The 42,773-nt window shown below is 65.3% G+C and carries 58 protein-coding genes and 1 other RNA gene (1 of these 59 cut by a window edge); 10 read left to right on the plus strand and 49 right to left on the minus strand.

The genetic code is table 11. The annotated features are described in order from the left end of the window. Together G3I74_RS11585 and panD are read left to right on the plus strand one after the other, a co-directional pair. A protein-coding gene (locus G3I74_RS11585; RefSeq protein WP_203594711.1) for a type III pantothenate kinase crosses the window boundary here: on the plus strand, positions 1-527 show its 3' portion. The gene continues 280 nt to the left of window position 1, outside the view; 527 of the gene's 807 nt are visible here — the last part of the coding sequence; the start codon falls outside the window, past its left edge; its stop codon occupies positions 525-527. After that, positions 524-874 carry an aspartate 1-decarboxylase gene (gene panD / locus G3I74_RS11590; protein WP_164211774.1) on the plus strand — a complete coding sequence of 117 codons (351 nt, stop codon included), beginning with the start codon at positions 524-526 and terminating at the stop codon, positions 872-874. Before G3I74_RS11585 ends, panD begins: the two co-directional genes overlap by 4 nt. On the opposite strand, the gene G3I74_RS11595 is transcribed toward panD, so the two are convergent. From G3I74_RS11595 to G3I74_RS11615, 5 genes are all read right to left on the minus strand, one after another. Further along, positions 875-1,579 (minus strand): polysaccharide deacetylase family protein, encoded by a 705-nt coding sequence (locus G3I74_RS11595; RefSeq protein WP_164211775.1) that lies wholly within the window; start codon positions 1,577-1,579, stop codon positions 875-877. Beyond that, on the minus strand, positions 1,579-2,679 hold the full coding sequence (locus tag G3I74_RS11600) for a glycosyltransferase (RefSeq protein WP_164211776.1): 1,101 nt from the start codon (positions 2,677-2,679) through the stop codon (positions 1,579-1,581). The genes G3I74_RS11595 and G3I74_RS11600 overlap by 1 nt, the downstream gene beginning before the upstream one ends. Further along, the gene (locus G3I74_RS11605; RefSeq protein WP_164211777.1) at positions 2,672-3,829 is read right to left on the minus strand and encodes a sulfotransferase; all 1,158 of its coding nucleotides are present in this window, start codon (positions 3,827-3,829) and stop codon (positions 2,672-2,674) included. Before G3I74_RS11605 ends, G3I74_RS11600 begins: the two co-directional genes overlap by 8 nt. A gap of 151 nt (positions 3,830-3,980) precedes the next feature. Further along, positions 3,981-4,347: RNase P RNA component class A (rnpB, locus tag G3I74_RS11610), an RNA gene on the minus strand. 21 nt (positions 4,348-4,368) lie between these two features. After that, positions 4,369-5,547, minus strand: a complete 1,179-nt coding sequence (locus G3I74_RS11615) for a class I SAM-dependent methyltransferase (RefSeq protein ID WP_164211778.1) — start codon at positions 5,545-5,547, stop codon at positions 4,369-4,371. Between the two features lie 98 nt (positions 5,548-5,645). On the opposite strand from G3I74_RS11615, the gene G3I74_RS11620 reads away from it, so the two are divergent. Then, the gene (locus G3I74_RS11620; protein ID WP_164211779.1) at positions 5,646-6,524 is read left to right on the plus strand and encodes a class I SAM-dependent methyltransferase; all 879 of its coding nucleotides are present in this window, start codon (positions 5,646-5,648) and stop codon (positions 6,522-6,524) included. A 43-nt stretch (positions 6,525-6,567) separates the two neighbouring features. Here the strand turns inward: G3I74_RS11620 and G3I74_RS11625 are convergent, their stop codons facing one another. Continuing rightward, entirely contained in the window at positions 6,568-7,251 is a 684-nt protein-coding gene (locus G3I74_RS11625) for a zinc metallopeptidase (protein WP_164211780.1), read from the minus strand. Between the two features lie 10 nt (positions 7,252-7,261). Continuing rightward, positions 7,262-8,137, minus strand: a complete 876-nt coding sequence (rsmI, locus tag G3I74_RS11630) for a 16S rRNA (cytidine(1402)-2'-O)-methyltransferase (RefSeq protein WP_164211781.1) — start codon at positions 8,135-8,137, stop codon at positions 7,262-7,264. Between the two features lie 54 nt (positions 8,138-8,191). Between rsmI and G3I74_RS11635 the strand changes: the two genes are divergently transcribed. Genes G3I74_RS11635 through G3I74_RS11645 form a run of 3 tightly spaced genes read left to right on the plus strand, consistent with a single transcriptional unit; the run spans position 8,192 to position 11,052 of the window. After that, entirely contained in the window at positions 8,192-10,036 is a 1,845-nt protein-coding gene (locus tag G3I74_RS11635; protein WP_164211782.1) for a penicillin-binding protein activator, read from the plus strand. Next, positions 10,033-10,416, plus strand: a complete 384-nt coding sequence (locus tag G3I74_RS11640; RefSeq protein ID WP_164211783.1) for a YraN family protein — start codon at positions 10,033-10,035, stop codon at positions 10,414-10,416. The genes G3I74_RS11635 and G3I74_RS11640 overlap by 4 nt, the downstream gene beginning before the upstream one ends. A gap of 42 nt (positions 10,417-10,458) precedes the next feature. After that, positions 10,459-11,052 (plus strand): BON domain-containing protein, encoded by a 594-nt coding sequence (locus G3I74_RS11645; protein WP_164211784.1) that lies wholly within the window; start codon positions 10,459-10,461, stop codon positions 11,050-11,052. Positions 11,053-11,154: 102 nt separating this feature from the next. On the opposite strand, the gene G3I74_RS11650 is transcribed toward G3I74_RS11645, so the two are convergent. The 10 genes from G3I74_RS11650 to G3I74_RS11695 all read right to left on the minus strand — a co-directional run bounded on the left by G3I74_RS11650 (position 11,155) and on the right by G3I74_RS11695 (position 19,442). Then, complete coding sequence (locus G3I74_RS11650) at positions 11,155-11,643, minus strand: phosphatidylglycerophosphatase A family protein (protein WP_239056882.1); 489 nt, start codon at positions 11,641-11,643, stop codon at positions 11,155-11,157. Then, on the minus strand, positions 11,633-12,586 hold the full coding sequence (gene thiL, locus G3I74_RS11655; RefSeq protein ID WP_164211786.1) for a thiamine-phosphate kinase: 954 nt from the start codon (positions 12,584-12,586) through the stop codon (positions 11,633-11,635). The genes G3I74_RS11650 and thiL overlap by 11 nt, the downstream gene beginning before the upstream one ends. After that, the gene (gene nusB / locus G3I74_RS11660) at positions 12,576-13,046 is read right to left on the minus strand and encodes a transcription antitermination factor NusB (protein WP_164211787.1); all 471 of its coding nucleotides are present in this window, start codon (positions 13,044-13,046) and stop codon (positions 12,576-12,578) included. Before nusB ends, thiL begins: the two co-directional genes overlap by 11 nt. Beyond that, a complete protein-coding gene (ribH, locus tag G3I74_RS11665; protein WP_338063103.1) occupies positions 13,039-13,506 on the minus strand; it encodes a 6,7-dimethyl-8-ribityllumazine synthase in 468 nt (155 codons plus the stop codon). The genes nusB and ribH overlap by 8 nt, the downstream gene beginning before the upstream one ends. Further along, positions 13,503-14,621, minus strand: a complete 1,119-nt coding sequence (gene ribB / locus G3I74_RS11670; RefSeq protein WP_164211788.1) for a 3,4-dihydroxy-2-butanone-4-phosphate synthase — start codon at positions 14,619-14,621, stop codon at positions 13,503-13,505. Before ribB ends, ribH begins: the two co-directional genes overlap by 4 nt. Then, positions 14,618-15,220, minus strand: coding sequence for a riboflavin synthase (locus G3I74_RS11675; protein ID WP_164211789.1), 603 nt, complete (start codon positions 15,218-15,220; stop codon positions 14,618-14,620). The genes ribB and G3I74_RS11675 overlap by 4 nt, the downstream gene beginning before the upstream one ends. Position 15,221: 1 nt before the next feature. Further along, positions 15,222-16,322 carry a bifunctional diaminohydroxyphosphoribosylaminopyrimidine deaminase/5-amino-6-(5-phosphoribosylamino)uracil reductase RibD gene (ribD, locus tag G3I74_RS11680; protein WP_338063104.1) on the minus strand — a complete coding sequence of 367 codons (1,101 nt, stop codon included), beginning with the start codon at positions 16,320-16,322 and terminating at the stop codon, positions 15,222-15,224. Between the two features lie 7 nt (positions 16,323-16,329). Next, on the minus strand, positions 16,330-16,845 hold the full coding sequence (gene nrdR, locus G3I74_RS11685) for a transcriptional regulator NrdR (RefSeq protein ID WP_164211790.1): 516 nt from the start codon (positions 16,843-16,845) through the stop codon (positions 16,330-16,332). 17 nt (positions 16,846-16,862) lie between these two features. Further along, entirely contained in the window at positions 16,863-18,119 is a 1,257-nt protein-coding gene (gene glyA, locus G3I74_RS11690) for a serine hydroxymethyltransferase (RefSeq protein ID WP_164211791.1), read from the minus strand. 147 nt (positions 18,120-18,266) lie between these two features. Continuing rightward, on the minus strand, positions 18,267-19,442 hold the full coding sequence (locus G3I74_RS11695) for an alkane 1-monooxygenase (protein ID WP_164211792.1): 1,176 nt from the start codon (positions 19,440-19,442) through the stop codon (positions 18,267-18,269). Between the two features lie 74 nt (positions 19,443-19,516). Between G3I74_RS11695 and G3I74_RS11700 the strand changes: the two genes are divergently transcribed. The 4 genes from G3I74_RS11700 to trhA all read left to right on the plus strand — a co-directional run bounded on the left by G3I74_RS11700 (position 19,517) and on the right by trhA (position 23,407). After that, positions 19,517-20,551: an AraC family transcriptional regulator gene (locus tag G3I74_RS11700; protein ID WP_164211793.1), complete on the plus strand. Its 1,035-nt coding sequence runs from the start codon at positions 19,517-19,519 to the stop codon at positions 20,549-20,551. A gap of 123 nt (positions 20,552-20,674) precedes the next feature. Beyond that, positions 20,675-21,157 carry a transcription termination/antitermination NusG family protein gene (locus G3I74_RS11705; RefSeq protein ID WP_338063105.1) on the plus strand — a complete coding sequence of 161 codons (483 nt, stop codon included), beginning with the start codon at positions 20,675-20,677 and terminating at the stop codon, positions 21,155-21,157. Between the two features lie 25 nt (positions 21,158-21,182). After that, on the plus strand, positions 21,183-22,544 hold the full coding sequence (locus tag G3I74_RS11710) for a phosphohexomutase domain-containing protein (protein ID WP_164211795.1): 1,362 nt from the start codon (positions 21,183-21,185) through the stop codon (positions 22,542-22,544). 209 nt (positions 22,545-22,753) lie between these two features. Next, the gene (trhA, locus tag G3I74_RS11715; RefSeq protein WP_164211796.1) at positions 22,754-23,407 is read left to right on the plus strand and encodes a PAQR family membrane homeostasis protein TrhA; all 654 of its coding nucleotides are present in this window, start codon (positions 22,754-22,756) and stop codon (positions 23,405-23,407) included. A 41-nt stretch (positions 23,408-23,448) separates the two neighbouring features. Here the strand turns inward: trhA and G3I74_RS11720 are convergent, their stop codons facing one another. The 32 genes from G3I74_RS11720 to tuf form a co-directional block, all read right to left on the minus strand. Next, positions 23,449-25,272 (minus strand): ABC transporter transmembrane domain-containing protein, encoded by a 1,824-nt coding sequence (locus tag G3I74_RS11720; protein WP_164211797.1) that lies wholly within the window; start codon positions 25,270-25,272, stop codon positions 23,449-23,451. Between the two features lie 11 nt (positions 25,273-25,283). Then, a complete protein-coding gene (gene rarD, locus G3I74_RS11725) occupies positions 25,284-26,192 on the minus strand; it encodes an EamA family transporter RarD (protein ID WP_164211798.1) in 909 nt (302 codons plus the stop codon). After that, complete coding sequence (locus tag G3I74_RS11730) at positions 26,189-27,757, minus strand: AsmA family protein (RefSeq protein WP_203594712.1); 1,569 nt, start codon at positions 27,755-27,757, stop codon at positions 26,189-26,191. Before G3I74_RS11730 ends, rarD begins: the two co-directional genes overlap by 4 nt. Positions 27,758-27,877: 120 nt before the next feature. Further along, positions 27,878-28,264 (minus strand): 50S ribosomal protein L17, encoded by a 387-nt coding sequence (rplQ, locus tag G3I74_RS11735; protein WP_164211800.1) that lies wholly within the window; start codon positions 28,262-28,264, stop codon positions 27,878-27,880. Between the two features lie 11 nt (positions 28,265-28,275). Beyond that, a complete protein-coding gene (locus G3I74_RS11740) occupies positions 28,276-29,280 on the minus strand; it encodes a DNA-directed RNA polymerase subunit alpha (RefSeq protein WP_203594713.1) in 1,005 nt (334 codons plus the stop codon). 63 nt (positions 29,281-29,343) lie between these two features. Beyond that, on the minus strand, positions 29,344-29,970 hold the full coding sequence (gene rpsD, locus G3I74_RS11745; protein ID WP_164211801.1) for a 30S ribosomal protein S4: 627 nt from the start codon (positions 29,968-29,970) through the stop codon (positions 29,344-29,346). Between the two features lie 33 nt (positions 29,971-30,003). Further along, positions 30,004-30,396 (minus strand): 30S ribosomal protein S11, encoded by a 393-nt coding sequence (gene rpsK / locus G3I74_RS11750; RefSeq protein ID WP_164211802.1) that lies wholly within the window; start codon positions 30,394-30,396, stop codon positions 30,004-30,006. Positions 30,397-30,408: 12 nt separating this feature from the next. After that, positions 30,409-30,762 carry a 30S ribosomal protein S13 gene (rpsM, locus tag G3I74_RS11755; RefSeq protein WP_164211803.1) on the minus strand — a complete coding sequence of 118 codons (354 nt, stop codon included), beginning with the start codon at positions 30,760-30,762 and terminating at the stop codon, positions 30,409-30,411. 104 nt (positions 30,763-30,866) lie between these two features. After that, positions 30,867-30,980 carry a 50S ribosomal protein L36 gene (gene rpmJ, locus G3I74_RS11760; RefSeq protein ID WP_164211804.1) on the minus strand — a complete coding sequence of 38 codons (114 nt, stop codon included), beginning with the start codon at positions 30,978-30,980 and terminating at the stop codon, positions 30,867-30,869. A 29-nt stretch (positions 30,981-31,009) separates the two neighbouring features. Next, the gene (gene secY / locus G3I74_RS11765) at positions 31,010-32,371 is read right to left on the minus strand and encodes a preprotein translocase subunit SecY (protein WP_164211805.1); all 1,362 of its coding nucleotides are present in this window, start codon (positions 32,369-32,371) and stop codon (positions 31,010-31,012) included. Beyond that, positions 32,371-32,802 (minus strand): 50S ribosomal protein L15, encoded by a 432-nt coding sequence (gene rplO / locus G3I74_RS11770; protein ID WP_164211806.1) that lies wholly within the window; start codon positions 32,800-32,802, stop codon positions 32,371-32,373. The genes secY and rplO overlap by 1 nt, the downstream gene beginning before the upstream one ends. Before the next feature lie 34 nt (positions 32,803-32,836). Beyond that, the gene (rpmD, locus tag G3I74_RS11775; protein ID WP_164211807.1) at positions 32,837-33,031 is read right to left on the minus strand and encodes a 50S ribosomal protein L30; all 195 of its coding nucleotides are present in this window, start codon (positions 33,029-33,031) and stop codon (positions 32,837-32,839) included. Then, the gene (rpsE, locus tag G3I74_RS11780; protein ID WP_164211808.1) at positions 33,024-33,530 is read right to left on the minus strand and encodes a 30S ribosomal protein S5; all 507 of its coding nucleotides are present in this window, start codon (positions 33,528-33,530) and stop codon (positions 33,024-33,026) included. Before rpsE ends, rpmD begins: the two co-directional genes overlap by 8 nt. A gap of 20 nt (positions 33,531-33,550) precedes the next feature. Continuing rightward, positions 33,551-33,910: a 50S ribosomal protein L18 gene (gene rplR, locus G3I74_RS11785; protein ID WP_164211832.1), complete on the minus strand. Its 360-nt coding sequence runs from the start codon at positions 33,908-33,910 to the stop codon at positions 33,551-33,553. 13 nt (positions 33,911-33,923) lie between these two features. Next, positions 33,924-34,451, minus strand: coding sequence for a 50S ribosomal protein L6 (gene rplF / locus G3I74_RS11790; RefSeq protein ID WP_164211809.1), 528 nt, complete (start codon positions 34,449-34,451; stop codon positions 33,924-33,926). 27 nt (positions 34,452-34,478) lie between these two features. Beyond that, positions 34,479-34,874, minus strand: coding sequence for a 30S ribosomal protein S8 (rpsH, locus tag G3I74_RS11795; RefSeq protein WP_164211810.1), 396 nt, complete (start codon positions 34,872-34,874; stop codon positions 34,479-34,481). Positions 34,875-34,888: 14 nt separating this feature from the next. Continuing rightward, entirely contained in the window at positions 34,889-35,194 is a 306-nt protein-coding gene (gene rpsN / locus G3I74_RS11800; RefSeq protein ID WP_164211811.1) for a 30S ribosomal protein S14, read from the minus strand. 13 nt (positions 35,195-35,207) lie between these two features. Next, positions 35,208-35,750, minus strand: coding sequence for a 50S ribosomal protein L5 (gene rplE / locus G3I74_RS11805; protein WP_164211812.1), 543 nt, complete (start codon positions 35,748-35,750; stop codon positions 35,208-35,210). 15 nt (positions 35,751-35,765) lie between these two features. Next, a complete protein-coding gene (rplX, locus tag G3I74_RS11810) occupies positions 35,766-36,083 on the minus strand; it encodes a 50S ribosomal protein L24 (RefSeq protein ID WP_164211813.1) in 318 nt (105 codons plus the stop codon). Positions 36,084-36,093: 10 nt separating this feature from the next. Further along, positions 36,094-36,462 (minus strand): 50S ribosomal protein L14, encoded by a 369-nt coding sequence (gene rplN, locus G3I74_RS11815; RefSeq protein WP_164211814.1) that lies wholly within the window; start codon positions 36,460-36,462, stop codon positions 36,094-36,096. Positions 36,463-36,477: 15 nt separating this feature from the next. Beyond that, a complete protein-coding gene (rpsQ, locus tag G3I74_RS11820) occupies positions 36,478-36,738 on the minus strand; it encodes a 30S ribosomal protein S17 (protein WP_164211815.1) in 261 nt (86 codons plus the stop codon). Then, the gene (rpmC, locus tag G3I74_RS11825; protein WP_164211816.1) at positions 36,735-36,932 is read right to left on the minus strand and encodes a 50S ribosomal protein L29; all 198 of its coding nucleotides are present in this window, start codon (positions 36,930-36,932) and stop codon (positions 36,735-36,737) included. The genes rpsQ and rpmC overlap by 4 nt, the downstream gene beginning before the upstream one ends. Continuing rightward, the gene (gene rplP, locus G3I74_RS11830; protein ID WP_164211817.1) at positions 36,929-37,342 is read right to left on the minus strand and encodes a 50S ribosomal protein L16; all 414 of its coding nucleotides are present in this window, start codon (positions 37,340-37,342) and stop codon (positions 36,929-36,931) included. The genes rpmC and rplP overlap by 4 nt, the downstream gene beginning before the upstream one ends. A gap of 2 nt (positions 37,343-37,344) precedes the next feature. After that, positions 37,345-38,031, minus strand: a complete 687-nt coding sequence (rpsC, locus tag G3I74_RS11835; protein ID WP_164211818.1) for a 30S ribosomal protein S3 — start codon at positions 38,029-38,031, stop codon at positions 37,345-37,347. Positions 38,032-38,040: 9 nt separating this feature from the next. Next, positions 38,041-38,373, minus strand: coding sequence for a 50S ribosomal protein L22 (gene rplV, locus G3I74_RS11840; RefSeq protein WP_164211819.1), 333 nt, complete (start codon positions 38,371-38,373; stop codon positions 38,041-38,043). 14 nt (positions 38,374-38,387) lie between these two features. Continuing rightward, positions 38,388-38,660 carry a 30S ribosomal protein S19 gene (rpsS, locus tag G3I74_RS11845; RefSeq protein ID WP_164211820.1) on the minus strand — a complete coding sequence of 91 codons (273 nt, stop codon included), beginning with the start codon at positions 38,658-38,660 and terminating at the stop codon, positions 38,388-38,390. Positions 38,661-38,675: 15 nt separating this feature from the next. Then, positions 38,676-39,503, minus strand: a complete 828-nt coding sequence (gene rplB / locus G3I74_RS11850) for a 50S ribosomal protein L2 (RefSeq protein WP_164211821.1) — start codon at positions 39,501-39,503, stop codon at positions 38,676-38,678. A gap of 32 nt (positions 39,504-39,535) precedes the next feature. Further along, on the minus strand, positions 39,536-39,832 hold the full coding sequence (gene rplW / locus G3I74_RS11855) for a 50S ribosomal protein L23 (protein WP_164211822.1): 297 nt from the start codon (positions 39,830-39,832) through the stop codon (positions 39,536-39,538). Then, positions 39,829-40,431 carry a 50S ribosomal protein L4 gene (rplD, locus tag G3I74_RS11860; RefSeq protein ID WP_164211823.1) on the minus strand — a complete coding sequence of 201 codons (603 nt, stop codon included), beginning with the start codon at positions 40,429-40,431 and terminating at the stop codon, positions 39,829-39,831. The genes rplW and rplD overlap by 4 nt, the downstream gene beginning before the upstream one ends. A gap of 20 nt (positions 40,432-40,451) precedes the next feature. Next, positions 40,452-41,090, minus strand: a complete 639-nt coding sequence (gene rplC, locus G3I74_RS11865; RefSeq protein ID WP_164211824.1) for a 50S ribosomal protein L3 — start codon at positions 41,088-41,090, stop codon at positions 40,452-40,454. Positions 41,091-41,110: 20 nt separating this feature from the next. Beyond that, entirely contained in the window at positions 41,111-41,422 is a 312-nt protein-coding gene (rpsJ, locus tag G3I74_RS11870; protein ID WP_116650688.1) for a 30S ribosomal protein S10, read from the minus strand. A gap of 159 nt (positions 41,423-41,581) precedes the next feature. Beyond that, on the minus strand, positions 41,582-42,772 hold the full coding sequence (tuf, locus tag G3I74_RS11875; protein WP_164209379.1) for an elongation factor Tu: 1,191 nt from the start codon (positions 42,770-42,772) through the stop codon (positions 41,582-41,584). Position 42,773: the final 1 nt, after the last annotated feature.

A 42,773-nucleotide genomic window follows, 5' to 3' on the forward strand; every position in this document is an offset into this window, starting at 1 on the left:
GACTGACCATCCACTACCACCAGCCCGCCGAGCTGGGTGCCGACCGGCTGGCGGCGGCGGTCGGCGCCTGCGGCCGGTGGCCGGGGCGCGACTGCATCGTCATCGACTGCGGCACCGCCATCACCTTCTGCGCCATTGACCGCGAGCGCAACTATCGCGGCGGCGCGATCGCGCCCGGCCCCGAGCTGGGCGCCAGGGCCCTGCACCGGGAGACCGCCGCGCTGCCGCTGGTGGAAATTGGCCAGGCGCCGGACGCGCTCGGGCGCTCGACAGCCGAGGGCATCCGCTCGGGCCTGTACCATGGCGCGGTCGGCACCATCCGCGAGATCACCGCGGGCCTGAAAGCCGAGGCGTTTGCCGGCTCTGAAGTGCTGGTGGTCGGCACCGGTGGTGGGGCTGAACGATTGGCCGCCGGCGCGGTCTTTGACCTCGTCGACCCGGACCTGGTCCTGCACGGACTGATCCTGGCCCACGAACAAAACCAGAGTCCGGGAACGCCCGGATCCGCAAGGAAGCGTTTGAAATGATTCTGACCCTGCTTAAATCGAAACTGCATCGGGCCACGGTCACCGATGCCAACCTGGAATACGAGGGCTCGATCTCGATCGATCCGACGCTGATTGCCGCCGCCGAGTTGCTGCCGTTCGAGCGCGTGGAAGTCTACAACTGCAACAACGGCGCGCGCTTTGCCACCTACGTCATCGAAGGCCAGGCCGGCGAAGTCTGCCTCAACGGCGCCGCCGCCCGCTGCGCTTTACCCGGCGACCGGGTGATCATCGCCAGTTACTGCCAGCTGGAATCCGAGCAGGCCACGCGGCATCAACCGCGCCTGGTCCTGCTCGGGCCCGACAACGCCATCACCGATCCCGGCTGATCAGCCGCGCTGGTCGGCCAGATCGCGGTAGGCCAGCGCCTGCCCACCCTGCCCTATCCACTGGCGCAGCGAATCGGCCAGGCGCAGATCGAAATCGAAAGGATGGATGCCCAGCCGCAGCGGCCGGTCGCTGGATCGTGCCCAGCCGCGGTTGAGGCGGTTGAAGCCGGCCACGAAGGCCGCGCGCAGCGCGGTGTCGGTCTCGAACCCGGCCATCGGCAGGCGATGGAAGCGTTGAGCCCGCGCATCGTAGACCCCGCTCAGGGTTTCGTGGAAATCGAACGGCAGGCGGTCGAGCAGGCCGTGCGGCACCGGCCCCATGGCCCAGGCCGGCGGCACGTAGAGCTGCGGCGCCGGCAGCCCATGATCTGCAAACCAGGCCCGGTTGCGCAGCATCAGCCGCACAATGCCGAAGCGCGACAGCGCCAGGTGCTCGGCCGCGCGGCGCGAGATCAGGCAGCTGTGCAGCCAGTGCTTGGGTCCGCGGATGCGGCCGACCTGGTGACACCAGCCGTGACCGGCCAGCTCTGCCCCCTCGGCGACCATCGCCTTGAGCGCCTCGATCGCGCGCGCGTCCCAGCCGGTGCCCGGCACGACCAGCAGGGTGACCGGCACCAGGCCGGCGCTGTGCAGGCGCTCGAAAATGCCGCGCGTGCGGTCCAGCGTGGCCGGCATCACGTCATGGATGGAAACCAGCAGCCGCATCAGCGCCGTCCTTGCGCCGCGCCGGCCAGCAGCGTCTGCCACTGGGCCAGACTGCGCCGGTTGAGTCGGCGGGCGGCGCTGCAGCCGTGCTCGGCGCGCGCCCGGCGCTGCTGTGGCGTTTCCTTGACCAGATCCGACAGCACGACATGCAGCGGCGTTTCCCGCTCGAAGACCACCAGGTGCTCGGCCAGCTCGGGCCACTCGGCGATACCGCAGGTGCGGGTCACGCACACCAGCCGCTGGCGGGCCATGGCCTCCAGCGCCACGCTGCCGAAGGACTCCAGCTCCGAGGGCAACACCAGGCAGTCGCTGGCGTCCATCTGCGCCAGCAGCGCGCCGCGGCTGAGCCAGCCGGTGTAGTCCAGGTTGTCCAACTCATGCGCGGCGCGCTCGACCTCCGGGCGCAGCGGGCCCTCGCCGGCGATGGTGAAGCGCAGCTTGGGCATCCGCCGGGCCGCCTCCAGCACCTGGCCCAGGCGCTTCTCCGGGGCCAGCCGGCCGGCAAACAGCACCCGCCGCAATTCCGCCCCGGCTGGGGCGACCGGTGTTTCCAGCACGCCGGGCGGCAGCAGCGTGCCGATGCACGCCGTGCGATGCGCGCCCAGGCTCTGGGCCAGCTCGATCATCGCGTCGGAATTGCACAGCACCTGCTCAGCGCGCCGGAACATCCAGCGGTCGATCATACGAAAGTAGCGGCGGCTGAGCACGCGCAGCAGCGGATGGCCGTAGACATCGGTGACCGCGGCGTAGTCGGTGTGAAAGCCGATCAGCAGGCGGGTCCCGGTCTTGCGCGCCCAGCGCGCCCCCAGCAGACCGAAGGGGCCGGGCGTGGCGCAGACGACCACTTCGGGTCCATGGGCGCGCAGGCAGCGCCCAAAATCCCGCGGCGAAGGCAGCACCAGCGCCTGGGTGCCGTCTCCCGGCAGCGGCAGACGCAGCCAGCGCTTGACCGGGCCGCCCGGGGCCACGGCCAGGCAGTCGAATTCGGCCGCCGGCAGCTGTGCGGCCAAGTCGCAGTAGTAGGCGCCGACGCCGTTGCGCTCGGGCGTTGCGTCGGAGACAAACGCCACCCGCACCGGCCGCTCGGTAACCTCAGTCATCGCGATGCGCCGCGGCCGCTGCCGGGTACACGCCAGCGAAACGCCGCTGGATGGCCGCACTGGTCAGCCCGAAATCGGCCGGGCGATAGCGATGGCCCGAGCGAAACGCGCGCGAGCGCCGATCGGCCTCGGCCAAAGCCCGCTCGAAGTCGGCTCCGACGGGAAGACCGAGCTGGCGATACGCGGCGCGAACGGTTTCGGCCAGACGCTGGTGCAGGTCCTGATTGGCCACCGGCACCACGCGTTGCGGATGGGACTGGCCAAAGTCGGCCAGGTGGCGGTAGTAGAAAGCCAGCAGGTCGATCAACCGATTTCTGACCGCCAGCGGCACGCCGTCGAACCCGGCCGCGCGCAGCGCCGGCTCGATGCTGCTGAGCTGCGAGGGCACGGTGGCCTGCGGATCGCGATGGCAGGCGAAAAAACAGGCGTCGGGAAAGACCGTCAGCAGGCTCTCCGGCGAGCCCGAGAAAGACGCGTTCTTGGACAAAAAGCGCTTCTCGGGCCCGTGCACATAGAGGTGCTTTTGCACGCAGGCGGCATAAAACCGCATCAAGCGCGCGCTCTCTTCGGGCGCCACCGCGCGGTCCAGCCGCGCCGTGCGCCACAGCCAGTCGGCGTGGGGAAAGACGGTGATGAGGATAAAGCACTGCATCGCCGGCAACAGCACCAGAAAATCCTCTTCCGGCGCGTCCAGCGCCAGCGGGTGGACCTCGGCCATGCCGCCGCCCAGCCTGCGGCCCACGAAACCACCGAGCCGCGCCATCGGACTGCCGATCCTGCGATCTGCCCGGGCCAGCGCCAGAAGCAGCCGCCGACCGCTGATCGACAGCCCGAACAGGCACTCCCACAGGCGCAACGTCGTCGTGGCCGGATCCTGCGACAGGACGTGGTGCAGGTGGGTCGTGCCCGAACGCGGCGGGCCGAGCACGAACACCGGCTTGCGCACCTCAACCTCGCGCCAGTCGCCAAACAGGATCTCATCAAGCGCGAAACCGACCCAGTGCAGCAGCTGCAGGATCATGAAAACCGGCCAGCACAGCGCGATCAGCAAAGCGCCGAGCAGCGAGCGCCCCTCGCGCAACGGCGAGACCAGGACGCTCAGCCACAGGCGGCTGGACAGAAACAGGCTGGACAGAAACAGACGAAACATACCGGGACCGGCGCGGCGAACGCCGGGAAGTATCTCACAGCCTTCCCGGCCCGCGTAATGGAGCGATCGACTTCATCACCGGCAGCGTGCTGGCGTCAGGGCGGCGCCTGGACGACCGGGTCGCACTGCTCCGGCCCGGCGAAAAAACAAAGAGAAGAGCCGGCCTGTAAGCCGGGTTCTGTCGAGGACAGTCATTCATCTGGGACGCCCGTCACCGGACGCCTCGTGCGGCCTACCCGGGTGCAGCGCGGGCCACGCCATCGCACCCCTATTTGGCCTTGCTCCAGGTGGGGTTTGCCGTGCCGTGCCTGTTGCCAGCCACGCGGTGCGCTCTTACCGCACCTTTTCACCCTTGCCTGATCCCCGTTAAGGGCCATCGGCGGTCTGTTTTCTGCGGCACTTTCCGTAGTTGCACCGTCGCCAGCCCAACCCCCAGGCGTTACCTGGCACCCTGCCCTGTGGAGCCCGGACTTTCCTCCATGCCGCAAAAGCGACACAGCGACTGTCCGGCCGACTCTTCAAGGACTGATGATAGTCGATCAGGGCCGGTCTCGATACAGCTGACCGGCAAAGACCAGGCCGCGCTCGCCGCGCCGGCTGAGCGCGCTGACGACCAGGTAGGGATCAGGCTCGGATTCCGGCCACGGCACTCGGGAGCTGAAACCGCAGCGCGCCAGCCGTTCATCGCCCAGCACCCTGGCCACCTCCGGCGTCGGCTCATCCGGATCCAGGCTGACCGTCTGACCGGCAAACTCGATCTCCAGGGCGTCCAGATCGCCGTCGTCGATCGACGCCGCCCAGCCTTCAAGGACCAGCGCGTCGTTTTCCCGGCGGTGAACATCCAGCCAGCCGCGCGCGCCGCGGCGGAAGTCCTCCAGCCCGATCAGATCGGGTCCGTCCGGGCCGGTGCAGATGTAGACATCCTGCTCATGGGCCAGCAGCTTGCGAAAACGTCGGTAGCGCAGGCCTGAGCCAAACGCCGATCGGGTCGCGGCGCGGACGTAATCCTCGGACACGAAGCTGGTGCCGTAGATCTGGCCGTCCAGGCCCTCGTTCTCGCTTTGGCCGAAATAAAGCAGACCGTTTTCCGGCAGCCGGGCGTCGGCCGGCAGCAGGGCCTGGTCGTGGACGCTGAAGCACAGGATGCCGCCGGGCGTCAGCAGCCCGGCGAGCCGATCCAGCCAGCGCTGAAACAGCCCGTCGGGCAGGTGCGAGAACAGCGAGGCCACCCAGATGACGTCGAAGCGCTGCTCGGGCCGGAAATCTTCCGGCGCGGCGCTGGAATACAGCCCGTGAACGCCGTATCGATCAACCACGTGATCCACCGCCCCGCGCTGAACCTCGGCCGCCCAGATTTGCTCAGGATCCAGGCTGTGAACCAGAAAACGCAGCAGGCGGCCGTAGCCGCAGGCGAAATCCAGCACCCGCAGATCGTCTCGATCACCAAAAACCCGCTCGATGATCTGACGCACGGTCTGGTACTGCTGCAGGGCAACGGCGAAATACTGGCTCACCGCCAGCCCCGCGTCCTGATGATGGCGCAGGGAAAACTCCAGCATCTGGCAGTCGGGGTGAATCCGGGTGGCGAGCTGCGCGGGCGCGACCGTCGCCGGCAGGTAGGGACAGTGCCGATTCAGCACCGCCGGCAGGCGCGGGTGAGCGAGCTGGCGCTCGGCCGCCGCGCGCAGGGCCAGATCAGGGGGCTCGGGCAAGGTCATCGGGACTCCTCCGGGACAAGCTTGCGAATGCTACCATTCCGAAGCCCGCCAACCGCGGCTGCATCACCCCCGCCGAACTTGCTGTCAGAAAGAGCATCATGGGAACTGCCGAATCGATCCAACCGCTGCTGCGCCGGGCCGCGACGCTGGAAAGCGAACAGCCCGACCAGGCCGGGGCGCTGTACGCGCAGGCGCTGGTCCAGGACCCGGCCTGCCTGACAGCGCACAACGCGCTCGAGCGCCTGGGTCATCGGCAACGCTTCAGCCACTGGATGCGGATCAACTGCCGTATCCATCCCGACGACGATATCTTCGCCTTCATCGCCCGCTCGCCGGAATCGACCAACCCGATCCGCGACTACCTGGCCGACGGCTGGCGCACGCTCAGCGAGCTGATGCTGCTGCTCGAAGCCCTTGACCAGCCGCTGCTCAAGACCGAAAGCCTGCTGGAGTTTGCCTGCGGCTTCGGTCGCTTCACCCGCCACCTGGCGCCGGTTCTGCCCGGACGGGTGACCTGCGCCGACGTACTGCCCGGCTCGGTGGACTTCGTGCGCGAGCAGTTCGGGGTCGCGGCGTTCGAGTCGGCCATGGCGCCGGAACGGCTGCGCGTTCCCGGGCGCTACGACCTGGTGTTCGTGCTGTCGCTGTTTACCCACCTGCCGGTCTCGGCCTGGCGCACCTGGCTGCAGACCCTGGCCGGCGCGGTCAAGCCCGGCGGCCTGCTGCTGCTGAGCTTCCACAACGAGCAGGCCGCGGCCGAGTTCGGCGTGAGCTTCGACGACAGCGGCATTTTCTTTCAGCCCAGCAGCGAATCACCGACCCTGGACGCGCAGCGCTACGGGACCACCCTGACCACGCGAAAAGTCATCGAGGATGAAATCGCCGCGGCCCTGGATACGCCTATCGCCCTGTACCGGGAGCGCGCGTTCTGGGTGGGCCAGGACGCGGTCGCCATCCGCATCGGCGATAGCAGCTGAGCACCTTGGCGCTCCTGGGGCCGCGCGGCCAATCAGCTAAGGCTCAGGGCCTGAGCACGCGCAGCCAGTACCAGAAGTTGAGCAGCCCCATCAGTGAGGCGGCGACGTAGGTCAGGGCCGCGGCGGTGAGGATGCGGCGGGCGTGGCCGCGGTCCTCCTTGCGCAGATACTCGCCTTTGACCAGCAGCGGCAGGGCACGCCGGAAGCTGGCGTCGAGTTCGGTCGGCAGGGTCATCAGGTGGACAACAATGCCGGAGGCCAGGCTGGCCAGCCCCATCACCAGCAGCGCCACGCCGGCGCTGGGCAGGCGCAGCGCCAGCAATACCACCGGCATCAGCGCGATCATGATCACGCCGAAGCGCTGCAGGCGCTGCAGCGACTTCACCAGCTGCGTGCGCCACAGCAGCGGCCGATAGCCGTCGGCATGTTGAACGGCGTGGCCGACTTCGTGCGCGGCAACCGTGATCGCGGTCAGCGAGCCGAAGTCGTAGTGCTCGGGGCTCAGGCGGACCGCGCGCGCTTCGGGATCGTAGTGATCCTGCCCCGGCTCGCCCCTCTCGACCCGCACCGCTTCCAGCCCCAGGCGGCCGAGCAGCTCACGGGCCAGGTCGGCACCGCTGCCCGGGTAACGATCGCGCGGGGTGCGGTAGCGCGCCAGCACGCGCTTGACCCACCACTGCGGCAAGAATATTACGGCGGCAACCAGGGCCAGTACGATCACGATCATTAGGGAGAGTTTATCCGTCGGCGGGTGAGCGTTCGTCACCACGGATGCGCTCGATCAGCGCAAAAGCCTGCTTGCGGCTCAGCCCCGTCAGGCGTGCCAGGATGCCGGCGGCCCGCGACGGCGCCAGCTCGCCGGCCAGCTCGCGCGCCAGCGCCAGCGGGTCGACCGCGGCCAGGGCGTCATCGCGGCAGCCCGACAGCAGCAATATGGCCTCTCCCCGAAGCTGGTCGGGGTCGTCACGGCAGAAGGCAGCCAGATCGGCCAGGGGCGCGCGATGCACGGTCTCGTGCAGCTTGGTCATTTCGCGGCCCAGCGCCGCGATTCGATCGGCGCCGAGGACAGCAATGCAGTCCTCGAGCACGGCGACCAGGTCGCGGGCCGGCACGTAAACGATCAGCGTCACGGGAAGCGTCGCCAGGGACTGAAGACGGCTGCGGCGGGCCGCGGTTTTTGCCGGCAGAAAGCCCTCGAACCAGAACCGGTCCGAGGCCAGCCCCGCCACAGACAGCCCGGCGATGGCCGCGCATGGCCCGGGCACCGGGCTGACCCGAAAGCCGGCTTCGTGCGTGGCACGGACCAGTCGGAAGCCGGGGTCGGAAATCAGCGGCGTGCCGGCGTCGCTGAGCAGGGCGACGTCGTGCCCCTCGCCCAGCGTGGCCAGCAGGCGACCGATCTGGCGCCGCTCAGTGTGTTCGTTGAGGGCCACCATCTGCGGCGGCTGCGCGCGATGCCCGAGCAGGCGGGCGCTGACCCGGGTGTCTTCGGCCGCGATCACCGGGACAGAAGCCAGCAGATCAGCGGCTCGCGCCGACAGATCCTGCAGGTTGCCGATCGGTGTGGCGACGACCCAGAGGGTACCGGAACCGACGGGTGCTTCAAGACTCATGTCGGCATTGTAGGGGCTTGGCTTGAGGCACGATGGTTTATCATCGCGGGCATGATGCCGCGCCTCCTCCTTGTCCTGATCTGCCTGCTTGCCGTCGTTGCCTGTGCACCCCAGCCCATGGTGCGTCCGGCCGAGGTGGATCGAGAAATCACCCGGCAGGTAAGCGACCTGATCCAAAGCGGCGAATACGCCCGCGCTCTGGACGAGCTGCAGGCCCGCCTGTCCGGACTCGACCCGGCTGAAAAGGCACGACTGAAGCTTGGCGCCGCCGAACAGTTCCTGGCCGCCCGGCGACCGATGGAAGCGCGCCGGCTGCTCGCCGATCTGAAGCCCGACGCCCTGGACGGAAACGATGGCCTGCGCCTGACCCTGGCCCGGGCCGAGCTGGCGCTGCTGGACCGCGACACGGCGACTGCCCGCTGGCTGCTCGAGCAGATCGAAGCGGAGCTTCCGGCCAGCCTGCAGGCGCGCTACCAGAGCCTGCGCCAGCGGCTGGGACAGCAGCCTTCCGAAGAGACCGCAAACGATGCCATCGAGGCGCTGACCGCCGTGCTTGCGGAGGAGTCCATCGACCCCGAGCTGGCCTTCGCCCTGCTGATTGATCTGCCGCTGCCCCGGCTTGAGGAACTGATGAGGGATCCGCGCCAGCCGCGTGCGCTGCGGCCCTGGCTGGACCTGGCCGCGACCGCGCGGTCGGCGCTGCTGGATCCGGAGCGACTGCCTGCAGCGCTGGCCGAATGGGAAGCGCGCCATCCCCAATCGGGCTACCCGGCCGCGGAAGCGGAGGAATGGCTCGCCGCCTGGCGCCAGCTTCAACTGCCCCCGGCCCGGGTCGCCCTGATCCTGCCCAGCGCCGAAAGCAGTCTGGCGCGACCCGGACGGGCAGTGCGCGACGGGGTCCTTTCGCGCTGGAGCCGAATGCCGCCGGATTTGCGGCCCGAACTGATGTTTTTTTACATCGACGACGATCCCGATGCCGCCATCGACGCCTGGTACGCCGCGCGCGAAGCGGGCGCCGACCAGGTCGTCGGCCCTCTGCAGCGCCCGCAGGTCGACCGGCTCGTCGAACTCGGCGACGCCAGCGTGCCGGTGTTGTTCCTCAACCACCCCGAAGACGCGCGCGAACTGGCCCGTTTCCCCGGCCTGGCGAACAGCTACGCGCTCACGCCCGAGGAAGAAGCCGAACTGGTGGCCGTGCGCGCTTTGGTCGAGGGCCATACCCGCGCCCTGGTCTTGGGCCAGAGAAACGACTGGGGCGAGCGCGTCGGAGAGGCCTTCAGCGAGATCTTTCGCGCCGGCGACGGTGACATCCTCCGCGACATGGCCTACCCGATCGACCAGGTCGACCACAGCATCCTGCTCGAAGTGCTGCTGGAACTCGACCGCTCGCGCGAGCGTGGCAACCGCCTGGCCGAGACGCTGGACATGCCGGTGGAGTTTGAACCGACCCGACGCACCGATGTTGACGTCATCTTCCTGGCCGCGCGCGCCGGCGACGCCCGCGCGCTGACGCCCCAGCTGAAATTTTTCGGCGCCGGTGACCTGGCGGTGATGGCCACCTCCCACGCGCTTGCCGGCGCGCCCGACCCGCGCCGCGACCAGGACCTGGACGGCATGCTGCTGCCGGTCGCGCCCTGGTTTCTCGACGAGGGACAAGCGGCCACGGAACGACGTGTGGCGACCCGACGCTACGAAAGCCTCGACAACCCCGCCCTGTCGCGCCTGTTCGCGCTGGGCGTGGACGCTTTCGACCTGTTGCCCTGGCTGGAAAGAATGCGCGAAGATCCAACGCTCTACCTGGCCGGCCTGACCGGCCGCCTGCGCCTGACCGAGTCGGGTCGTATCGAGCGCGACCTGCCGTTCGTGCGCATCATCGATGGACAGGCCGTACCCCAATGAGCCGCACCGAGCGCCAGCTCAGCGGCCAGCGCGGCGAAACGGCGGCCGAAGCACTGCTGGGTCGCAGCGGGCTGCAGATTGTCGAACGCAACTATCGCTGCCGGGCCGGAGAAATCGACCTGGTCATGCTCGACCCCGAAACGGCCGACGGCGATGTGCTGGTATTCGTCGAAGTGCGGCTGCGTGCGCCGGGCGCACCGGTCGAGGCGCTTGAAACGGTGGACGGCAACAAGCAGCGCAAGCTGATCCAGGCGGCGCGCCACTTCCTGATGTCGCATCCGGTGTTTGCGTCCCACCCCTGTCGCTTCGACGTGATCGCCATCGACGACCCCGACGAGAAGCCCGCCTGGATTCGCAACGCCTTCGAAGCCGCCGGCTAGCCCGATTGCATCCCTACCCCTGAAATTCGGAGAACGCCTTTCATGAAACCGATTGTTCGCCTGATCTTCGCCCTGCTGCTGGTCTCGCAGATCCTGGGCTGCGCTGCCGTGGTGGTCGGCGGCGTGGTCGCTACCGGTGTGGCGGTCCATGACCGGCGAAGCGTCGGTACCGTGATCGATGACGGCGTGCTCGAGATCCAGGTGCGGGACGCGTTGTATCAGGGTGATGAACTCGATGGCAGCTCACGCATCAAGATCAATGCCTTCAACGGCTGGGTCGTGCTGGCCGGTGAAGTGCCGGCGGAAAGTCTGATCGAACTGGCCACCCAGCGGGCCTCGGACGTCGACGGCGTACAGCGCCTGTTCAACGAACTCGTCGTCGCCGAGCGGGCCAGCCTGGGGCAGGCCAGCAACGACCGCTGGATCTCGACCCGTGTCAAGGCCAGTTTCACCGCTGTTCGCGACCTGCCCGGCTTCGATCCGACGCGGGTTCAGGTCACCGTCGCGCGCGGCGTCGTCTACCTGCAGGGCCTGGTCACGCAAGCCGAGGCCGACGCCGTGATCGAACGTGCGCGCACCGTGCGCGGGGTCGAGCGCGTGGTAACCATGTTCGATATTCGCGACGACATCGACTGATCCATGGCGGGGCAAGGCCGCTCCACGACCCGAGCGTTCCTTGCCCGACGCCATCCCGACCGGGTCGAAAAGCTGGCCGCCCTCGACGCGCAGCTCTCCGGCTCAGCGCATAACGAACTCCAGCAACAATAGCGGCACCAGCGCATAGACCGCCGCCAGCGCGTCATCGACCATGATCCCGAACCCGCCTTCGACCCGCTGATCCAGCCAGCGGATCGGCCAGGGCTTGAGGATATCGAACAGCCGGAAAAGCACGAAACCGGTCAGCCACCAGGCCGGGCTGAACGGAATGAACAGCAGCACCAGCCACAGCCCGACGAACTCGTCCCAGACAATGCCGCCGTGGTCGTGCACACCGAGCCGGCGCGAGGTCTCCCCACACAGATAACAGCCCAGTGCGAAGGCCAGCACGACGATCACCACCCCGGCCCACAGCGGCACCGCGGCCAACGCGATCGCCGGCACCAGAGCCGCCAGGCTGCCAGCGGTGCCCGGCGCCACCGCGCTCAGGCCGCTGCCCAGGCCGAAGGCCAGAAAACCGGTCGGCGTGGCCAGCGCTACTTTCCGGGTCTCGTCACGATCAGCGCTCAAAATGGTCCCATCCGATTCGATCAGCTTCAAAAACATCGCCATCAGGAGTACGGCAGACAATCGCCGACTCGCGCGTAACCCGACCGATATCGACTACATCCAGCGCAAGCTCGGCCAGCGCTTGGCGGCAGCCATCAACCCGATCCGCCGCCACTGTCAGCAGCAGTTCGTAATCATTGCCGCCGGCAACCTGCAGGTTCCAGCGCCGCTCGTCGTGCCGAAACGCCTGGCGCAATGCCGGGCTGGTCGGCAGGGCGGCAAGCTCCAGGGTCGCACCCAGCCCCGGCGGCAGCAGGTGTCTCAGATCGGCCAGCAGCCCGTCGGAAATATCGATCATGCTGGCCGCGCACGCGGCGAGCACCTCCCCAGCGCGCAGACGCGGTTCGGGACGGCGCAGGCGGCGCCGTAGCGACTCCGGCGCGGCTTCTTGGAGCTCCAGCGCTGCGGCGGCATCACCCAGGCTGCCGGTAACGAGAATCCGCTGGTCCGGACTCGCCTGCCCGCGGCGCACCACGCGAGCCGGATCAGCCTGCCCGATCAGGGTCACGCCGAGGTTGAGCGGGCCGGAAGCGATATTGCCGCCGACCAGGCGCAGGCCGGAGCGGCTGGCCAGGGCCAGGAATCCGTCCAGGAAGGCGTCCAGCCACGCCTCGTCGGCATCCGGCAGGGTCAGCGACAGCAGCGCCCAGCGCGCAGTGGCCCCCATTGCGGCCAGATCGCTCAGGTTGGCCGCCAACGCCAGGTGCCCGACGTCGTCGGCCGGCCAGTCAGACCGAAAATGCCGGTCGGCCACCAGCGTGTCGGTGGTCGTGACCAGGGCCATGCCGGGCTCGGGCAGCATCACCGCAGCATCATCACCGATCCCGACCAGCACGGCCGGGTCGGCGTCGGCGGCCTCGACACGCGCGCGGATGCGCGCGATCAGATCAAATTCATTGCTCACCGCGCTCGGCGTCGCGCTCGACGTTGCGGCACTGGCCGGCCAGGCGATCGAGCACGCCGTTGACGAAGGTATGGGCCTGCTCGGCACCGAAGCGGTGGGACAACTCCAGCGCCTCGTCGATGACCACCCGGTAAGGCGTTTCGGGGTGATGGAGCAACTCGTTGGCGCCCAGGCGGAGAATCACCCGCTCCATCTGGTCCATGTTCGCCTGGACCCGCTTCAGGTAGGGCGCCACGGCGGCGTCGAGTTCCTCGCGGCGCTGGACCACCTCGCTGACCAGGGTTTCGAAATAGCCCTGGTCGACGCCCTCGAAATTCTGCTCCTCCAGGAACTGGCCGATGATGGCGGCCGCCGAATCGTCGTTGAGCTGCCACTGGTAGAGCGCCTGGAGGGCGCGCCGGCGCGCCCGGCGGCGCGGCTCGAACGGATTGGCGCCACCCTTGTGCCGACCTTCAGCCACGCGCGATCGCCTCGGCCAGGGCCATCATTTCGAGGGCAGCCAGCGCCACTTCGCCGCCCTTGTTCTTGCGCACCGGATCGGCGCGCTCCAGCGCCTGCTCGGCGTTTTCCGGCGTGAGCACGCCGAACGCGACCGGAATGCGCGCCTCGAGCGCGATCTGGCCCAGGCCGCGGGTGCACTCGGCGCTGATGAAATCGAAATGAGCGGTCTGGCCGCGGACCACGGCACCGAGCGCAATCACGGCGTCGAAGCGCTCGCTTTCGGCCAGCCAGCGACAGGTCAGCGGCAGCTCGAACGCCCCTGGCACGTTCACCCGGGTGATATCGGCGACACCACCGGTTTCCAGGGCATCGCGGCAGCCTGTCCACAGCCGTTCGGTCACTTCGGCGTTGAAACGCGCCACGGCCACCGCAACGCGGCGCCCCTCGCACTCGGGGCGGCAGTCGATTTCCTTGATCACGGTGACGGTTCTCCTTCCGGGACCACGTATTCGGTGATTTCCAGGCCGAAGCCATCGAGCGCGTGCAGCCGGCGCGGCGCGCCGAAGACCTGCATGCGGCGGATGCCGAGCTCGGCGATGATCTGCGCGGCCAGGCCGTAACTGCGCAGTTCGCGCGCGGCCCGGTCGCGGTCGACGGTCGCCTCGTGGGCCGCCTGCAGCAGACCATCGAGGCGGGCCTGATCGTCTTCATCATAGCCCAGCACCAGCGCAAGTCCCTGCCCGCGGCGAGCGATGTCGGCCAGCGCGGCGTCGAGCGGCATGCCGAAGCCAGGATCGGTGATGCCGATCACATCCCCGAGCAGTTCGGGGACGTGCACGCGCACCGGGAAGGGCTGGTCGGGGCTGATCTCGCCGCGCAGCAGCGCCCAGTGCAGCTTCTGGTGAATACTGTCGCGAAACACCTTGAGCTGAAACGCCCCGTAAGCGGTGCCCACGGACTGCTGGTGAACGCACTCGACGGTTTTTTCGGTGCCCAGGCGATGGCGGATCAGGTCGGCCACGCTGCCGACCTTCAGGTCGTGCGCGCGGGCGAAGCTTTCCAGCTCCGGGCGCCGCGCCATGGTGCCGTCGTCGTTGAGAATCTCGACCAGCACCCCGGCCGGTTCCAGCCCGGCCAACAGGGCCAGGTCCATGCTCGCCTCGGTGTGCCCGGCGCGCGCCAGCACGCCGCCGGGCTGAGCCATCAGCGGAAAGACGTGGCCGGGCTGGGTCAGGTCGTCCGGGCGCGCGTTGGGCGCCACGGCGGTGCGAATGGTATGGGCGCGATCGTAGGCCGAGATGCCGGTGGTGACGCCTTCGGCGGCCTCGATCGAGACGGTGAAGTTGGTCTGGTGGTGGCGGTCGGTATCGCGCACCATCAGCTGCAGACCGAGCTGGCGGCAGCGCTCGCGGGTCAGCGACAGGCAGATCAGACCGCGCCCGTAGCGGGCCATGAAATTGACGTCTTCCGGCCGGGTCATGCTGGCCGCCATGATCAGGTCACCTTCGTTCTCGCGGTCTTCGTCGTCGAGCATGACCACCATCTTGCCGGCGCCGATGTCGGCCAGGATGTCGGGTATGGAGTGGAACTTCATGTCAGCCCTCGCTGTTGCAGCAACCGGTCCAGATAGCGGGCCAGCAGATCGATTTCCAGGTTCACCCGGTCGCCGACGCTCAGATCGCCCAGGGTGGTGACCTGCCAGGTATGGGGGATCAGGTTGACCTCGAACTCATGCGCTTCGACTGCGTTGACGGTCAGGCTGACCCCGTCCAGGGTCACCGATCCCTTCTCGGCCATGAATCGGGCCAGCGGCTCGGGCACGCGCAGGCGCAGCCGGTAGGACTCGCCGATCGGGCGGACATCGACCACCTCGGCCAGGCCGTCGACGTGGCCGCTGACCAGGTGACCGCCCAGCCGATCGCCCAGCGCCATGGCCGGCTCCAGATTGACCCGGTCGCCGGGCCTGAGGCGCCCCAGGCTGGTGCGGGCCAGGGTTTCGGCCGACAGGTCGGCGCTGAAGCCCTCGCCGTCCAGGGCGAGCGCGGTCAGGCAGCAGCCGGACACGGCAACGCTGTCGCCCTCACGCCAGTCGGACGGCGCCAGTTCCGGGCACTGGATACGCATGCGCACACCCTGATCGACGGCATCGATGGCCGCGATGGTGCCCGCGCTTTGAATGATTCCGGTAAACATGTCAGCCTCGGTGGACGTCGGCGCGAGTCGATGGCCGCAGGCGCAGGCGTTGATCCACGCCCAGACAACGCTGCTCGATCAACTCCAGATGGAGGCGCTGATCGAAGTTTTCCATCCCCGGCAGGGCCATCATGGGCGAACCCCGGCCAATCAGCACGGGCGCCTGGTAGACCAGCAGCTCATCGACCAGACCGGCCGCCATCAGCGCGCCGGCCAGGGTCGGCCCGGCCTCGACGTGGACTTCGTTGAGTTCCATTTCGGCCAGCCAGGCCATCAGGGCGTCAAAGTCTATTCGGGCGTTGGCGTCGGCCGGCAGCTGGCGCCAGACCACGCTCTCGCGCTGCCAGGGCGCCGGGCCGGCGCTGGCGACCCGAACCGCACCGCCGCAATCGAGCAGGCGGGCCTGCTGCGGCAGCCGGCCCTGAGAGTCGACGATGATCCGCAGCGGCTGGCGCTCGACCCCGTCGAGGCGCACGTCCAGGCGCGGATCGTCAGCCAGCACGGTGCCGATGCCGGTCATGATGGCCGAGGCCCGGGCCCGCCAGCGCTGCCCGTCAGCCCGCGCCGCCGGTCCGGTGATCCACTGCGAGCGACCGTCGGGACCGGCCGTCAGGCCGTCCAGGCTCACCGCCAGCTTGACCCGCAGCCACGGCCGGCCGCGCTCGTGGCGGCTGACAAAACCGATATTGAGCTCGCGCGCTTCCTCGGCCATCAGTCCCGCGCGCACCTGGATTCCGGAGGCGCGCAGGCGCTCGAGCCCGCGACCGGAGACCCGCGGATCGGGGTCGGTCATGGCGATCACCACCTCGGCGACCCCGGCCTCGATCAGCGCATCGGCACACGGCGGGGTACGGCCGGTATGACTGCAGGGCTCCAGGGTGACGTAGGCGGTCGCACCCCTGGCCCGCGCCCCGGCCTCGCGCAGCGCCAGCACCTCGGCGTGCGGCTCGCCGGCCGCGCGGTGCCCGCCGCGCCCGACCACGGTTCTGCCGACGCTGAGCACGCAGCCCACGCGCGGATTGGGATCGGTGGTCCACAGTCCCGACCGGGCCAGGTGCAGGGCCTGCGCCATGCACGCCTGATCGAACGCGGAAAACTCCACGGTCGACTCAGTCCTCACGCTCGCCGGCTTCGCGCAGCAGCGGCATCTGGCGCCGGTCCAGGGTGCCCGGCCGACCCGCCTCGAGGCGTTCGATTTCCTCGCGGAAGGCCTGGACATCTTCGAAACGCCGGTAGACCGAGGCAAAGCGCACGTAGGCGACCTGATCGAGCCGCGACAGTTCGGCGGCGACCCAGTCACCGATCTGCTGGCTGGACAGTTCGGCCTCCTCGAGGGTGCGGATACGCCGCAGCAGCATGCGCAGTGAGCGCTCGACCTCCTGGGTTTCGACCGGTCGCTTCTCCAGCGCCTTGAGCATGCCGCCGCGGAGCTTGTCCTCGTTGAAAACCTCGCGCGATCCGTCGGACTTGATCACGTTGGGCGCCTTCAGGGCAGCGGTTTCCAGGGTGTTGAAGCGCGCCCCGCACTGGCTGCACTCGCGACGACGACGAATCTGGAAGCCGTCGGAAGTCAGCCTCGAATCCACCACCCGGGTATCGGTGTGGTTACAGAAGGGGCACCACATAAACCCTTATCCCGGCCCTACCCGTACACCGGATAGCGCCGGCACAGCTCAAGCGCCGCGGCTTTCGTTTTCGCCTCGACCTCTTTGTCGCCGATCGCGTCAAGCACATCACAGATCAGGCCGGCGAGGGTCCGGCAATCTTCGGCACTAAACCCGCGCGTGGTCACCGCCGGGGTCCCGATGCGCAGCCCGGAGGTCACGAACGGCGAGCGTGGCTCGCCCGGCACCGTGTTCTTGTTGACCGTGATGTTGGCCCGGCCCAGGGCCTCTTCGGCGTCCTTGCCGGTAATGTCGGCATCGATCAGATCAACCAGGAACAGATGATTGTCGGTGCCGCCGGAAACCACCTTGTAGCCGCGCGCCATGACCACCTCTGCCATCGCCCGGGCATTGTCGATCACCTGCTGCTGGTAGGTCCGGAAGCCCGGTTCCTGGGCCTCGAGGAAAGCCACCGCCTTGGCCGCGATGACGTGCATCAGCGGGCCACCCTGGCAGCCGGGAAAGACCAGCGAGTTGAATTTCCTGGTGACCGCCTCGTCCTGCCCCTTGGCCAGGATGATGCCGCCCCTCGGCCCGCGCAGGGTCTTGTGGGTGGTCGAGGTGACGACATGGGCATGCGGCAGCGGACTGGGGTAGACCCCGGCGGCCACCAGGCCGGCAATGTGGGCCATGTCGACCAGGAACCAGGCGCCGACCGAATCGGCGATTTCGCGCATGCGCGCCCAGTCGACCACCCTCGAGTAGGCCGAAAAACCGCCGATCAGCAGACCCGGGCGATGTTCCTCGGCCAGATCGGCCATGGCATCGTAGTCGATTTCGCCGGTGACCCGATCAAGCCCGTAGTGCACGGCGTTGAAGATTCGACCGGAAAAGTTGACCTTCGCGCCGTGGGTCAAATGGCCGCCCTCGGACAAGTCCATGCCCAGAATCGTGTCGCCGGGCTTGAGCAGCGCCAGGAATACCGCCTGGTTGGCCTGCGAGCCCGAGTGCGGCTGGACGTTGGCGTAGTCGCACTCGAACAGTTCTTTCAGGCGGGCGATCGCCAGGTTCTCGGCGATATCGACGTGTTCGCAACCGCCGTAGTAACGCCGCCCCGGATAGCCCTCGGCGTACTTGTTGGTCAGCACCGAGCCCTGCGCCGCCATCACCCGCGGACTGGCGTAGTTTTCCGAGGCGATCAGCTCGATGTGCTCTTCCTGACGACGCTCTTCGGCAGCGATCGCCGCGGCGAGCTCATCGTCGAAACCCGGGATGGTGAAACTGCGATCAAACATGGCTAAACCCGCACGTTGGCAAACCCCCAATGATAGCACCGGGCCCGTGCAGACAACCCGACCGCAGCGCCCGCTAGAGGCCGTCAGGCCGCTAGTAAAAACGCAATCCCGAGACAGGCCGCCAAAGTGACCCTGAGCGTTGCCTCATTAGCCGCGTGGCCCCTCTAGATCGCGATCCTCGCCAACAACACCGCGATTGACGCGGGCCAGATCGTGCTGAACGTGCGGCAGCGCGAGCAGGCGTGGATCCATCACCCGGAACCACAGCGCGGGCACGTAGGCCAGAACGAACATGCCGAAGTAGCCGCCGGGCAGGCGCGGCAGGTCGGGGAAATCGCGCAGCGACTGGTAGCGCCGCTGTGGATGGGCGTGGTGGTCGGAGTGCCGCTCGAGATGAAACAGCAGCAGGTTGGAGACCACGTGGTTGCTGTTCCAGGAATGCTGCGGCCGGCAGCGCTCGTAGCCGCCGTGCCGACCGGGCCCGCGCAGCAGCCCGTAGTGTTCGACGTAGTTGGCGCTGGTCAGCTGCCACCAGGCGACCGCGTTGTGCACGACCAGAAACAGCAGCGCCTCGGCGCCCAGCACGGCCACCAGCCCGCCTTGAACAACGCCAGTGACCAGCCAGGACTGCAGGATCTCGTTGTGCAGGGTCCAGAACCCCCGACCGCGCCGGGCCTGGCGCCGGGTCTCGATGGTCACCGCGCGCCGGAGCCCGCCGGGAATCTCGCGCCGGGCGAAAGCGTAGATGGACTCGCCAAAGCGCGCGCTGGCCGAATCTTCCGGCGTCGCCACGGCCCGATGATGGCCGAAATTGTGCTCGACGCCGAAATGCCCGTAGCCGGGCACGGCCAGCGCCAGTCGAGCCAATATCTGCTCGGTCCGGGTACGCTTGTGGCCGAGCTCGTGGCCGGTGTTGACCGCCAGACCGCCGGCCAGCCCGGCGCTCCAGGCCAGCGCCAGCCAGGCCGGCCAGGCCAGCGGCGTGAGCACCGCCCAGGCGACGGTGATCACCAGGCTGGCAAAATACAGCGGCACCGTCAGCCAGGTCAGTACTCGGTAGTAGCGATCGCTTTCCAGGCCGGACACGGCCGCGGCCGGCGGGTTGCTGGCGTCCTCCCCAAGCACGGCGTCCAGCAGCGGAACCAGGACATAGACCACGATCAACGGCGAGAACAGCATCCACTCCGATCCGCTTGCGATCTGCAGCCCGATGGCCGCCACCGGCAGCAGGGGAAAGACGACCGACAGCAGCCAGCCGGCGCGCTTGCGATCGACAAACCCCGACGGCGCAGACGAGGACTGAATCTGGACGAGCTCGTTCATGGCATCGACAAACGCAGGGTATGACCCCGGACTGTGCCAGCTCCGCGCCCGGCGCAATAGTGTATAAAGTGACCATGTCTGGTCATTTTTCGCCATTTTTCGCGCAGCCGGGCGATTTCGAAGGCCTGCCCGGTCTCTACCTGGCCCATTTTCTCGACGCTCTGCCCATCGATGCAGATCGCAGGCGTGCCCTGCTCGCCGAGGCCAACATGGCCCCCGAGGCCTTGTCCGGGAGCCGGCGGGTCGCACTTTCCCGCGTCCTGGAACTGATTGAGGCCATCGACCGCCAGGCGCGCCCGGGTTGGCACATCCGCCCCGCGCTGGACATGGAAGCCGCGCACCACGGACCGCTGGGCGTGGCCGTGATCAGCGCCCCGACGGTGGCCGACGCGCTGGCCACGCTGACCCGCTTCGAGGCCGTGCGCGCCCCGTTCGTGCATCTTCAGCCGATGTCCGCTGACAAGACATGGCGCGCGCGCATCATTTCCACCACCGCGACCGAGGGACCCTGGCCTGTGCTGATGGAGATCAACCTGCTGGCGCTGGCGGGATTGATCCGGCGCCTGCTTGGCGCTGGCGCAAACCGACTGCGATTGCGGATGCCGCGCTGCTACCGTCCCTGGAAGCGACAGCTACTCGAGGTTTTGCCCCAACAGATTGAAATTGCGGGAGCGGATTACTGCCTGGCCGTGCCGGGCGAGATGCTGCAGCAAGCCTGCCCGCTGGCCGATGCCCGCCTGCACGAAGACGCCGTGGCGCGCTGCCAAAGCCTCATGGCCGAACGCTTCGACTGCGGCCCGCTGGAGGCGGAAATCCGCCGCCGCTTGCTGGCCGATATCGCTCACCCGCCGACCCAGGTCGATATGGCGCGCGCGCTGGGCCTGTCATCGCGCAGTCTCCATCGACGGCTTGGCGAGCGCGGCCGCAGCTATCGCGGGCTCCTGGGCGAGGTGCGCGCTGGCGTTGCCGCTCACCGGCTCAGATACAGCCGCGATCCGGTTTCGAGCATCGCCGCGGACCTGGGTTACCAGGACACGGCCAATTTCGGCCGCGCCTGCCGGCGCTGGTTTGGCTGCTCTCCCGGCCGGCTGCGCCGCGGGCCGGACTGAAAGCGCCGAGGCGGTTGCATCCGCTACTCCGGCGCCGGACAATATGGATTGGCCAAGGTATCAGATAGAAACGGGGGAAGAATGGATCCGGAACAACCGTCAGGATCACTCAGGTGGCACGCCGTGTTCTGCAAGCCCCGGCAGGACGCGCGCGCCGAAATACATCTGCGTAACCAGGGGTTCGAGACCTTTCGGCCCAGAACCCGGGAACGCCGCACCCGCAACGGCCAGCGGCGCGTGATCGTCGAATCCATGTTTCCTCGCTACCTGTTCGTCCAGCTGGCTGCCGGCGGCCAGGACTGGGGTCCGATTCGCTCCACCCGCGGCGCGGTCGGCCTGGTCCGGCACGGCCAGGAGGCGGCGGTGGTCCCCCAATCCGTGATCCGCGAGCTGCGCCGGCGCTGCGATGATGACGATATCGTTCAGCTGGCCGGCTCGATCGACTATCAGCCCGACGAGGCCGTCGAGATCATCGACGGCCCCTGTGCCGGTTATCGCGGCCTGTTCCAGGCGCGCACCGGCGCCGAACGCGTCGCCGTTTTGCTGACCCTGCTCAATCACCAGCGGCGGGTGGAAGTCGCCGAAACGGCCATCCGCCGCGCCTGAACCCTCCGACCAAGAATTCAACACGATGCCCACACTCGCCAACAGCCCCTTCAAGGCTTACGACATCCGCGGCCAGGTGCCGTCCCAGCTCAACAACGAGCGCGCCCGGGACATCGGTCGCGCCTTCCAGTCCGTGGTCAAGCCGACCGGGCCGGTGGTGATCGGTCGCGACATGCGTCTGTCCAGTGCCGAACTGGCACAGGCCCTGGCCCAAGGACTCAACGAGGCGGGGATCGACACGCTGGATATCGGCCTGTGCGGCACCGAGCTGGTCTACCACGCCGCCTCGCTGGATGGCATGGGCGGCGGCGTCATGATCACCGCCAGCCACAACCCGGCCGACTACAACGGCATGAAGATGGTGCGCGAGCAGGCCATCCCGATCAGCGCCGATACCGGGCTCAAGGACATGGAGCAACTCCTGGCCGAGGGGCAGCGCCCGGACCCGGCCGCCGGGCGGGGCCGGCACGACACGCTGGAGGTCGTCGACGGCTACATCGAGCGCCTGTTGGGCATGATCGACCGGACCGCGCTGCGGCCGCTGAAACTGGTGGTCAATGCCGGCAACGGCTGCGCCGGGCCCTTTTTCGACCGTCTGGCCGCCGACCTTCCACTGGACGTCGTCCGGCTGCATCACGAACCCGACGGACACTTCCCGAATGGGGTGCCCAATCCGCTGCTGGCCGAGAACCGGGCCGAGACCGCGGCCGCAGTCGTCGATAGCGGGGCCGATTTCGGCATTGCCTGGGACGGCGATTTCGACCGCTGCTTTTTCTTCGACCACAACGGCCGTTTCATCGAGGGCTACTATCTGGTCGGGCTTTTCGCTTCGCAGCTGCTGGCCCGCCACCCGGGCGAGAAGATCGTACTCGATCCGCGATTGACCTGGAACACGCTGGCCCAGGTGGCCGAGGCCGGCGGACAAGCGCTGATCAACAAGAGCGGCCATGCCTTCATCAAGGAACGCATGCGCGCCGAAGACGCGCTCTACGGCGGCGAGATGTCCGCCCATCACTATTTCCGCGATTTCTCCTACTGCGACAGCGGGATGATTCCCTGGCTGCTGCTGATCGAAATCCTCTCAACCACCGGCAAAAGCCTCGCCGAACTGGTCGATGAGCGCATCGACGCCTACCCGTGCAGTGGCGAGATCAATTTCACCGTCGACGACACGGATCGGGTCATCGAGTCCGTGCTGCAGCACTACGCCGGCGAAAACGGCGAACTCGACCGCACCGACGGCATCAGCCTGGCCTTTCCGCAGTGGCGCTTCAACCTGCGCGTCTCGAATACCGAGCCGGTCATCCGTCTCAACGTCGAGACCCGCCGCGACGGCGAGCTGCTGGAGCAGCGGGTCGCCGAGCTGCGGGCCCTGATCGAGGCCTGAGAGCGCGCCTGGCATGCCGATAGTGGTGCAGCGGCCCGCCGATCATCCGCTGCGCCCGGCCGGCTACCGGCCACGCCTGGATCTGATGACCCGTTTCGGCTGGAAAGACATCGACCAGGCGCAAGAGACCGACAAGTCGATGCAGTTCTGGCTTCGCGGTCAGCAGGACCTGGCGGCGAGACGAGCGGGCGCGGTGCTACCATGCCGCGATGATCGACCTGCAGTCCCAGCGAGAGGAAATCGCCAGCGCCGCCACCCATGGACTGGGGGTCGTGCTGGCCGTCGGCGGCGGCGCGGCGCTGATCACCCAGGCCACCCTGCACGCCGGCGCACGCGAGCTCGTCGGCGTGAGCGTCTTCGTGGCCGCCCTGGTGCTGCTCTACACCGCCTCGACCCTCTACCACCTCGCCCGCCGGCCCGAGGTCAAGTCACGCCTGAAGATTCTCGATCACTGCGCGATCTTTGTGCTGATTGCAGGCACCTACACGCCTTTCACCATCGCGGCCATGCGAGGCGGCTGGGGCTGGTCGCTGTTTGGCGTGATCTGGGGCCTGGCCGTGGTCGGGATCGTGCTCAAGCTGTTTTTTACCGGCCGCTTCCGCTACCTGTCCACGGCCACTTATATCGGCATGGGCTGGCTGGTGGTGGTGGCCTTCGTGCCACTGACCGAGGCGGTTACGCCGAGCGCGCTGGGCTGGCTGATCGCCGGCGGCATATCCTACACCGCGGGGACGCTGTTTTATCACAACCACCGGCTTCCCTATTCGCACGCCATCTGGCATTTGTTTGTCCTGGGCGGAAGCACCTGCCATTTCGCCGCCGTGGCGCTTGAAATGCTGGGTCCACCGGCAGTCATCCGCTGAGCCTGAAACGAAGACGGCTTTCTGCTGGCGGGCCATGGCGTTCAGGTGGGCTCGCCACGAGCCGCTGGAACTTCTTTGCTTGTCCCGGTTGCCGGAGCGTCATCGAGAAACTGAAGCCGCGCCAGGCGCGCATACAGCCCGCTGTCGCGCATCAGTTGATCGTGCGAACCTTCGGCCACCACCCGGCCGGCTTCCAGCACCAGGATCCGGTCGGCCCTGCGCACCGTGGCCAGGCGATGGGCGATCACCAGCACCGTGCGATCTCTGCTGAGTTCATCGAGTGCGTCCTGCACCAGACGCTCGCTTTCGGCATCCAGGCTGGCGGTTGCCTCATCGAGCAGCAGCAGCGGTGGCTGCTTGATCAGGGCACGGGCAATGGCGATTCGCTGGCGCTGCCCGCCCGACAGGCGCACGCCCTTCTCGCCCAGAAAGGTCTCATACCCTTCCGGCCACCGCTCGATGAACTCGCCGGCATGCGCGCTGACGGCGGCCGTCTCAACGACGGAAGGTGAAGCCCGATCGACGCCGTAGGTAATGTTTTCTGCCGCCGAGCCGGAAAAGACGATCACGTCCTGCGGCACGAACCCGAGCCGCAGACGCAGCTTCCGCAGATCAAGCTGGCGCAGATCGATGCCGTTGAGTTCAATCGCCCCCTGGTCGGGATCGTAGAATCGCAGCAGCAGCTGAAACAGGGTTGACTTGCCCGCACCCGACGGGCCGACCACGGCCACGGTCTCGCCCGGTTCGACGCGAAAATTCAGCTGTCGGAGCACCGGCTCTTCGGGGCGCGAGGGATAGGCGAAGCTGAGATCTCGCACGGTCAGGGCGAGCGGCCCGGTGGGAAAGTCGCGCGGACTTTCCGGAGAACGGATGACCGGCTCGATCGCCAGCAGTTCGGCCAGTCGCTCCATGGCCCCGGCGGCACGCTGCAGCTGCGACCAGATTTCACTCAGGCTCGCCGTCGCCCCGGCCGCGATCGCGGCATACATCACGAACTGGCCCAGTTGTCCGGGGCTCATGGTGCCGGTTAACACCGCGCGCGCGCCCAGCCACAGCACGAAGGTGACCGCACCGAAAGTCAGCAGAATGATCAGCACGATCAGCACCGTGCTCGCCGCGATCCGACGCCTGGCCGCCTCGACTGCGGCCTCGACGGTGTGATCGAAGCGGCTCTGCTCCTTGCGTTCCTGGGCGAAAGCCTGAACGGTCTGGACGGCGTTGATCGCCTCATCGCCCAGCGCGCTGATATCGGCAATGCGGTCCTGGGCGGCCCGCGACAGACTTCGCACCCAGCGTCCCAGCAGTAGCACGGGCAGGATCATGGCGACGATCAGCAGACCGATGATGCCGGCCAGGTTGGGTGCCGTAAGCACCAGGGCGATGGCACTGGCGGTCAGCATGACCAGGTTGCGGATGCCGAACGAAACGGTCGAGCCGACCAGGGTTTCGACCAGTGTTGTGTCGGTATTCAAACGCGATAGCACCTCGCCGGTCCGGGTCCGGGCGAAGAACTCCGGGCTCATGCTCAGCACCCGCTCGTAGACGGCCTTGCGCACGTCCGCGACCACCCGCTGACCCAGCCAGCTGACCCAGTAGAACCTGAGCCCACCGCCCACCGCCATGACGGCCGCGGCCGCAAACAGCAGCCAGAACCAGCGATTGATCCGGTCAAGATCATCGGCCATGAAGCCACGGTCGATGACCTGACCGACCGCCAGCGGAATCGTCAAAGCGCCGGCGGCCGAAACCAGCAGGAACAGGCCGGCCAGGATCAGCTGCAGGCGATAGCGAACCAGGAAAGGTTTGAGCGCCGCCAGCGAGGAGACCTTGCGGCTGGTCGGGCGTTGCAGTGCAGACTCTTGCATGGCGAATCGTGTCAGGGGTTAACGCGAAGATGACGGCTGCGCTGCCAGCCGGCCCAGAAAAACAGGGCCAGGGCCAGCCAGACCAGGCCGAAAGTGATGGCGTGGTCCATTGTAAACGGCTCACCGAAAACAAAAACGGCCAGAATGAAAGTCAGACTGGGCGCGAGGTATTGCATCAGGCCGATGGTCGTCAAGGGCAGGCGTCGAACACCGGCAGCAAACAGCAGCAGGGGAGCGACCGTCAGCAACCCGGTACCGGCAAGCAGCATGGCCGATACCGGTTCGGCCGGATCGAAAGAAAGCCGGTCGCCATCGGCCAGCAGCCATAACCAGCCCAGCGCCAGCGGGCTGACAATCAGCGTTTCCCAGAACAGCCCGACCATCGGCCCCACGTCAAGCAGCTTGCGGATCAGCCCGTAGACGGCAAACGTCGCGGCCAGACTGAGCGAGATCCATGGCACCTCCCCGACCTGCCAGGCCATGTAGGCCGTGCCCGCGGCCGCGATCAGAATCGCCAGGCTCTGGGCCGGCACCAGGCGCTCCCGAAAGACCAGCAAGCCCAGCACGACCGACATCAGGGGGTTGATGAAATAGCCCAATGAAGTCGACAACACCCGGTCGGTGTTGACGGCGTAAACGAAGATCAACCAGTTCAGTCCGATCAGCCCGCCGGTCACGCAGAGCGCCAGCAGGGTCCGGCCGTTGATACGCAAATGGCCGATCACGCCGGCGCGCTTGCGCACCAGGAGGACCAGGCCGAGAAAAACCACCGACCAGAGCACCCGATGGCCGATGATCTCGTCCGGCCTGACCTGGGCCAGCAGCTTGAAGTAAATCGGCGCCAGTCCCCAGATCGAAAACGCGCCCAGGCCGGCCGCAAGGCCGAGGCGAGCCTCGCGTTGCGCCGCCTCCGGCGTCACCGGTTTGGCAACAGCCCGTCGGCGCTTGTGTAGCGGGGCCGGGCCAGGGTACCGCCCAGCGCGACGGCTTCCTCGACATTGCCGGTCCGGGACAGCCAGGCGCTGCCCGACAGGCCGCCGGATGCATCAAGGGAAAATCGGTCGAATTCCATCTCTTCCGCCCCCTCCAGAATCCGGAATTCGGCAAACTCGACGCGCCCCGGGTAGACGACGAAACGGCCTTCCAGCACCTCGAACCCGGCTTCGGCTACTGAGCCCAGGGCGGCGCGCAAACCGGCCAGCTCCTCGATCCGTCCGTCGAAGAAGCGCAGGCTACCCCGGGCCAGAGCCCCCGATTGCGCATCGCCGGACGGCTCGATGAGCAACTGGCCCACGCCCTCAGCGCGCAGCGGCAGGCCGATGGCGACAAGCATGGATTCGAGCTGATCGATCTCGATCCGGACACGCGCCGACAGCAGGCTTGTCTGGCGGTCGACCGCCAGGTCACCGAGCACCTCGATCGTCCCGCCGGGCAGGCTGGCCCCTGCTTGCTCGATCGAGGCAAGGTCGTCAGCGGCGCTGACCCTGATGAGCGCATCGGCCAGCGGCCAGGAGCCAAGATCGAGCCGGTCCAGCTGAACGTCCAGGTCGTAGTCATGCGCGGCGGTCCAGCCAGCCAGCGCGGCCAGCCAGTCTTCGCCGCCGCTCCCCGCGACACCCTGGGCCAGCCTGGCCGCATCCAGTGCCTGTGCGCGCAGGTCGAGGCTGAAGTAAGGCCGCTCGCGCGCTTCGTAACTGCCCTCGATCTGCAGGCGCTGGTCAACAATCTCCAGCTGCCCGTCGACCAACTGCATCTGCAAGGGAGGATGGGCGGAGAAGTCAAGCGCGCCCGACAGGCGAAACGGTTGCTCCGCACCGGCGGCGCGACCGACCAGCACCATGTCCGCCAGGCGGAACTTTCCGGTCGCAGCCGGGAAGAATAGGACACCGTTGACGGTCACATCCTCGACCATCGCCGGGATTCCGATGTCACCCTCAAAGACCAGCCTCAGCGCACGATCGAAGGCCAGACCGTCGAGCTCCATGCGCTCGACAGACAGTCGCTGGACCGACTCTGTGCCCACGGTACCAATCTGAAGCGACAGATCCTCGAGACGAAGCGGTCCATTGACCAGGAGCCCGCGCGCGCCCTGGCGTTCACGCCGGCGCAAAAGACCTGAGAAATTGTGTTCGCCGTTGTCGTCAAACAACAGGTTCAGGCTGGCACCCTGCAGCGCCACTTCGCCTGTCTCCACCCGCCCCACAATCAGGGGCAGCAGCCGGATTTCGGCAGAAATCCGGTCTGAAGACAGAAGGTCCAGTCCATCGAGCGCTCGTGATCCCGACAGTCGCACGTCGCCGGCCTGGATGCGCAGGCGCGGAAAAAAGTGCAGCGAAACGTCACCGTCGATCTGGAGCTGACGCCCGAGCTGGTTTTCCGCGTGGGCCGAGAGCAACTGCTTGAGTCGGTCCTGATCGGCCAGCATGTCAAGACTGGCGACAAATCCGACCAGCATGATCGCCAGGCCGGCAACGAGAATGCTCAACCGGCGCACGGGAAATTGCCGCAGCGAAGATTCATGGCTGGATTGTAGCGAAAGCCCGCCCGTAACGAGAAAGGCCCGATCCGAAGATCGGGCCTTTCTCGATCAATCAGGGATCGGACGCTATTCGCCGTGGACGGCGCCCGGCGCATCCGGACGGTCAACCAGCTCGACGTAAGCCATCGGCGCCTTGTCGCCGGCGCGAAAACCGCACTTGAGAATCCGCAGATATCCGCCGGGACGGGCGGCGTATCGCGGTCCGAGCTCGTTGAACAGCTTGCCGACGGCTTCCTGATCGCGCAGCCGGGCAAAGGCGAGTCGGCGACGGGCCACCGTGTCCTCTTTTGCCATGGTGATCAGGGGCTCGGCCACCCGGCGCAGTTCCTTGGCCTTGGGCAGCGTCGTCTTGATCAGCTCATGGTGAATGAGGCTGGATGTCATGTTCTTGAACATCGCCCGGCGATGAGACGAGGTCCGATTGAGCTTACGCCCTGCTTTGCGATGACGCATGAATAGTCTCCTTATGCCCCGGGTCGGGCGAGGCTGGCCGGCGGCCAGTTTTCCAGTCGGGTTCCGAGGGACAGGTCATGGGACGCCAGGACCGTCTTGATTTCGGTCAGCGACTTCTTGCCCAGATTCGGGGTTTTCAGCAGTTCGGTCTCGGTCCGCTGGACCAGATCTCCGACGTACTGGATATGTTCGGCCTTCAGGCAGTTGGCCGATCGGACCGTCAACTCCAGATCATCGATCGGGCGCATCAGCACCGGATCGAAAGATTCCGGACTCGCCACATCGGCATCCTTTTCGCGGGCGACGAAGTCGACGAACACCGACATCTGATCGACCAGGATGCCCGCAGCCAGTTTGACCGAATCTTCGCAACTCATGGTGCCGTTGGTCTCGATGTCCAACACCAGGCGATCCAGATCAGTTCGCTGGGCAACGCGTGCGCTTTCGACGGTGTAGGCGACCCGATGGACCGGGCAATACGAGGCGTCAAGCTGCAGTCGTCCGATCGGGCGCGTTTCTTCCTCGTTGAAGCGCAGCGCCGCCGCCGGCTGGTAGCCGACACCGCGCGTGACCTTCAGCCGCATGCTCAGATTGGCGTCTTTGGTCAGGTTGCAGATCACGTGCTCGGGATTGACGATTTCGATATCGTGATCAAGCTGGATATCGCCGGCGGTCACCGGACCGGCCTCGCTCTTGCTGAGCGTGATCAGCGCTTCGTCGTGGGAATGCATGCGCACCGCCACTTCCTTGAGGTTGAGCAGAAGTTCGACGATGTCTTCCTGCAGCCCTTCAACCGAGGTGTATTCGTGCAGTACACCCTCGATTTCCGCCTCGGTAATGGCGCTTCCCGGAATCGACGACAGCAGCACCCGGCGCAGGGCGTTGCCCAGCGTGTGCCCGAAGCCCCGCTCCAGCGGCTCTAGGGTGATTCGCGCTCTCCGGGGGGAAATCTCGTCGACCACGAGCCCCTTCGGCTTGAGCATGGTGCCGATCAGTTCGCTTATCTGGCCAGCCATCAAGTGCCTCTCTTTCAAATTCTTGCAGTGGGGAGCCGCCGGCAAACCGCCAGCGGCTCGAAATTACTTGGAATACAGCTCGACAATCAGGTTTTCGTTGATGTCGGGCGGCAGATCGTCACGATCCGGCGATGCCTTGAACACGCCTTCCATCTTGTCGACGTCGATGTCGATCCAGGCCGGAAACGTATCCAGGTCCCGGGCCATGGTCAATGCTTCCTGGATACGCAGCTGCTTGCGCGCCTTCTCACGCACCGAGATACGGTCACCCGGGGCAACCTGGGCCGAGGGAATATTGCAGACCTGGCCATTGACTTCAATGCCCTTGTGCGACACCAGCTGCCGAGCCTGGGCCCGGGTGACACCGAAACCCATGCGGTAGACCACGTTATCGAGACGGCCCTCGAGGAGCTGCAGCAGATTCTCGCCGGTTGCGCCCTTCTGCCGCGCCGCTTCCTTGTAATAGTTGCGAAACTGCCGCTCGAGCACGCCATACATGCGCCGCACCTTCTGCTTCTCGCGCAGCTGAAGGGCGTAATCCGACAGGCGCTGACGACGGCTGTCGCCATGCTGGCCCGGCGGCTTGTCGAGCTTGCACTTGGAGTCGAGTCCGCGCGCCGGGCTTTTCAGGCTGAGATCCATGCCCTCGCGACGTGCCAGCTTGCAGGTGGGTCCGATATATCTTGCCATGTTGCTCTCTGATTCGAATCGAAAGGCCGCGCCTTAGACCCGGCGCTTTTTGGGTGGGCGACAGCCATTGTGGGGAATGGGCGTCACGTCGATGATATTGGTGATCTTGAAGCCGACCGCGTTGAGCGAGCGCACCGAAGACTCACGCCCCGGCCCGGGGCCGTTGACGCGAACCTCGAGGTTCTTCATGCCGTATTCCTGCGCGGTCCGGCCGGCGTTTTCCGCGGCGACCTGGGCAGCGAACGGCGTTGACTTGCGCGAGCCGCGGAAGCCGGAACCCCCGCTGGTCGCCCACGACAGGGCATTGCCCTGCCGATCGGTGATCGTGATGATGGTGTTGTTGAACGACGCATGCACGTGGGCAATGCCGTCGACAATCACCTGCTTGACCTTTTTCTTGCCCTTGCTGGACTGCTGCTTGGCCATGAATGAGCTTCCTTAACGAATCGGGCGACGCGGGCCCTTTCGGGTCCGGGCGTTGGTGCGGGTACGCTGTCCGCGAACGGGCAGACCGCGACGATGGCGCAGGCCGCGATAGCAGCCCAGGTCCATCAGGCGCTTGATGTTCATGGCGACTTCGCGACGCAGGTCGCCCTCGACGCTCATGCCGCCGATGGTCTGGCGCAGCTTTTCCTGTTCTGCCTCGGTCAGATCGCGAACCTTGGTGGTCGGATCGACGCCGGTGACCTGGCAGATCTCGTAGGCCCGGGTCCGGCCAATGCCATAGATCTGGGTCAACGCCACCCAAGTGTGCTTCTGTACGGGCAGATTGACGCCTGCGATACGAGCCATACTTTGTTCTCCAAAAACCTGATACGTTCGATCAGAGCAAACCAGCAATTATAGCGCGGTTTGTCCTGTCACTCAAGCTCGAAATTCGAGCCACGAAGCGCCGGTCAGCCCTGGCGCTGCTTGTGCTTCGGGTCACTGCAGATCACGTACACCACCCCACGGCGGCGGACGATCTTGCAGTGACGGCAGATTTTCTTGACCGAGGCCTGAACTTTCATTGCATTTACTCCAAAAGACCGCTGATGCGTTACGAGCGGCGCACCGAGCCGGAACGGCCGTAACCCTTGAGGTTCGATTTCTTGAGCAGGCTGTCGTACTGATGAGACATCAGATGCGCCTGCAACTGGGCCATGAAATCCATGGTCACCACGACGATGATCAGCAGCGAAGTCCCGCCCAGATAGAACGGCACGTTCCAGCGCATGATCAGGAATTCCGGCATCAGGCAGACCGCGACCAGGTACAGCGCCCCGACCGCCGTGAGCCGGGTCAGAACATAGTCGATGTATTCAGCGGTCTGGCGACCCGGCCGAATGCCCGGAATGAAAGCGCCGGACTTTTTCAGGTTGTCGGCGGTCTCGCGCGAATTGAACACGATCGCGGTATAGAAAAAGCAGAAAAAAGCGATCAGGCCGCCGAACAGCGCGATATACAGCGGCTGGCCAGGCGTGAGCTGCTGGGCGACATTCTGCAGCCAGCTGACGCTTTCGTTCTGACCGAACCAGGTCGAAATCGTGGCCGGAAACAGCACCAGGCTGGAAGCGAAAATCGCCGGGATCACGCCCGCCATGTTGACCTTCAGCGGCAGATGGGTCGACTGGCTGCGATAGGCCTGCCGACCCTGACGCTGGGCGTAGTTGACCGTGATCCGGCGCTGGCCGCGCTCGACGAACACGACAAATGCGGTCACCGCAAGCGCCATCAGCAAAAGAAAGGTTGCCGTCGTGATGCCGAGCTGGCCGGTGTTGACCAGCTCCAGGGTTGAACCCACGGCCGAGGGAAGCTCGGCCACAATGCCGGCAAAGATGATGATGGAAATGCCGTTGCCGATGCCGCGCTCGGTAATCTGCTCACCCAGCCACATCAAAAAGACCGTGCCCGCCGTCAGCGTCACGACCGCGGCCAGCACGAAACCGGGCCCGGGTGCAATCACGACGGGCAGGCCCGCGCCTGCACCCTGATTCTGCAGGGCCATGGCAACACCGAAGGACTGGAACATCGCCAGCACCACGGTAAAGTAGCGCGTGTACTGGGTGATTTTCCGGCGCCCGGCTTCGCCTTCCTTGCGCAATGCCTGCAGCTGCGGGATTGCGTGGCTCATCAGCTGCATGATGATGGCCGCGGAAATATACGGCATCACGCCAAGGGCGAAGATCGAGAATCGACCCAGGGCACCACCGGTAAACATGTTGAACATGTCCACGATGGTGCCGCGCTGCATGTCCATCAGCTCGATCAGCGCCAGCGGGTTGATGCCCGGCACGGGAATGAAAGTTCCCAGCCGATAGACCAGAAGCGCGATCAGCACCAGCAGCAGGCGCTGGCGCAACTCTTTCATGCGTCCCAGGCCACCCAGCATTCCCGCCATTTGCGAGGCGTTGGCAGACATTACTCGACCTTGCCCCCTGCAGCCTCGATGGCTTTGGCGGCACCGGCAGTGACGTGCAGCCCGCGAACGGTAACTGCCCGGGAGAGTTCTCCGGTATTGATGATGCGGACCTTGCGCGTATCGTTGCGCACCAGGCCGGTGGCTTTGAGGGTCTCCAGATCCACCACTTCGCCCTCCAGACCGTTGAGCTGGTACAGGCGGACTTCCCGGGTGAACCGGTTGACCGGGGTAGCGAATCCAACCTTCGGCAGACGACGCTGCAGCGGCATCTGACCGCCTTCAAAGCCCACCTTGTGGTAGCCGCCGGAGCGGGACTTCTGGCCCTTGTGACCGCGTCCCCCGGTCTTGCCCAGGCCAGACCCGATACCTCTGCCAACGCGCTTGCGCTCGGTTTTACTGCCTTCTGCGGCCTGAATCGTGTTGAGCTTCATGGTGAATTCCCGATAATGTTGGCGATAAGCCGGTTCAGGCCGACTCGACCCGAACCAGGTAATCGACTTTCCTGATCATGCCGCGCACGGCCGGCGTGTCTTCAACCTCCACGGTGTGGTTGATCCGACGCAGACCGAGACCGCGAACGCTTTCCCGATGCTTGCCAATGGTGCCGTTGATGCTGCGCACCAGCGTCACTCGCAACTTTGCCTGGTTGCTGTTAGCCATGATGTTCCAGAATCTCCTCGACCGGTTTGCCGCGCTTGATGGCGACCTGCTCCGGCGACACCATGGCTTGCAGGCCCTTCAGGGTGGCGCGGACCAGATTGATTGGGTTGTTGGATCCAACACTCTTGGCCAGGACGTTATGGACCCCGACCGCTTCGAACACGGCGCGCATCGCGCCGCCGGCGATCACGCCGGTCCCTTCCGATGCAGGCTGCATGTAGACCCGGGAACCGCTATGGCGCGACTTGATCGGATGCCACAGGGTGCCCTCGTTGAGCGAAATACGCACCATGTCGCGGCGGGCACGTTCCATGGCCTTCTGAATAGCCAGCGGCACTTCGCGTGCCTTGCCGTAGCCGAACCCGACTTTGCCCTCACCATCGCCAACCACCGCCAGGGCAGTGAAGCTGAACTGGCGCCCGCCCTTGACCACTTTGACCACGCGGTTGACGGCTACCAGTTTCTCGATCAGGTCGTCCGTGTTGCTTTCTCTTGCCATGTTGAATACCGTTTTCCCAGTTAAAACTTCAGACCGGCTTCGCGGGCTGCATCGGCCAGCGCCTTGATCCGTCCGTGGTACTTGAAACCGGAGCGGTCGAACGCGACGCCCTCGACGCCGACGGCGAGACTGCGCTCCGCGATGGCCTTGCCGACGGCCTTGGCCGCTTCCACATTGCACGTGCCCTCGAGCCCTGAGCGCAGATCCTTCTGCAGGGTCGAGGCCGCGGCCACGGTGTGGTCGCCATCGGGTGCAATCACCTGCGCATACAAATGACGGCCGGAGCGGTGCACCGTCAAACGAGCGACGCCCGAACGACGGATGCGCGCCCGGTTCTTTCGGGCCCGGCGCAGTCTGGATTCGTTTTTGCCCTTGTTCATCATTTCTGATCCCTTACGCCTTCTTGGCTTCCTTCATGACCACCCGCTCATCGGCATACCGCACACCTTTGCCCTTGTAAGGCTCTGGCGGCCGGAAGGCCCGAATCTCGGCGGCGACCTGACCAACCTGCTGCTTGTCGATGCCGCGCACGACCACCTCGGTCTGCGTCGGACATTCAACGGTAATGCCTTCAGGAATCGAAAAATCGACCGGATGGCTGAACCCCAGCTGCAAATTGAGCGACTTGCCCTGTACCGCCGCGCGGTAACCCACGCCAACCAGCGTGAGCTTGCGCTCGAAACCGTTACTCACGCCTTCGACCATGTTCGCGATCAGCGCGCGCATGGTGCCGGCCATGGCCATGTCTTCTTCCTTGATCGGACTAATCGAGACCACACCGTCCTCAAAGCTCAGAACGATCGCCGGGTGCAGGGTCATCTCGAGGCTGCCCTTGGCGCCCTTGACCCGGACCACGCCGTCGGACTCGCTGAACTCGACGCCGGCGGGAATCGAAATCGGACTCTTGGCAATTCTAGACATCGTGTGTTCCTTCCAAAATTTCAGGCGTCAGGCGACCAGACAGAGCACTTCACCACCCTGGCCTTCGGCTCGGGCGCGGGCGTCGGTCATCAAGCCGCGCGACGTACTGATTACGGCAACGCCCAGGCCATTGAGCACCCGCGGAATATCATCCTTGCCAAAATAGCGGCGGCGACCGGGCTTGCTGAAGCGGTCCAGTCGATCAATGACGCCGCGTCCGTCCACGTATTTCAATTCCACAAAGAGGGTGCTCTTGACGCCTTCCTGTTCAACGCGAAAATCGCGAATATAGCCTTCGTCCTTGAGAACAGCAGCCAGGGCAGCCTTGATGCCCGACGACGGCATGCTCACGCTGCGCTTGCGCACCGCCTGGGCATTCTTGATCCGCGCCAGCATGTCGGAAATGGGGTCGGTCATGCTCATGTTCGTTTCACTCCTTACCAGCTGGCCTTGCGCAGGCCCGGCACGTCGCCGCGCATTGCGGCCTCGCGCAGCTTGTTGCGGGCCAGACCGAATTTACGGTAATAACCCCGCGGACGGCCGGAGACCCGGCAGCGATTACGGCCCCGGACGGGACTGGAGTCCCGCGGCAGCTTGTTGAGGCGGTGCATGGCTGCCTGTTTTTCCTCGTAGTCCGCTTCCGGATCGGCGACGATGCGCTTGAGCTCGGCGCGCTTTTTCTCAAAGCGCTCCGCCAGCTTCGTCCGCCGCTTTTCACGTTCTACCATTGATACCTTTGCCATAGCTGGATACTCCTTAGCGAGCCCGAAACGGGAAGCCGAACGCCTTGAGCAGCGCCAGGCCTTCCTCGTCGGTTTTCGCGGACGTGGTAATGGCGATATCCATGCCGCGAATCGAATCGATCTGGTCGTAATTGATCTCGGGGAAGATGATCTGCTCCTTCACCCCAAGACTGTAGTTCCCGCTGCCGTCGAAGGACTTGCGCGGAATACCGCGAAAATCCCGCACGCGCGGCAGCGCCACGCTGACCAGGCGGTCGAGGAACTCGTACATGCGGTCACGGCGCAGCGTCACCTTGCATCCAATCGGATAACCGTCGCGGATCTTGAAGCTGGCCACCGACTTGCGGGCCTTGGTCACGATCGGCCGCTGACCGGCAATCTTGGCCATATCCGACACGGCGTTGTCGATGACCTTCTTGTCGCCCACCGCTTCACCGAGACCCATGTTCAGGGTGATTTTTTCAATTCGCGGCACTTCCATGACGTTGCGGTACCCGAACTCCTCGGTCAGTTGACCGATCACGGTATCGCGGTAGTAATCCTGCAGCCTAGCCATAGCTCTTATCAGCCCTTAGATATCGACGACTTCGCCGGTCGAGCGGAAAAACCGCACTTTCCGGCCGTCTTCCAGAAACTTGTATCCGACCCGATCACCCTGGTCTGTGGCCGGGTTGTACAGCATCACGTTGGATGCCTCGATCGGCGCCTCCCGCTCGATGATGCCGCCCGGCTTCTGGGCCTGCGGATCCGGCTTCTGGTGGCGCTTGGTCATGTTGACGTTCTCGACCAGCAGCCGAGCGTCCTTGAGGACTTTGAGCACGTGACCGCGCTGGCCCTTGCTCCGGCCGGCAATCACGATGACCTCGTCGCCCTTGCGTATACGTTCCATCGAAGTCTCCTTACAGCACTTCCGGCGCCAGCGAAACAATCTTCATGAATCGCTCCGAGCGCAGCTCACGCGTCACCGGCCCGAAAATGCGGGTACCGATCGGCTCGAGCTTGTTGTTCAACAGCACGGCCGCGTTGCCGTCAAAGCGAATCAGCGAACCGTCACGGCGACGCACACCCTTGGCGGTGCGGACCACGACTGCGTTGTAGACCTCGCCTTTCTTGACCTTGCCACGCGGAATGGCGTCTTTCACCGTCACCTTGATGACATCACCGATGTTGGCGTAACGACGTTTCGACCCGCCGAGCACCTTGATGCACATAAGCTCGCGCGCACCGCTGTTGTCGGCGGCCGATAGTCTGGATTGCATCTGAATCATGCCGATATGCTCCGCTTACTGAGCGCGTTCGACCACTTCGATCACGGCCCAGGCTTTCGTCTTGGAGACCGGCCGGGTCTGCGCGATGCGAACGGTGTCGCCCTCGTTACAGTCATTGTTTTCGTCGTGAGCGTGCACTTTGCTCGAGCGCCTAATGTACTTTCCGTACAGCGGGTGCTTGACCAGCCGCTCCAGACGAACGGTGACGGTCTTGTCCATCTTGTTGCTGACGACGCGACCGGTCTGGCTACGCTGAACCCTGTTCTCGTTACTCATGCTGATTTACCCTGGAGCTGGTTGAGCACCGTCTTGACGCGGGCAATATCACGCCGCACATGACGCATTTCATTCCGGTTGTTCAAGGTGCCGTTGGCATGCTGAATGCGAAGCCCGAACTGCTCCTTGCGCAGCTTGAGCAGCATCTCGTTGAGCTCGGCGGCATCCTTCTGGCGCAATTCCGCGGCTTTCATGACATGGACCTCGCAACAAAAGTGGTCTTGACGCTCAGCTTGGCCGATGCGCGGCGAAATGCCTCGCGCGCCACGTCTTCGCTCACGCCCTGGATTTCATAAATCATTCGACCGGGCTGAATCGGTGCAACCCAGTACTCAACGTTGCCCTTGCCTTTGCCCATGCGGACTTCCACCGGCTTTTTGGTGATCGGCTTGTCGGGAAAAACCCGAATCCACAACTTGCCGCCGCGCTTGACGTGGCGGGTGATGGCGCGTCGTGCAGACTCGATCTGACGAGCGGTCAGAAAGCCGCGGGTGGTGGCCTGAAGACCAAACTCCCCGAAGCTGACGCGATTGCCCACGAGGGCCAGACCGCGATTGCGCCCTTTTTGCTGCTTTCTGAATTTTGTGCGTTTCGGCTGCAGCATGATTAGCTCTCCTTGCGACCGCCTCGGCTGGCGGCTTTATCGGCACTGCCTTCGGCATGCAGATCGAAGACGTCGCCCTTGTAGACCCAGACCTTGATACCGATGACGCCGTAAGTGGTGGCCGCCTCGGCCACGCCGTAATCGACGTCGGCGCGTAGCGTATGCAACGGCACCCGACCCTCGCGATACCACTCCGTGCGTGCGATGTCGGCGCCGTTCAAACGTCCGCCAACCTGAACCTTGATACCCAGCGCACCCAGCCGCATGGCGTTGCCGACTGCGCGCTTCATGGCCCGCCGGAACATGACCCGCCGCTCAAGCTGCTGGGCGATGCTCTCAGCCACCAGCTTGGCGTCGAGCTCGGGCTTGCGAATCTCGTTGACGCGGATATTGGTCGGCACCCCCATGATCCGCCCGACTTCACGCCGGAGCTTTTCGATGTCTTCGCCCTTCTTGCCGATGACGATACCGGGCCTGGCCGTGTGCACCGTAATCTCGGCGGACTTGGCGGGTCGCTCGATCTGAATATGGCTGATCGCCGCGTGCGCCAGTACCTTGTTGAGGTAGGCACGCGCCTTCAGATCGGTGTTGAGGTAGTCGGCAAACTCCTCACCTTCGGCGTACCACTTGGCAGACCAGTCCTTGGAAATGCCCAGGCGAATACCGTTTGGATGTACCTTTTGACCCATGTCTTGTCCTTAACTCTCTGCCAGCACGACGGTGATATGGCTACTGCGCTTGAGGATGCGCGTGTAGCGACCCTTGGCGCGCGCACGGCCGCGCTTCATCGTCGGCCCCTCATCGACCCAGATACGGTCGACTTTCAGTTCATCGATGTCCGCGCCGACGTTGTGCTCGGCATTGGCGACCGCCGACAGCAATACCTTGCGAACAATCTGTGCTGCCTTCTTGTCGCTGAACATCAGCAACTCATCTGCCCGCTCGACCGGCAGCCCGCGGATCTGGTCAGCCACCAGGCGAACTTTCTGGGCGGAAATCCGGGCGCCCTTGAGCTTTGCAATCGCTTCCATCACCGTCATTCCCGTCACTTGGTTTTCCGATCGCCCGAATGACCCTTGAAGGTCCGGGTAGGTGCAAATTCTCCAAGCTTGTGGCCGACCATGTTCTCGTTGATCAGGATCGGCACATGCAAACGGCCGTTGTGAACCGCAATCGTCAGGCCAACCATGTCCGGAAGAATCATGGAGCGGCGCGACCAGGTCTTGATCGGACGCTTGTTGTTGGTCTCAATGGCCGACTCCACCTTGGCAACCAGGTGATGATCGATAAACGGCCCTTTCTTGATTGAACGTGGCATCGTGAATCCTTGACTCTATTTACGCTTGCGAGAACGCGTGATGTACTGGCCGGTGCGCTTGTTGGTCCGGGTACGCTTGCCCTTGGTCTGTTGACCCCAGGGCGTGACCGGATGGCGACCGCCCGAGGTCCGCCCCTCACCGCCGCCATGCGGGTGGTCTACGGGGTTCATGGCAACGCCGCGAACGGTCGGCCGAACTCCGCGCCAGCGCTTTGCGCCCGCCTTGCCCAGCTTTTCCAGATTGTGCTCGGAATTGGCAACCTGTCCGATGGTGGCGCGACAGCGCGTAAGAACCTTGCGCATCTCGCCCGAACGCAGCAACACGGTCGCATACTGGCCTTCGCGAGCCACCAACTGAACCACCGAGCCGGCGCTGCGGGCCAGCTGCCCGCCCTTGCCGGGCTTGAGCTCGACGTTGTGAATCTGGGTACCGACCGGAATGGCACGCAGCGGCATGGCGTTGCCGGGCTTGATTGGCGCTTCCGAGCCGCTGAGCACCTCGTCGCCGGCGCGCATGTTGCGCGCAGCCAGGATATAGCGACGATCGCCGTCGAGGTACTTGATCAACGCAATATGGGCGCTGCGGTTCGGGTCATACTCGATGCGCTCGACGATGCCCTTGACGCCATCCTTGTTGCGCTTGAAGTCAATGACGCGATAGTGATGCTTGTGCCCACCGCCCTTGTGCCGCGTGGTGATTCGACCGGCATTATTGCGGCCGCCGGAAGAGTTTTGCGACTCCAGCAACGGCGCGTAGGGACGACCCGACCACAAGTGATCGTGGCGGATGGAGACCTTGCCGCGTCGGCCCGGTGATGTGGGTTTTGCTTTGACGATTGCCATGTCTGTTCAATCCCGGCTATCAGTTCCAGACCTCAGTCTGCCTGTAAATCTTCGATGACCTGCCCTGCGCGCAGGCGCACATAGGCCTTCTTCCAGTCCCGCTGCCGTCCTGAGCGAAAGCGAAAACTCTTGCGTTTGCCCTTGACGTTGACAACCCGCACCTCTTCCACGTTGACTTCAAACAGGCCTTCGACGGCCTGCCGGATCTGCGCCTTGTCGGCATCCTTCAGGACCTCGAACACGTACTGGTTCGAATCGGCCTGCAGACGCGCCGTTTTTTCGGAGATATGCGGATAGCGGATGATCTGATACATGCGTTCGTTGTTCATGCCAGCCACTCCTGAATTTTTTCCACGGCCGCACGGGTCATGACCACCTTCTCGGCGCTGACCAGGCTGACCGGGTCAAGACGATCGGCCGCCAGCACGAAGACGCCGCGGAGGTTGCGCGCACCCAGATACAGGTTGCCCTCCGGCTCGGAATCGATCAGCAATCCGGTGGCCACACCGAGACCGTCGAGCAATTCACGCGCCAGCCGAGACTTCGGCTCGGCCAGTTTCAGCTCATCGACGATGACCAGACGCTCCTGGCGCACCAGCTCGGAAAGAATCGCCTTGATGGCGCTGCGGTACTGCTTGCGGTTCACCTTCTGGGTGAAATCGCGCGGACGCGCAGCAAAAGTCACGCCGCCCGTGCGCCAGATCGGGCTGCGAATGGTGCCAGCCCGCGCGTTGCCCGTACCCTTCTGGCGCCAAGGCTTGCGCCCGCCGCCGGAAACATCCGAGCGGTTCTTCTGGGCCTTCGTACCGGCACGCGCACCCGCCAGGTAGGAAATCACCACCTGGTGAACCAGCGGCTCGGAAAATTCGCGACCGAACACACGGTCTGAGACCTCGATGTTCGCGCCGCCGGCGACTGCAAGTTCCATCACTGCGCTCTCCTGAGTCATCAGGCCTTGGTCGAAGGCCGAACAAAGACATGCCCGCCGGGCGCACCCGGGACGGCCCCGCGAATCAACATCAGATTGCGTTCGGCATCGACCCGAACAACCTCGAGATTCTGGGTGGTTACGCGCTCGCTCCCCATATGCCCGGCCATCTTCTTGCCCTTGAACACCCGTCCGGGCGTCTGGCACTGACCGATGGAACCGGGTGCGCGGTGCGACAACGAGTTGCCGTGGGTCGCATCCTGCATGCGGAAGTTATGGCGCTTGACCACGCCGGCAAAACCCTTGCCCTTGCTGGTGCCGGTGACATCCACGCGCTGCCCGGCCTCGAAGCGCTCGACGGAGACCTCACCGCCGACCTGGAGATCCGCCATTTCGTCGGCAGAGAGCCGGAACTCCCACAGGCCTTCGCCGGCCTCGACGCCGGCCTTGGCGTAGTGACCCGCCAGAGGGCGATTGACCAAAGACGCACGGCGGCTGCCGCTGGTGACCTGGATGGCGGTGTAACCTTCGCCATCGTCGGTGCGGATCTGCGTAATCCGGTTCGGATTGACCTCGAGCACGGTGACGGGGACAGAGGTGCCGTCCTCGACAAAAATGCGGGTCATGCCTTTTTTCTTTCCAACAAGTCCGATCGTCATGTCTGCTTCTCCGGCAACCGTCAGTAGAGCTTGATCTGGACGTCAACGCCAGCGGCCAGGTCCAGCTTCATCAGCGCGTCCACGGTCTTGTCGTTGGGATCGACGATATCCAGGAGCCGCTTGTGCGTCCGGATTTCGTACTGGTCACGCGCGTCCTTGTTGACGTGCGGGGAAATCAGGACGGTGTAGCGCTCCTTGCGAGTCGGCAGCGGGATGGGCCCCCGAACCTGAGCTCCGGTGCGCTTGGCGGTATCCACGATTTCCTGGGTCGACCGATCGATCAGACGATGATCGAAACCCTTCAAACGAATACGGATTTTTTGCTCGGCCATTGCCGTACGCCTTTAGTCTGTAAAAGAACTCGAACCGGCCGCTCTTTCGGGCGACCACTGCTTTGATCCGAAGATCAAGAGCCCCTTCAGTCCCGGACTGAAGGGGCCCCTTTATCCGAGCCGCCCATTATAGCAACGGCTCTATCAGAATTGCCAGAGTTATTCGTGAATTTTTGCCACCACGCCGGCACCGACGGTGCGGCCGCCTTCGCGGATGGCGAAACGCAGGCCTTCTTCCATCGCGATCGGCGCGATCAGCTCAACCTGCATCTGCACGTTGTCACCCGGCATCACCATTTCCACGCCTTCCGGCAGCTCCACCGAACCGGTCACGTCCGTGGTCCGGAAGTAAAACTGCGGCCGGTAGCCCTTGAAAAACGGCGTATGACGACCGCCCTCTTCCTTGCTCAGGACGTAGACTTCGGCCTCGAACTTGGTGTGCGGGGTGATCGTGCCCGGCTTGGCCAGCACCTGGCCGCGCTCGACGTCGTCGCGCTTGGTGCCCCGGAGCAAAACGCCCACGTTGTCACCCGCCTGACCCTGGTCGAGCAGCTTGCGGAACATCTCCACGCCGGTGCAGGTCGTCTTGGTCGTGTCCTTGATCCCGACAATCTCGATCTCGTCGCCCACCTTGACAATCCCGCGCTCGACGCGACCGGTCACCACCGTGCCACGGCCGGAAATCGAGAACACGTCCTCGATCGGCATCAAAAACGCCTTGTCCAGATCACGCTCCGGCTCCGGCACGTAGGTGTCGAGCGCCTCAACCAGCTGCAGAATCGACGGCACGCCAATCTCGCTGTCGTCGCCTTCCAGCGCCTTGAGCGCAGAGCCCGTGATGATCGGCGTATCGTCGCCCGGGAAGTCGTAGTCGCTCAGCAACTCGCGAACCTCCATCTCCACCAGCTCCAGCAGCTCGGCGTCGTCAACCATGTCGGCCTTGTTCAGGTAGACCAGAATGCACGGCACACCCACCTGGCGGGCCAGCAAAATGTGCTCGCGCGTTTGCGGCATCGGACCGTCGGCGGCAGAGACCACCAGAATCGCACCGTCCATCTGGGCCGCACCAGTGATCATGTTCTTCACATAGTCGGCGTGACCAGGGCAGTCCACGTGCGCGTAGTGACGAGCATCCGACTCGTACTCCACGTGCGCCGAGGCAATCGTGATCCCGCGTTCGCGCTCTTCGGGCGCATTGTCAATCTGGTCGTAGGCACGAAACTCGCCGCCGCGGGCCTCCGCGCACACCTTCGTCAGCGCCGCCGTCAGCGTCGTCTTGCCGTGGTCCACGTGACCAATCGTGCCCACGTTCACGTGCGGCTTGTTGCGTTCAAACTTTGCCTTGGACATG

Origin of the sequence: Wenzhouxiangella limi (assembly GCF_010499265.1) — a bacterium.
Lineage (GTDB): Bacteria > Pseudomonadota > Gammaproteobacteria > Xanthomonadales > Wenzhouxiangellaceae > Wenzhouxiangella > Wenzhouxiangella limi.

Excerpts from the sequence above, each read along its gene's own strand:
- panD (WP_164211774.1), top strand. The coding sequence starts at position 524 with ATGATTCTGACCCTGCTTAAATCGAAACTGCATCGGGCCACGGTCACC.
- G3I74_RS11595 (WP_164211775.1), bottom strand. The coding sequence starts at position 1,579 with ATGCGGCTGCTGGTTTCCATCCATGACGTGATGCCGGCCACGCTGGAC.
- G3I74_RS11600 (WP_164211776.1), bottom strand. The coding sequence starts at position 2,679 with ATGACTGAGGTTACCGAGCGGCCGGTGCGGGTGGCGTTTGTCTCCGAC.
- G3I74_RS11605 (WP_164211777.1), bottom strand. The coding sequence starts at position 3,829 with ATGTTTCGTCTGTTTCTGTCCAGCCTGTTTCTGTCCAGCCGCCTGTGG.
- G3I74_RS11615 (WP_164211778.1), bottom strand. The coding sequence starts at position 5,547 with ATGACCTTGCCCGAGCCCCCTGATCTGGCCCTGCGCGCGGCGGCCGAG.
- G3I74_RS11620 (WP_164211779.1), top strand. The coding sequence starts at position 5,646 with ATGGGAACTGCCGAATCGATCCAACCGCTGCTGCGCCGGGCCGCGACG.
- G3I74_RS11625 (WP_164211780.1), bottom strand. The coding sequence starts at position 7,251 with ATGATCGTGATCGTACTGGCCCTGGTTGCCGCCGTAATATTCTTGCCG.
- rsmI (WP_164211781.1), bottom strand. The coding sequence starts at position 8,137 with ATGAGTCTTGAAGCACCCGTCGGTTCCGGTACCCTCTGGGTCGTCGCC.
- G3I74_RS11635 (WP_164211782.1), top strand. The coding sequence starts at position 8,192 with ATGCCGCGCCTCCTCCTTGTCCTGATCTGCCTGCTTGCCGTCGTTGCC.
- G3I74_RS11640 (WP_164211783.1), top strand. The coding sequence starts at position 10,033 with ATGAGCCGCACCGAGCGCCAGCTCAGCGGCCAGCGCGGCGAAACGGCG.
- G3I74_RS11645 (WP_164211784.1), top strand. The coding sequence starts at position 10,459 with ATGAAACCGATTGTTCGCCTGATCTTCGCCCTGCTGCTGGTCTCGCAG.
- ribB (WP_164211788.1), bottom strand. The coding sequence starts at position 14,621 with ATGAAGTTCCACTCCATACCCGACATCCTGGCCGACATCGGCGCCGGC.
- G3I74_RS11675 (WP_164211789.1), bottom strand. The coding sequence starts at position 15,220 with ATGTTTACCGGAATCATTCAAAGCGCGGGCACCATCGCGGCCATCGAT.
- nrdR (WP_164211790.1), bottom strand. The coding sequence starts at position 16,845 with ATGTGGTGCCCCTTCTGTAACCACACCGATACCCGGGTGGTGGATTCG.
- glyA (WP_164211791.1), bottom strand. The coding sequence starts at position 18,119 with ATGTTTGATCGCAGTTTCACCATCCCGGGTTTCGACGATGAGCTCGCC.
- G3I74_RS11695 (WP_164211792.1), bottom strand. The coding sequence starts at position 19,442 with ATGAACGAGCTCGTCCAGATTCAGTCCTCGTCTGCGCCGTCGGGGTTT.
- G3I74_RS11700 (WP_164211793.1), top strand. The coding sequence starts at position 19,517 with ATGTCTGGTCATTTTTCGCCATTTTTCGCGCAGCCGGGCGATTTCGAA.
- G3I74_RS11710 (WP_164211795.1), top strand. The coding sequence starts at position 21,183 with ATGCCCACACTCGCCAACAGCCCCTTCAAGGCTTACGACATCCGCGGC.
- trhA (WP_164211796.1), top strand. The coding sequence starts at position 22,754 with ATGATCGACCTGCAGTCCCAGCGAGAGGAAATCGCCAGCGCCGCCACC.
- G3I74_RS11720 (WP_164211797.1), bottom strand. The coding sequence starts at position 25,272 with ATGCAAGAGTCTGCACTGCAACGCCCGACCAGCCGCAAGGTCTCCTCG.
- rplQ (WP_164211800.1), bottom strand. The coding sequence starts at position 28,264 with ATGCGTCATCGCAAAGCAGGGCGTAAGCTCAATCGGACCTCGTCTCAT.
- G3I74_RS11740 (WP_203594713.1), bottom strand. The coding sequence starts at position 29,280 with ATGGCTGGCCAGATAAGCGAACTGATCGGCACCATGCTCAAGCCGAAG.
- rpsD (WP_164211801.1), bottom strand. The coding sequence starts at position 29,970 with ATGGCAAGATATATCGGACCCACCTGCAAGCTGGCACGTCGCGAGGGC.
- rpsK (WP_164211802.1), bottom strand. The coding sequence starts at position 30,396 with ATGGCCAAGCAGCAGTCCAGCAAGGGCAAGAAAAAGGTCAAGCAGGTG.
- rpsM (WP_164211803.1), bottom strand. The coding sequence starts at position 30,762 with ATGGCTCGTATCGCAGGCGTCAATCTGCCCGTACAGAAGCACACTTGG.
- rpmJ (WP_164211804.1), bottom strand. The coding sequence starts at position 30,980 with ATGAAAGTTCAGGCCTCGGTCAAGAAAATCTGCCGTCACTGCAAGATC.
- secY (WP_164211805.1), bottom strand. The coding sequence starts at position 32,371 with ATGTCTGCCAACGCCTCGCAAATGGCGGGAATGCTGGGTGGCCTGGGA.
- rplO (WP_164211806.1), bottom strand. The coding sequence starts at position 32,802 with ATGAAGCTCAACACGATTCAGGCCGCAGAAGGCAGTAAAACCGAGCGC.
- rpmD (WP_164211807.1), bottom strand. The coding sequence starts at position 33,031 with ATGGCTAACAGCAACCAGGCAAAGTTGCGAGTGACGCTGGTGCGCAGC.
- rpsE (WP_164211808.1), bottom strand. The coding sequence starts at position 33,530 with ATGGCAAGAGAAAGCAACACGGACGACCTGATCGAGAAACTGGTAGCC.
- rplR (WP_164211832.1), bottom strand. The coding sequence starts at position 33,910 with ATGAACAAGGGCAAAAACGAATCCAGACTGCGCCGGGCCCGAAAGAAC.
- rplF (WP_164211809.1), bottom strand. The coding sequence starts at position 34,451 with ATGTCTAGAATTGCCAAGAGTCCGATTTCGATTCCCGCCGGCGTCGAG.
- rpsH (WP_164211810.1), bottom strand. The coding sequence starts at position 34,874 with ATGAGCATGACCGACCCCATTTCCGACATGCTGGCGCGGATCAAGAAT.
- rpsN (WP_164211811.1), bottom strand. The coding sequence starts at position 35,194 with ATGGCAAAGGTATCAATGGTAGAACGTGAAAAGCGGCGGACGAAGCTG.
- rplE (WP_164211812.1), bottom strand. The coding sequence starts at position 35,750 with ATGGCTAGGCTGCAGGATTACTACCGCGATACCGTGATCGGTCAACTG.
- rplX (WP_164211813.1), bottom strand. The coding sequence starts at position 36,083 with ATGGAACGTATACGCAAGGGCGACGAGGTCATCGTGATTGCCGGCCGG.
- rplN (WP_164211814.1), bottom strand. The coding sequence starts at position 36,462 with ATGATTCAGATGCAATCCAGACTATCGGCCGCCGACAACAGCGGTGCG.
- rpsQ (WP_164211815.1), bottom strand. The coding sequence starts at position 36,738 with ATGAGTAACGAGAACAGGGTTCAGCGTAGCCAGACCGGTCGCGTCGTC.
- rpmC (WP_164211816.1), bottom strand. The coding sequence starts at position 36,932 with ATGAAAGCCGCGGAATTGCGCCAGAAGGATGCCGCCGAGCTCAACGAG.
- rplP (WP_164211817.1), bottom strand. The coding sequence starts at position 37,342 with ATGCTGCAGCCGAAACGCACAAAATTCAGAAAGCAGCAAAAAGGGCGC.
- rpsC (WP_164211818.1), bottom strand. The coding sequence starts at position 38,031 with ATGGGTCAAAAGGTACATCCAAACGGTATTCGCCTGGGCATTTCCAAG.
- rplV (WP_164211819.1), bottom strand. The coding sequence starts at position 38,373 with ATGGAAGCGATTGCAAAGCTCAAGGGCGCCCGGATTTCCGCCCAGAAA.
- rpsS (WP_164211820.1), bottom strand. The coding sequence starts at position 38,660 with ATGCCACGTTCAATCAAGAAAGGGCCGTTTATCGATCATCACCTGGTT.
- rplB (WP_164211821.1), bottom strand. The coding sequence starts at position 39,503 with ATGGCAATCGTCAAAGCAAAACCCACATCACCGGGCCGACGCGGCAAG.
- rplW (WP_164211822.1), bottom strand. The coding sequence starts at position 39,832 with ATGAACAACGAACGCATGTATCAGATCATCCGCTATCCGCATATCTCC.
- rplD (WP_164211823.1), bottom strand. The coding sequence starts at position 40,431 with ATGGAACTTGCAGTCGCCGGCGGCGCGAACATCGAGGTCTCAGACCGT.
- rplC (WP_164211824.1), bottom strand. The coding sequence starts at position 41,090 with ATGACGATCGGACTTGTTGGAAAGAAAAAAGGCATGACCCGCATTTTT.
- rpsJ (WP_116650688.1), bottom strand. The coding sequence starts at position 41,422 with ATGGCCGAGCAAAAAATCCGTATTCGTTTGAAGGGTTTCGATCATCGT.
- tuf (WP_164209379.1), bottom strand. The coding sequence starts at position 42,772 with ATGTCCAAGGCAAAGTTTGAACGCAACAAGCCGCACGTGAACGTGGGC.